This window comes from Kitasatospora sp. NPDC058184 (assembly GCF_042883725.1).
GTDB lineage: Bacteria > Actinomycetota > Actinomycetes > Streptomycetales > Streptomycetaceae > Kitasatospora.
This window is the reverse complement of sequence record NZ_JBHVVE010000012.1, coordinates 1-57671: the sequence shown is the minus strand read 5'-3', so window position 1 is coordinate 57671 and position 57671 is coordinate 1. Positions and strand designations below refer to the sequence as shown.

The 57671-nt window shown below is 72.8% G+C and carries 23 protein-coding genes (1 of these 23 running past the window's edge); 12 read left to right on the top strand and 11 right to left on the bottom strand.

Annotated elements, in window-relative coordinates:
• Positions 1-651, top strand: partial view of an amino acid adenylation domain-containing protein gene (locus ACFVXH_RS23220; RefSeq protein ID WP_387826753.1) — the end only. The gene continues 2238 nt to the left of window position 1, outside the view; the window shows 651 of its 2889 coding nt (coding positions 2239-2889); the start codon falls outside the window, past its left edge; its stop codon occupies positions 649-651.
• Between the two features lie 21 nt (positions 652-672).
• Here ACFVXH_RS23220 and ACFVXH_RS23215 read toward each other — a convergent pair whose 3' ends face one another.
• The 4 genes from ACFVXH_RS23215 to ACFVXH_RS23200 all read right to left on the bottom strand — a co-directional run bounded on the left by ACFVXH_RS23215 (position 673) and on the right by ACFVXH_RS23200 (position 32974).
• Positions 673-1038: a nuclear transport factor 2 family protein gene (locus ACFVXH_RS23215; RefSeq protein WP_380742496.1), complete on the bottom strand. Its 366-nt coding sequence runs from the start codon at positions 1036-1038 to the stop codon at positions 673-675.
• Positions 1035-1244 carry an MbtH family protein gene (locus ACFVXH_RS23210; RefSeq protein WP_387826750.1) on the bottom strand — a complete coding sequence of 70 codons (210 nt, stop codon included), beginning with the start codon at positions 1242-1244 and terminating at the stop codon, positions 1035-1037. The genes ACFVXH_RS23215 and ACFVXH_RS23210 overlap by 4 nt, the downstream gene beginning before the upstream one ends.
• A 200-nt stretch (positions 1245-1444) precedes the next feature.
• A complete protein-coding gene (locus ACFVXH_RS23205) occupies positions 1445-23494 on the bottom strand; it encodes an amino acid adenylation domain-containing protein (RefSeq protein WP_387826747.1) in 22050 nt (7349 codons plus the stop codon).
• A 21-nt stretch (positions 23495-23515) separates the two neighbouring features.
• A complete protein-coding gene (locus ACFVXH_RS23200) occupies positions 23516-32974 on the bottom strand; it encodes a beta-ketoacyl synthase N-terminal-like domain-containing protein (protein ID WP_387826744.1) in 9459 nt (3152 codons plus the stop codon).
• A gap of 433 nt (positions 32975-33407) precedes the next feature.
• Between ACFVXH_RS23200 and ACFVXH_RS23195 the strand changes: the two genes are divergently transcribed.
• Together ACFVXH_RS23195 and lspA are read left to right on the top strand one after the other, a co-directional pair.
• Positions 33408-34595, top strand: a complete 1188-nt coding sequence (locus tag ACFVXH_RS23195) for a PLP-dependent aminotransferase family protein (RefSeq protein ID WP_387826741.1) — start codon at positions 33408-33410, stop codon at positions 34593-34595.
• Between the two features lie 176 nt (positions 34596-34771).
• Positions 34772-35320, top strand: a complete 549-nt coding sequence (gene lspA, locus ACFVXH_RS23190) for a signal peptidase II (RefSeq protein ID WP_234348152.1) — start codon at positions 34772-34774, stop codon at positions 35318-35320.
• Positions 35321-35420: 100 nt separating this feature from the next.
• On the opposite strand, the gene ACFVXH_RS23185 is transcribed toward lspA, so the two are convergent.
• Positions 35421-35990: a LuxR C-terminal-related transcriptional regulator gene (locus ACFVXH_RS23185; protein WP_387826738.1), complete on the bottom strand. Its 570-nt coding sequence runs from the start codon at positions 35988-35990 to the stop codon at positions 35421-35423.
• Between the two features lie 95 nt (positions 35991-36085).
• On the opposite strand from ACFVXH_RS23185, the gene ACFVXH_RS23180 reads away from it, so the two are divergent.
• The 9 genes from ACFVXH_RS23180 (at position 36086) to ACFVXH_RS23140 (ending at position 44803) form a co-directional block, all read left to right on the top strand.
• The gene (locus tag ACFVXH_RS23180) at positions 36086-36370 is read left to right on the top strand and encodes a hypothetical protein (RefSeq protein ID WP_049649003.1); all 285 of its coding nucleotides are present in this window, start codon (positions 36086-36088) and stop codon (positions 36368-36370) included.
• An 82-nt stretch (positions 36371-36452) separates the two neighbouring features.
• Positions 36453-36995, top strand: a complete 543-nt coding sequence (locus ACFVXH_RS23175; RefSeq protein WP_387826735.1) for a stage II sporulation protein M — start codon at positions 36453-36455, stop codon at positions 36993-36995.
• Positions 36992-37612 carry a hypothetical protein gene (locus ACFVXH_RS23170; protein WP_387826732.1) on the top strand — a complete coding sequence of 207 codons (621 nt, stop codon included), beginning with the start codon at positions 36992-36994 and terminating at the stop codon, positions 37610-37612. The genes ACFVXH_RS23175 and ACFVXH_RS23170 overlap by 4 nt, the downstream gene beginning before the upstream one ends.
• 130 nt (positions 37613-37742) lie before the next feature.
• Positions 37743-38165, top strand: coding sequence for a hypothetical protein (locus ACFVXH_RS23165; protein ID WP_074004720.1), 423 nt, complete (start codon positions 37743-37745; stop codon positions 38163-38165).
• Entirely contained in the window at positions 38165-39802 is a 1638-nt protein-coding gene (locus ACFVXH_RS23160) for a hypothetical protein (RefSeq protein WP_387826729.1), read from the top strand. The genes ACFVXH_RS23165 and ACFVXH_RS23160 overlap by 1 nt, the downstream gene beginning before the upstream one ends.
• A complete protein-coding gene (locus ACFVXH_RS23155) occupies positions 39799-40539 on the top strand; it encodes an ABC transporter ATP-binding protein (RefSeq protein ID WP_387826726.1) in 741 nt (246 codons plus the stop codon). The genes ACFVXH_RS23160 and ACFVXH_RS23155 overlap by 4 nt, the downstream gene beginning before the upstream one ends.
• Positions 40536-41537, top strand: a complete 1002-nt coding sequence (locus ACFVXH_RS23150) for an ABC transporter ATP-binding protein (protein ID WP_387826723.1) — start codon at positions 40536-40538, stop codon at positions 41535-41537. The genes ACFVXH_RS23155 and ACFVXH_RS23150 overlap by 4 nt, the downstream gene beginning before the upstream one ends.
• On the top strand, positions 41531-42262 hold the full coding sequence (locus tag ACFVXH_RS23145; RefSeq protein WP_387826720.1) for an ABC transporter permease subunit: 732 nt from the start codon (positions 41531-41533) through the stop codon (positions 42260-42262). Before ACFVXH_RS23150 ends, ACFVXH_RS23145 begins: the two co-directional genes overlap by 7 nt.
• A 1284-nt stretch (positions 42263-43546) precedes the next feature.
• Positions 43547-44803, top strand: a complete 1257-nt coding sequence (locus tag ACFVXH_RS23140) for a tyrosine-type recombinase/integrase (RefSeq protein WP_387826717.1) — start codon at positions 43547-43549, stop codon at positions 44801-44803.
• Between the two features lie 1025 nt (positions 44804-45828).
• Here the strand turns inward: ACFVXH_RS23140 and cas7c are convergent.
• From cas7c to ACFVXH_RS23110, 6 genes are all read right to left on the bottom strand, one after another.
• Entirely contained in the window at positions 45829-46686 is an 858-nt protein-coding gene (gene cas7c / locus ACFVXH_RS23135; protein WP_387826714.1) for a type I-C CRISPR-associated protein Cas7/Csd2, read from the bottom strand.
• A gap of 33 nt (positions 46687-46719) precedes the next feature.
• Positions 46720-48567 (bottom strand): type I-C CRISPR-associated protein Cas8c/Csd1, encoded by a 1848-nt coding sequence (gene cas8c / locus ACFVXH_RS23130; RefSeq protein ID WP_387826711.1) that lies wholly within the window; start codon positions 48565-48567, stop codon positions 46720-46722.
• Position 48568: 1 nt separating this feature from the next.
• Positions 48569-49261, bottom strand: coding sequence for a type I-C CRISPR-associated protein Cas5c (cas5c, locus tag ACFVXH_RS23125; protein WP_387826708.1), 693 nt, complete (start codon positions 49259-49261; stop codon positions 48569-48571).
• A 465-nt stretch (positions 49262-49726) separates the two neighbouring features.
• Positions 49727-51865, bottom strand: coding sequence for a CRISPR-associated endonuclease Cas3'' (locus tag ACFVXH_RS23120; RefSeq protein ID WP_387826705.1), 2139 nt, complete (start codon positions 51863-51865; stop codon positions 49727-49729).
• A 3156-nt stretch (positions 51866-55021) separates the two neighbouring features.
• A complete protein-coding gene (locus tag ACFVXH_RS23115) occupies positions 55022-55372 on the bottom strand; it encodes a hypothetical protein (RefSeq protein ID WP_387826702.1) in 351 nt (116 codons plus the stop codon).
• A gap of 130 nt (positions 55373-55502) precedes the next feature.
• Positions 55503-57518: an ATP-dependent endonuclease gene (locus tag ACFVXH_RS23110; protein WP_387826700.1), complete on the bottom strand. Its 2016-nt coding sequence runs from the start codon at positions 57516-57518 to the stop codon at positions 55503-55505.
• Between the last annotated feature and the right edge of the window lie 153 nt (positions 57519-57671).

The following is a 57671-nucleotide window of genomic DNA, read 5'->3' as shown; positions in this document are numbered from 1 at the left end:
GACGGCCGGCTCGACCACCTCGGCCGGCTGGACAACCAGGTGAAGGTGCGGGGCCACCGGATCGAGCTGGACGAGATCACCTCCGTCCTGGCCTCGGACCCCGAGGTCGCCGACGCGGCGGTCGTCTTCCGGGAGGGCGAGGCGGGGGACCCGGCCGGCGCCCGCATCGACGCCTACGTGGTGCTCCGGGACGGCGGTTCGGTGGACCAGGTCTGGCGGACGGCCCGGCGCGTGCTGCCGGACCACATGCTGCCGGCCGGCCTCACCGGGGTGTCCGGCATCCCGCTGACCCTCAACGGCAAGCCGGACCTCTCCCGGCTCCCGGCCCCGTCCGCCGGCCCCGCCCCGGCCCCGGCTCCGACCGCGGCACCGGCACCGGTCACGGACCGGGACGGCGCCGCGGCGGATCCGGAGGCGAAGGGCGACCTCGGGACCGAGATCCTCGCCGTGTGGTCCGGTCTGCTGGGCGTCGACGTGGAACCCGACGGCAACTTCTTCGAACTCGGCGGCAACTCCCTCCTGGTGGTCCGCATGCTGTCGGACCTGCGGCAACGGGGGCTGCCCAAGGTGACGCCGCGCGAGTTCTACGGGAACTCGACGGCGCGGTCCTTCGTGGAGCTGGTCCTCGGCCGTGTCGGGGAGACCCCATAACGGTCCCCACACCAGCGGTGTTCACACCAAGGGGGCGAAGAAGTACGTGACGCGGTGGGCGAAGAGGCCGGTGCCGTCCGTCCGGAAGAAGTCGGCGAACCGCAGGCTCACCGCGTCACCCCCCTTGAGCGTTCCGGTGAAGCTGCCGCGCACCGCGGCCTCCCGCCCGGACAGCAGCAGCTGGTCGACCGTGTGCCGGCCGTCGGCGATGACCCGCTCCCCCTGGTAGAAGGCGGTCAGTTCGCCCCGGCCGACCAGGGGCTGGTAGCCCGGCCGTTCGTAGGTCGCGTCGGCGGTGAAGAGCTCCACCAGTTCGTCGAAGCGGTTGGCGTCGACCAGTGAGTAGTAGCGGCGGACCGCGTCCTGGATCGGGGAGGCTCCGGTCATGACTGCATGCTCCCCGCCAGGCCGCGCGGCCGCATGTCGGTCCACTGCCGGTCGATGTACTCCAGGCAGGTGTCGCGGGTGTCCTCGGTGTGGGCGACCGCCCAGCCGCCGGGCACCGCGAGGGAGGCCGGCCACAGGGAGTGCTGCCCCTCGTCGTTGACGAGCACGAGGTAGCCGGCGTCCGGGTCCTCGAACGGGTTCGTCATGGGATGTCCTCATCTCTGCGTCTACGGAATCTCTGCGTCTACGGATCTACGGACTTCTGGAGCTGGTCTCCGGTCTCTCCCCGTGGGCCCGGGGAACCGTGGCCGCGGTTGCCCGGGCCCACGGTTCCCCGGCACTCGGTTTCCCGGCCGACGGTTTCCCGGCCGACGGTTCCCCGGCACGCGGTTCCCCGGCACGCCGCTCAGGAGAGCCGGCGCATCCTCTCGGCGAGGATCGGCCCGATCACCCGCAGCGCCTCCGGGCCGGCCATCGCGGCGTGGCCGCAGTCGACCGTGCGGTGGTCGAGCGGCCCGTCGATGTACGGGGCCCACATCTCCGGGGTGACCAGGTCGGACGGGTCCTTCCGGGTGGCCGCGAACACGACGGCCTCCGTCGCCACCGGCGTGTGCCGGTGGGCGGGGGTGATCCGGAGGTCGTTGGCCATGACCCGCAGGACGTCGGCGATCCGGTCCTCGGTGAAGTCGGCCACGGCCGCGTGGTGCTCACGGGCCAGCTCCGTGAACCGCGCGTACGTGAGCGGTTCCCCGTCGCCGACGGGCACCCCGAACGCCGTCAGCAGCGTCCGGTACACCATGGACGTGTCGAGGGTCGCCTCCTCGGCGAGTTCCTCGGCGGTCCTGGGCCGCGCGGGCTGCGCGTCGAGGAGGACCAGGAACGGGACGTCGAACCCGCGCTCCCGCAGCCGGGCCGCCATGGCGTGGGCGACCACCCCGCCGAACGACCAGCCCAGCAACGGGAAGGGGCCCTCGGGACGCAGCCGGAGGAGCTCGGCGATGTAGTCGTCGGCGATCTCCTCGACGCTGCCCGGCAGGTCGTCCGGCTCGGACAGTCCACGGGCCTGGATGCCGTAGACGGGCACCTCCGCGGGCAGGTGCCGCAGCAGTCCGGCGTACGACCAGCTCAGGCCGCCGCCCGGGTGGACGCAGAACAGCGGCACGCCCTCGGCGCGGGGCCGCAGGGGCAGGACGACACCGAAGGCGTCGGCCGAGCCGTCGTGGTCCGCGTCGAGGCGGCGGGCGAGCCCGGCCACGTCGGAGGTCTCGAACAGGGCGCGCAGCGGCAGCTCCACGCCCAGCACGTCCCGGACTCGGTCGATCAGCCGGGTGGCGAGCAGGGAGTGGCCGCCCAGGTCGAAGAACCCGTCGTCCACGCCGACCCGCTCCACCCCGAGGACCTCGGCGAACAGCCCGGCCAGCACCGCCTCCTGGGGGGTGGCGGGCCCGCGGCCGGCGGCGCCCCGGTCCGGGGCCGGCAGGGCTCGGCGGTCGAGCTTGCCGTTCGGGGTCAGCGGCAGGGCGGGCAGGGTGAGCACAACCGACGGCACCATGTACTCGGGCAGCCGCAGGCGCAGGGCGTCCCGGAGGTCGCGGCGTTCGGCGAGGTGCGGCGCGTCGGCCGGCTCGTCGGGCACCACGTAGGCGACCAGCCGCTGGTCACCCTGCCGGTCCTCCCGCACCACCGCCACGGCGTGCGCCACGCCGGGCTGTTCCCGGAGCAGGACCTCGATCTCGCCCGGTTCGATCCGGAAGCCCCGGATCTTGACCTGCTGGTCGGCCCGGCCGGCGAACTCCAGCAGGCCGTCCCGGTTCCAGCGCACCAGGTCGCCGGTGCGGTACATGCGGGTGCCGGCCGGGCCGTACGGGTCCGCCACGAAGCGCTGGGCGGTCAGCCCGGGCTGCCCCAGGTACCCGCGCGCCACGCCGGCGCCGGCGATGTACAGCTCGCCCACCACGCCGGGCGGCACCAGGCCGAGGCGCTCGTCGAGGACGTGCACCCGCGTGTTGGCGATCGGCGTTCCGATGGGCGTGCGCTCCGGTGCCGCCCCGGGGGCGATGCCGGCCGCCGTGGACCAGATGGTGGTCTCGGTCGGTCCGTACAGGTTGACGACCTCGGCGGCGCGGGCGGCGAGGGTCCGCGCGAGGTCGGGCGGGAGCGCCTCGCCGCCCACCAGGACCCGGAGCCCGTCGAGGCACCCGGGCTGCTCGTCGGCGAGGGCCCGCCACAGCGTGGGGGTCGCCTGCATGACGGTGGCTCCGGTGGCCCGGAGCAGACCGGCGAGCGCGGCGGGCGTGCGGGCCGTGTCACGGTCGGCGAGCACCAGCGTGGCGCCGCTGGTCAGCGGCAGGCAGAGCTCCAGCACGGAGATGTCGAACCCGACGGTCGTCACACCCAGCCAGCGGTCCCCGGTGGTCAGCGGGAAGCGCGCGGCCATGTCGGCGAGGAAGTTCGACAGCGCCCCGTGCTCCACGACCACGCCCTTGGGCGCGCCCGTGGATCCGGAGGTGTAGAGGACGTACGCCGGGTCCGCGGCACCGGCGACCGGCGCCGGGTCGGTGTCCGGGCACAGTGCCAGGGCGGCCGCGGTATCGGGGGCGTCGGTGACGACCGTCGCCGAGGAGGGGCGCTCCGCGAGGGCGCCTGCTCCGGCGCCCGTGGCGACGGCGTCGCTGGTGAGCAGGAGGGCGGGAGCGGCCTCGGTGAGGATGTGCGCCACCCGGGCGCTCGGGAACTCCGGGTCGACCGGCAGGTAGGCCGCACCCGTCTTGAGGACGCCGAGGAGTGCGGCCACCAGGTCCGCCGACCGCTCGTACATCAGCGCCACCGTGTCGCCCGGTCGGACGCCCCGGGCGAGGAGCCAGTGGGCGATCCGGTTGGCCCGGGCGTTGAGCTGGGCGTAGCTGAGCCGTTCGGCCCCGGCGACCAGGGCCTCGGCCTCGGGCGTCCGGGCCGCCTGCGCGGCGAACAGCTCCGGCACGGTCGTCGCCGGCACGTCCCGGCCGGTGTCGTTCCAGCCCGACAGCAGCTGGTGCCGCTCCTCGGGCGTGAGGATGTCGACCTGGGCCACCGGCAGTTCCGGCCGCGCGGCCAGCCCCTCCAGCAGCCGCACCCACCGGCCCAGGAACCCCTCGACGGTGAACCGGTCGAAGAGATCCGTCGCGAACTCCGCGACCCCGCGCACCCCGCCACCCGGCTCCTCGACCAGGCTGAGCGTGAGGTCGACCCGGGACACACCCGTGCCCACCGGCTCCTCCGCCACCTCCAGACCCGGCAGCTCGAACCGGGCCTGCTCGGTGTTCTGCAAGGCCAGCATCACCTGGAACAGCGGATGCCGCGCCGCCGACCGCCGGGGATTCAACTCCTCCACCAGGTACTCGAACGGCACATCCTGATGCGCGAACGCACCCAGACCGGCCTCACGCACCCGACCGACCAGCTCGGCGAACGACGGATCACCCGACACGTCCGTCCGCAGCACCAGCGTGTTCACGAAGAACCCGACCAGGTCGTCCAGGGACCCGTCGGAGCGACCGGCCACCGGAGAACCGATGGGGACGTCCTCCCCCGCACCCAACCGGGACAGCAACACGGCGAGACCCGCCTGCAACACCATGAACAACGTCGCGTTCGACGACCGCGCGAGCTCGCCCAGTGCGCGGTGCAGGTCCGGGCCCAGCTCGAACGACGCCGTCCCTCCCGCGTACGAGGCCACCGCCGGTCGAGCACGGTCGGCAGGCAGGCTCACCTCCTCCGGAAGTTCCGCCAACTGGCCGCGCCAGTAGGCGATCTGACCGTCGCGCACCTCGTCCAGGACCTCGCGCTGCCACAGCGTGTAGTCCGCGTACTGCACCGGCAGCGGCTCCCACCCGGGCGCCGCACCCTCCAACCGGGCCGTGTACGCCTCCGCCAGATCACGCGCCAGCGGCGCCAACGACCAACCGTCACCCGCGATGTGGTGCAGCACGACGAGCAGGACGTGCTCCGACGGGCCCGAGGCGAACAACCACGCCCGGAGCGGGATCTCCGCCGCCAGGTCGAAGGCGTACCGGGCGGCCTCGGCCATCGCGTCGCGCAGTCCGTCGGCGTCGACCTCCACGGTCACCAGCGGGACCGGCGCCTCGGCCAGCACCCGCTGGCACGGCTCGCCGTCCACCTCCGCGAACACCGTCCGCAGCGACTCGTGCCGGCCCACCACGTCGTCCAACGCGGCCGCCAACGCACCCCGGTCCAACGCGCCCGACAACCGCAGCCCCAAAGGCATGTTGTACGTCGCCGACGGACCCTCCAACCGGTGCAGGAACCACAACCGCTGCTGAGCGAACGACAACGGCAACCGCTCCGGCCGCACCCCCGCCACCAACTCCGGCCGCACCACGCCACCGGAAGACAACCGCTCCGCCAGCCCGGCCACCGTCGACGACTCGAACACCGCACGCAACGGCAGCTCCACACCCAGCACCGACCGCACACGGCTCACCAGCCGGGCCGCCATCAACGAGTGACCGCCCAGGCCGAAGAACCCGTCGTCGATCCCGACCCGGTCGACCCCCAGCACCTCCGCGAACAGACCGCAGAGGATCTCCTCCTGCGGCGAGCGCGTCGTCCGCACCGACCGCGGCGCGTGGTCGGGGTCGGGGTCGGGCAGGGCGGCCCGGTCGAGCGCACCGTCCGCCGTCAGCGGGAGGGCGGGGACGGGCATGACCACCGCGGGCAGCCGGTGTTCCGGCAGCCGGTGCTTCAGGTCCTCGTGCAGGCGCGACACGGAGAACTGGTTCATGACGAGCGGCACCACATAGGCCACCGACCGCGTCGCCTCGCCGTCCACCACCACGGCGGCCTCGGCGACGCCGGGCAGTGTCCGCAGGACGGCTTCGATCTCCAGGGCGGCGGCCAACGGGTCCGCGGGGCCGACGAGTTCCAGGTGCCCGTCGTCGGTCCGGCGGCGGGCCAGGTCGCCCGTGCGGTACATCCGCGCGTCCGGCGTACCGAACGGGTCCGGCACCCAGCGCTCCGGGTCACTGCCGGCCAGGTCGCTCTCCGCGCCCCTGGCGTACAGCTCGCCCACGACACCCCGTGGCACGAGTCGGAGGTTCCGGTCCAGGACGTAGTCCAGCCGCGACAGTTCGCGGTGTTCGTCGGAGGTGAGGATGTCGGCCTGGCCGACCGGCAGCTCCGGCCGCGCGGTCAACGCCTCCAGCAGGCGCACCCACCGGTCGAGGAACAGCTCGACGGTGGACCGGTCGAAGAGGTCCGTCGCGAACTCGGCGACGCCCCGCATGCCGCCGCCGGGCTCCTCGGCGAGGCTGAGCGTGAGGTCGACCCGGGACACGCCCGTGCCCACCGGCTCCTCCGCCACCTCCAGGCCGGGCAGTTCGAACCGGGCCTGCTCGGTGTTCTGCAAGGCCAGCATCACCTGGAACAGCGGATGCCGAGCCGCCGACCGCCGGGGGTTCAACTCCTCCACCAGGTACTCGAACGGCACGTCCTGGTGCGCCAAGGCACCCAGACCGGCCTCACGCACCCGACCGACCAGCTCGGCGAACGACGGATCACCCGACACGTCCGTCCGCAACACCAGCGTGTTCACGAAGAACCCGACCAGGTCGTCCAGCGCCTCGTCCGAACGCCCCGCCACCGGCGAACCGATGGGGACGTCCTCCCCCGCACCCAGGCGGGACAGCAACACCGCCAAGGCCGCCTGGAGCACCATGAACACCGTGGCGTCATGGGCCCGCGCCACCTCGCCGACGGCACAGTACAGGTCCGGATCGAGGACGAAGGACGTCATGTCGCCGACGTACGAGGCCAGGGCCGGCCGGGCCCGGTCGGCGGGCGGGCTCACCTCCTCGGGAAGGCCCGCCAACTGGCCACTCCAGTAGGCGATCTGGTCGTCGAGAACGTCGTCCATGACCTCGCGCTGCCACAGCGTGTAGTCCGCGTACTGCACCGGCAGCGGCCCCCACCCCGGCGCCACACCCTCCAGCCGGGCCGCATAGGCCTCGGCCAGATCACGGGCCAGCGGCGCCATGGACCAGCCGTCACCCGCGATGTGGTGCAGCACCACGAGCAGGACGTGCTCCGACGGACCGGTAACGAACAGCCAGGAACGGATGGGCAGTTCAGCCGCCAGGTCGAAGGCGTACCGCGCAGCCTCGTCCAACTCCCGGCGCAAAACTGCCGGTTCAACCTCGCACACCTCGAACGGCACCCGGACCCCGGTCAGCACCCGCTGGCACTGCTCGCCGTCCACCTCCGCGAACACCGTCCGCAGCGACTCGTGCCGGCCCACCACGTCATCCAACGCGGCCGCCAACGCAGCCCGGTCCAGCACACCCGACAACCGCATCGCCAACGGCATGTTGTACGTCGCCGACGGACCCTCCAACCGGTGCAGGAACCACAACCGCTGCTGCGCGAACGACAACGGCAAACGCTCCGGCCGCACCCCCGCCACCAGCTCCGGCCGCACCGCACCACCGGCACCCAACCGCTGCGCCAACCCGGCCACCGTCGGCGACTCGAACACCGCACGCAGCGGCAGCTCCACGCCCAGCACCGACCGCACCCGGCTCACCAGCCGCGTCGCCAGCAGCGAATGACCGCCCAGGTCGAAGAAGTCGTCGTCGATCCCGGCCCGGTCGACCCCCAGCACCTCCGCGAACACCTCGCACAGCGCCGCCTCACGCGCCGAACGGGGCCCCCGGCCGCCCTCCGACACCGACCCGCCGAAGTCGGGCACCGGCAACGCGGCCCGGTCCACCTTCCCGCTCGGCGTCAGGGGAAGCCGGTCCAGGGGGACGACAGCCGCCGGGATCATGTGCTCCGGCAGGGTAGCCCGCAGGTGTTCCCGGAGCTGCCGGGTGTCGATCCCGGCGCCCTCCTCCGGCACCGCGTAGGCCACCAGGGTGTTCTCCCGGGCGACGACCAGGGCCTGGCGAACCGCCGGATGGGTGGTGAGAGCCGCCTCGATCTCGGCCGGCTCGATCCGGAAGCCCCGGATCTTGACCTGCTGGTCGGCCCGGCCGAGGAACTGGAGGACCCCGTCGGTCGTCCAGCGGGCGAGGTCTCCCGTGCGGTACATGCGGTCGCCGGGTGCGCCGAAGGGGTTCGCCACGAACCGCTCGGCCGTCACTCCCGGCCGCCGCAGGTAGCCGTCGGCCAACTGGACTCCGGCGATGTACAACTCGCCGGGGGCGCCGGGAGCCACCGGTCGCAGCGCCGCGTCGAGCACGTACAGGCGGGTGTTCCAGACCGGCCGGCCGATGGGTACGACCCCCGGGTCGGCGACGCTGTGCCAGGAGCTGACGTCCACCGCGGCCTCGGTCGGGCCGTAGAGGTTGTGCAGTTCCGCGTGGGGCAGCGTGTCGTGGAACCGCGCGGCCAGGTCCGCCGGGAGCGCCTCCCCGCTGCACATCACCCGGGTCAGGCCGGTGCAGCGGGCGGTGGACTCGTCGGCGAGGAACGCTTCCAGCATGGACGGCACGAAGTGGACGGTGGTGACGGCCTCCGTCTGGATCAGCCGGCTCAGGTACGCCGGGTCCCGGTGGCCTCCGGGTTCCGCGACCACGAGCGTGGCGCCGGTGACGAGCGGCCAGAAGAACTCCCAGACGGAGACGTCGAAGCTCGACGGGGTCTTCTGGAGCACCCGGTCGTCGGGGCCGAGCCCGTACTCGTCCTGCATCCACAGGAGCCGGTTGACGATGGCCCGCTGCGGGACGACAACGCCCTTGGGGCGCCCGGTGGAGCCCGAGGTGTAGATCACGTAGGCGGGCAGGCCGGGGTGCTGGGCGACGGCCGGCCCGGTGGCGTCACCGCCGTCCCCGTCGAGCAGCCCGCTGATCAGGTCGAGGTCGTCGACCACGTACGCGGGCTCCGCGTCACGGCACATGAACGCGGTGCGCTCCGCCGGGTAGTCCAGGTCCAGCGGCAGGTACGCGGCACCGGCCTTGTGCGTGGCCAGGAGCACGGCGACCAGTTCGACCGACCTCGGCAGTGCCACGGCCACCGTGTCGCCCGGCCGGACGCCCTGGGCGATGAGCCAGTGGGCGATCCGGTTGGCCCGGGCGTTCAGCTGGGCGTAGGTGAGCCGTTCGGCCCCGGCGACCAGGGCCGTGGCCTCGGGCGTCCGGGCCGCCTGTGCGGCGAACAGCTCCGGCACGGTCGTCACCGGCACGTCCCGGCCGGTGTCGTTCCAGCCCGACAGCAGCTGGTGCCGCTCCTCGGGCGTGAGGATGTCGACCTGGCCGACCGGCAGTTCCGGCCGCGCGGCCAGCCCCCCCAGCAAGCGCACCCACCGGCCCAGGAACCCCTCGACGGTGGACCGGTCGAACAGGTCCGTCGCGAACTCGGCGATTCCCCGCATCCCGCCGCCGGGCTCCTCGGCGAGGCTGAGGGTGAGGTCCATCCGGGACACGCCCGTGCCCACCGGTTCCTCCGCCACCTCCAGGCCGGGCAGTTCGAACCGGGCCTGCTCGGTGTTCTGCAACGCCAGCATCACCTGGAACAACGGATGCCGCGCCGCCGACCGCCGGGGGTTCAACTCCTCCACCAGGTACTCGAACGGTACGTCCTGGTGCGCCAGCGCGCCCAGACCCGCCTCACGCACCCGGCCGACCAGCTCGGCGAACGACGGATCACCCGACACATCCGTCCGCAGCACCAGCGTGTTCACGAAGAACCCGACCAGATCGTCCAGCGCCTCGTCCGAACGCCCCGCCACCGGCGAACCGATGGGGACGTCCTCCCCCGCACCCAACCGGGACAGCAGCACCGCCAAGGCCGCCTGCAACACCATGAACAACGTCGCGTTCGACGACCGCGCGAGCTCGCCCAGTGCTCGGTGCAAGTCCGGGTCGAGGGCGAAGGTGGTCACGTCGCCCGTGTACGAGGCGACTGCCGGCCGCACGCGGTCGGCGGCCAGGCTCACCTCCTGCGGGAGCTCCGCCAACTGGCCGCGCCAGTACGCGATCTGGCCGTCGCGGACCTCGTCCAGGGTCTCGCGCTGCCACAGCGTGTAGTCCGCGTACTGCACCGGCAGCGGCTCCCACCCGGGCACCGAGCCCTCCAGTCGGGCCGTGTACGCCTCCGCCAGATCACGCGCCAGCGGCGCCATGGACCAGCCGTCGCCCGCGATGTGGTGCAGCACGATGAGCAGGACGTGTTCGGACGGTCCGGTACTGAACAGCCAGGAACGGATGGGCAGTTCAGTCGAAAGGTCGAAGGCGTACCGCGCGGCCTCGTCCAACTCCCGGCGCAAGACTGCCGGTTCGACCTCGCACACCTCGAACGCCGCCCGGACCCCGGTCAGCACCCGCTGGCACGGCTCGCCGTCCACCTCCGCGAACACCGTCCGCAGCGACTCGTGCCGGCCCACCACGTCATCCAACGCGGCCGCCAACGCACCCCGGTCCAACACACCCGACAACCGCAGCGCGAGCGGCATGTTGTACGTCGCCGACGGACCCTCCAACCGGTGCAGGAACCACAACCGCTGCTGAGCGAACGACAACGGCAACCGCTCCGGCCGCACCCCCGCCACCAGCTCCGGCCGCGCCACCGCACCCGAAGCCAGCCGCTCGACCAGCCCGGCCACCGTCGGCGACTCGAACACCGCACGCAACGGCAGCTCCGCAGCCAACCGTTCACGGACACGGCCCATCAACCGCATCACCAGCAGCGAATGGCCGCCCAGGTCGAAGAAGTCGTCGTCGATCCCGACCCGGTCGACTCCCAGCACCTCCGCGAACACCTCGCACAGCGCCGCCTCACGCGCCGAACGGGGCCCCCGGCCGCCCTCCGACACCAGGGCGCCGAAGTCGGGCGCCGGCAACGCGGCCCGGTCCACCTTCCCGTTCGGCGTCAGGGGTATCGCGGGAACGGCCGTGACCAGGGAGGGGACCATGTACTCCGGGAGCCGCCCGCGCAGTTCCCCGGCGATCGCGGACGGGTCGAACCCGGTGCCGGGCTCGGTCACCACGTAGGCGACCAGACGGACATCGCCCTCCCGGACGGTGTGGACGACGACGGTGGCGTGCGCCACCCCGGCGCAGCGCCGCAGCCCCGACTCGATCTCCCCCGGTTCGATCCGGAAGCCCCGGATCTTGACCTGGTGGTCGGCCCGGCCGGCGAACTCCAGCAGGCCGTCCCGGTTCCAGCGGGCGAGGTCGCCCGTGCGGTACATGCGGGTACCGGCCGGGCCGTACGGGTCCGCCACGAAGCGCTGGGCGCTCAGCCCCGGCTGCCCCAGGTACCCGCGCGCCATACCGGCGCCGGCGACGTACAGCTCGCCCACCACGCCGGGCGGCACCAGGCCGAGGCGCTCGTCGAGGACGTACACCTGCTTGCCGGTGACCGGCCGGCCGATCGGCAGGGACGGCTCGGGGTCGTGGCCGGGCGCCATCGCGTGCAGGGTGGCGAAGGTGGTGGTCTCACCCGGTCCGTAGCCGTTGACCACGGTGAGGTCCGGGCAGGCCGCCATGACGCGCCGCACCGGGCCCTGCGGGACGACCTCGCCGCCGGTGAAGACCTGGCGCATGGACGCGAAGCAGTCGGGGTGGTCCTCGGCCATCGCCTTGAACAGTCCCGCGGTGATCCACATGGAGGTGATGCCGTGGTCGCGGACGATGTCGCGCAGATGCGGTCCGTCGAGCGGCACGTCGGGGGCGATGACGACCCGGCCGCCGAGCAGGAGGGGCATCCACAGCTCGAACGGCAGGGCGTCCCAGGCGGTCGGCGAGTGGAGGAGCACCCGTGCGGGGTACCCGCCGACCACGGGGTCGTCGGCCAGGGAGGTGATGTCGGCGTGGGTGAGCCCGATGCCCTTCGGGGTGCCGGTGGATCCGGACGTGTAGATGACGCAGGCCAGCTGGTCGGGGTCGGGGGCCGCGCCGCGGTCGCCGGCGGACGGGGCGGACGGGGACGTGGACGGGACGTGTGCGGCGTCGTCCTGGACGAGCAGCACCTGGTCCCCGGGCACGAAGGCCGGGACGCGGGTCGGCGAGTCGGTCAGCAGCAGGTTGACGTCGTTGTCCGCCCACATCCTGCGGACCTGGCTCTCCGGGTACCGCGCGTCGAGCGACAGGTACATGCCGCCGGCCTTGACCACGGCCAGCACCGCGACCACGAAGCCGATCGACCGCGGCATGGCGATGGCCACCAGGCGTTCCGCGCCGACACCACGGCCGATCAGCTCGTGGGCGAGGCGGTCGGCCCGCTCGTCGAGCTGGGCGTACGTGAGCCGGGTGCCGTCGGCGACGACCGCGACGGCGTCGGGGACCCGCTCGACCTGCGCCCGGAACGCCGTGACCAGGCTGCGCGCGGGCAGGTCCGTGTCGTTCCGGCCCGGCAGCAGCTGCCGGCGCTCCTCGGGGGTGAGGATGTCGACCTGGCCAACCGGCAGCTCCGGCCGCGCGGTCAGCCCCTCCAGCAAGCGCACCCACCGGTCGAGGAGCACCTCGACGGTGGACCGGTCGAACAGGTCCATCGCGAACTCGGCGACGCCCCGCATCCCGCCGCCGGGCTCCTCGGCGAGGCTGAGGGTGAGGTCGACCCGGGACACGCCCGTGCCCACCGGCTCCGCCTCAACCTCCAGACCCGGCAGTTCGAACCGGGCCTGCTCGGTGTTCTGCAAGGCCAGCATCACCTGGAACAGCGGATGCCGAGCCGCCGACCGCCGGGGATTCAACTCCTCCACCAGGTACTCGAACGGCACATCCTGATGCGCCAACGCACCCAGACCGGCCTCACGCACCCGGCCCACCAGCTCGGCGAACGAGGGATCTCCCGACACGTCCGTCCGCAACACCAGCGTGTTCACGAAGAACCCGACCAGGTCGTCCAGCGCCTCGTCCGAACGCCCCGCCACCGGCGAACCGATGGGGACGTCCTCCCCCGCACCCAACCGGGACAACAGCACGGCCAAGGCCGCCTGGAGCACCATGAACACCGTGGCGTCATGGGCCCGCGCCACCTCACCGACGGCACGGTACAGAGCCGGACTCAGCCCGAACGACGCCGTCTCTCCCGCGTACGAGGCCAGGGCCGGCCGAGCCCGGTCGGCGGGCGGGCTCACCTCCTCCGGCAGGCCAGCCAACTGACCGCGCCAATACGAGAGTTCATCCTCCCGCACACCGTCCAGCAGCTCGCGCTGCCACAGCGTGTAGTCCGCGTACTGCACCGGCAGCGACTCCCACCCCGGCGCCGCACCCTCCAGCCGGGCCGCATAGGCCTCGGCCAGATCACGCGCCAGCGGCGCCATGGACCACCCGTCACCCGCGATGTGGTGCAGCACCACGAGCAGGACGTGCTCCGACGGACCGGTACCGAACAGCCAGGAACGGATGGGCACTTCGGCCGCCAGGTCGAAGGCGTACCGCGCCGCGCCCGCCAACGCCGCATCCAGAGCGGCGGGTTCGACCTCGCAGACCTCGAACGGCACCCGCACGCCGGTCAGCACCCGCTGGTACGACGCGCCGTCCACCTCCGCGAACACCGTCCGCAGCGACTCGTGCCGGCCCACCACGTCGTCCAGCGCGGCGGCCAACGCACCCCGGTCCAACACACCCGACAACCGCAGCGCGAGCGGCATGTTGTACGTCGCCGACGGACCCTCCAGCCGGTGCAGGAACCACAGGCGCTGCTGGGCGAACGACAGCGGCAACCGCTCCGGCCGCACCCCCGCCACCAGCTCCGGGCGCACCGCACCGCCGGAGGACAACCGCTCGACCAGCCCGGCCACCGTCGGAGTCTCGAACACCGCACGCAACGGCAGTTCCACGCCCAGCACCGAGCGCACCCGGCTCACCAGCCGCGTCGCCAGCAGCGAATGCCCGCCCAGGTCGAAGAAGTCGTCGTCGATCCCGGCCCGGTCGACTCCCAGCACCTCCGCGAACAGGCCGCAGAGGATCTCCTCCCGCGGTGTACGGGGCCCGCGTGCCGACCGCGACGCGTAGTCGGGAGCCGGGAGGGCCCGCCGGTCGAGCTTGCCGCTGGAGGTGAGCGGCAGCGCGTCGAGGGCGATGACGGCGGACGGCACCATGTACTCGGGCAGCCGTTGCCGCAGGGCGTCCCGCAGCCCGGCCAGGACGCGTCCGGTCGTCCGGGAGCCCAGGGGGTTGTTCACCAGGGCCGACAGGGGCTTGTCCTGGGTGTACGCCGGTCGGTGCACGTCCGTGTAGACGGCGTCCGCGCGCCCGCCGGGAACGAGTACGGCGTCGAGGGCGTCCGGTGCGCCGGGCGCCCAGGTGGTCAGCACCTGGCAGCCGTGCCGCTCGCCCCACTCGTGCAGGGCCTCCGGGTCGACGGCCTCGGGCGTGTGCCCGTCGGCCCGCCCCGTGCTCAGCCGGGCGCGGAGCCGTTGCGGCGACGCCTCGTGCGCGAGTTCCTCCGCCGCCGCGACCTCTCCGGTCAGCCGGCTGTTGACGAGGCCGGTGACCCGGACCGGCCCGGCCCCGGAGGTGAGGGCGTCCAGGCCTGCCAGGTCCTGGAGGCTCGTCAGATCGCGGCCCCAGACGAGTTCCGGCACGTTCGCGAGGGACTCGGCCCGGGCGGTCCCGTCCGCCTTGTGCAGGACGACCTCGTAGCGGTGCCTGGTCAGCTCGTTGTGGTGGGCGCCGCGCTTGAGCCGGATGTCGACGCCGGCCACCGCCGCGGGGTGGCGCCGCGCCCAGACGGTGAAGAAGTCCGGGTCGATGACCAGCTCCTTCTCCATGATCACCGCGTGTTCCACGGCCGCCCTGAGCTGCTCGCCGGTGCCGTCCTCCGCCGCGTGGCCGAGGTGGATCCCGGTCTGGAAGGCGCGCAGCGAGCCGCGGTGGCGGACGTCGCCCACGACGATGCGCCCGCCGGGGGCGAGCCGGCCGAGCGCGCCGTCCAGGACCCGGGCCAGGTAGTCGGCGTCGGGGAAGTACTGGATGATCGAGTTGAGGACGACGGTGTCGAAGTACTCGGCCGGGATGTCGTCCACGACATCGGCGGGCCGGCACAGCAGCCGTACCCGGTCGGCGAGTCCGGCGGTCTCGCACTGCGCGGTGAGGCGTTCGATCACGGGCGCGGAGAAGTCCGTCGCCCAGTAGGTCTCGGCCCGGGGGGCCAGCGGGCCGAAGAGCAGGCCGGAGCCCACCCCGATCTCCAGGACGCGCCGGGGCGGGCGTTCCGTGATGCGCCGCACCGCGGCGTCGCGCCAGTCGCGCATCTCGTCGAGCGGGATCGGCTCACCGGTGTAGGAGCTGTTCCAGCCGGTGAAGTCCTGGCCGAACCCGGGTGTCTCCGTCCCGGCACCGCCGTAGACGTCGTCGTAGATCTCGCGCCACTCGTCCACCTGGTCGTCCTCGGCGCCCTCGCCCTCGGGCACGATGTACGCGACGAGCCGCGGGTCGCCCTCGCGGTCCTCGCGGACCACCACCACGGCCTGGGCGACACCGGACTGCTCGCGCAGGACGGCCTCGATCTCGCCGGGTTCGATCCGGAAGCCGCGGACCTTGACCTGCTGGTCGGCCCGGCCCAGGTACTCGAGTTGCCCCTCCGCCGTCCAGCGCACGACGTCGCCCGTGCGGTACATGCGGGTGCCGGCCGGGCCGAACGGATCGGCCACGAAGCGCTGGGCGCTGAGCCCGGGCCGGTCGAGGTATCCGCGGGCCAGGCCCGCGCCCGCCAGGTACAGCTCGCCGGGGACGCCCGGGGGCACCGGCCGCAGACGGTCGTCCAGGACCCGGACCCGGGTGTTGTCGACGGGGCGTCCGATCGGTACGTCACCGCCGGTGAGCGGCTCGCTGATGGCCGCGACGACCGTGGACTCGGTCGGGCCGTAGGCGTTGACCATGCGGCGTCCCGGCGACCAGGTCCGCACCAGGTCGGCGCCGCACGCCTCGGCTCCCACGATCAGGGTGCGGAACCCGGTGAGCGCCTCGGCGGATCCGGCCGGCAGGGTGCCGAGCACGGACGGCGGGATGAGCGCGTGGGTGATCCGGCGGTCGGCCAGGACGTCGGCCAGTTCGGCGCCGACGAGGCGGTCCCGGCCGCCCAGGACGAGGGCGGCGCCGGCCGCGAAGGCCATGGTCAGTTCGAGGACGGCCGCGTCGAAGCCGGGCGACGACAGCTGGAGCACCCGGGAGTCGGGGGTGACCGCGCACTGTCGCAGCAGGGTGCTCGCCAGGCTCCCGAGGCCCTGGTGGGTGACGACGACGCCCTTGGGCACGCCGGTGGAGCCGGAGGTGTGGATGACGTAGGCCGGGTGGCCGGGGTGCGGCGGTGCGGCGGGCTCCGGGTCGTGGTCGGGGCAGCCGGCCAGGGCGGCGGCCGTCCCTGGGTCGTCGGTGGCCACGGTCTCGGTGCCGTCGTGCAGGGTGCCGATCGTGTCGGCGAGCGCCCGGGTGGTCAGGATCAGCTCCGGGGCGGCGTCGGCCAGGATGTGGCCGACCCGCTCGGCGAGGTACTCGGGGTCGAGGGGGACGTAGGCGGCGCCCGCCTTGAGGACGCCGAGGACGGCCGCGATCTGCTCGGGCGAGCGCTCGTAGAGGACGGCCACGTGCTGCTCGGCGCCGATGCCCCGGGCGCGCAGCCAGTGGGCGATCCGGTTGGCGCGGGCGTCCAGCTCCCGGTAGGTCAGTTCGACGTCCTCGCAGACCAGGGCCGTCGCGTCAGGGGTGCGGGCGGCCTGGGCGGCGAACAGCGCCGGCAGGCTCGAGCCGGTGGTGTCGCGGGTGGGGCCGGCGTTCCACCCGGTGATCCGCGCGTGCTCCCGCGGGGTGAGGATGTCCGCCGCGCCGATGGGGGCCGCGGGGTCGTGGAGCAGGGCGCGCATGAACGCGGTCCACCGGTGGATCAGGGCGTCGACGGTGGAGGCGTCGAAGAGCTCCGTGGCGTACTCGACGTAGGCGTCGATGCCGGCGGGTTCGCCGTTCGCGCCGTGGCTCTCCGTCAGGCTGAAGAAGAGGTCGAAGCGGGAGGTCCCGGTGCCGACGAGTTCCGGGCGGACGTCGAGTCCGGGCATCCGGAACCGGGCCTGCTCGTTGTTCTGCAGGGTCAGGGCCACCTGGAACAGCGGGTGGTGGGCGGTCGAACGGTGCGGGTTGATCTCCTCCACCAGGGACTCGAAGGGGACGTCCTGGTGGGCGTAGGCGGCGAGGCTGGTTTCCCGTACCCGGCCGACGAGTTCGGCGAACGACGGGTCGCCCGAGGTGTCCGTGCGCAGGACCAGCATGTTGACGAAGAAGCCCACCAGCCGGTCGAGCGCCTCGTCGGTCCGGCCGGCGATGCCGCTGCCGAGCGGGATGTCGGTGCCGGCGCCGAGCCGGGTCAGCAGGGCGGCGAGAGCGGCTTGCAGGACCATGAAGACGGTGGCGTCGTGGGCGCGGGCCAGTTCGCTCAGCGCGCGGTGCAGGTCCGGGTCGAGCGCGAAGGGGGTCACGTCTCCGGCGTACGAGGCCACGGCGGGCCTCGCCCGGTCGGCGGGGGCGCTCACCTCCGTCGGGAGGTCGGCCAACTCCTGTCGCCAGTAGTCCACTTGGCGGCCGAAGAGGCTGTCGGGATCGTCCGCCCCACCCAGGAGGTCCCGCTGCCAGAGGGTGTAGTCCGCGTACTGCACCGGCAGCGGCTCCCACTCCGGCGCCGCACCGTCGAGTCGGGCCGCGTAGGCCTCGGCCAGGTCGCGGGCCAGCGGCACCATGGACCACCCGTCGCCCGCGATGTGGTGCAGCACGACGAGCAGGACGTGTTCGGTCGGGCCGGTGCTGAACAGCCAGGACCGGATGGGCACTTCGATCGCCAGGTCGAAGGCGTACCGGGCGGCCTCGTCCAACTCCTCGCGCAGGTCGGCGGTTTCGAGCTGCCGCGTCTCCAACGGCACCTCGAACTCGGCCAGCACCCGCTGGCACGGCTCGCCGTCCACCTCCTCGAACACCGTCCGCAGCGACTCGTGCCGGCCCACCACGTCGTTCAGCGCGGCCGCCAGCGCCGCCGGGTCCGGCTCCCCCGACATCCACAGCGCGAGCGGCACGTTGTACGTCGCTGACGGGCCTTCCAACTTGTGCTGGAACCAGAGGCGTTGCTGCGCGAAGGAGAGGGGAAGGACGTCCGGTCGGGAGACGGGCGCGAGGCGGGTGCGCCGCTCCCCGGTTCCGCGACCGAGACGGAGTGCCAGGGCGCCCGGGCTCGGGTGCTCGAACAGCTCGCCGGGCTGGACCTCGGCGTCGAGGACACCGCGGACGCGGCTGATCAGGCGGGTGGCGAGCAGGGACTGGCCGCCGATGTCGAAGAAGCTGTCGCCGGGTGCCACCCGGGTGAGGCCGAGCAGTTCGGCGAAGAGCCCGCAGAGGACCGCCTCCCGGGCGTGCGGCTCGTCGGCGCCGAGGATCTCGACGGGGGCGAGGTGGGCCGGCAGGCGGTCGCGGAGCTCCTGGAGCACCTTCGGGGACGGGCCGGGCAGGACGTAGGCCACGAGCCAGGTCTCGGCCCGGGCCGTCGTCCGCTCCTGTTCCGCGGGATCTCCGGCCCGCACCAGGACGGGGATCGCGTGGGAGACCTCGGGGTGTTCGAGCAGCTGGTCGCGCAGTCGGTCGAGCAGACGGCGGCCCCGCTCGTCCTCCCGGCCGCCGGACAGCAGGCCGGCCAGGGAGAACGACTCGGCACCGGTGGCCGCGATCCGGCGCGGGCGGCGTACCAGTCGGCGCAGGACGGAGGGCACCGGCCCGGCGGAGCGCTCGCGCAGGCCGACGGAGTCCAGGCGGACGGGAGCCATCACGGGCCGGCGGGCGCGGATCGCGAGGTCGAGGAGGGCGAGGGCCCGCGGCGTGGGCAGCGGCAGGACGCCGGAGCGCCGGATGCGGCCGAGGTCGCCCTCGTCGAGGCCGGCGGTCATGCCGGACTCCTGCTCCCACAGCCCCCACGCGAGCGAGAGGCCCGGCAGCCCACGAGCTGACCGCTCCTGCGCCAGCGCGTCCAGGAAGGTGTTCGCCGCCGCGTAGTTCGCCTGACCGGCACCGCCGATCAGGCCCGACACCGAGGAGTACACGACGAACGCGGCCAGCCCGGGGCACCGCTCCCGCGTCACCTCGTGCAACGCCCACGCGCCGTCCACCTTCGACCGCAGCACCTCCCCCAGCGCCTCCGCACCCAGCGACACCAGCACCCCGTCGCGCAGCACACCCGCCAGGTGGAACACGCCCGTCAGCGGACGCTGGGCCACCGCCTCGTCGACCAGCACCCCCAACGCCACCCGGTCGGCCGCGTCACACGCCCGCACCTCCACAGTGCGCGCGCCCAACCCCAGCAGCTCGTCCCGCAGTGTCGCCGCCCCGGGCGCCTCCACGCCCCGACGGCCCACCAGCACCAGGTGCCGCACCCCGCACGCCACCACCAGATGACGCGCCAGCAACGCCCCCAGCACCCCCGTCCCACCCACCAGCAGCACCGCCCCCTCCGGATCCAACGACACCGGGGCCCGGAATTCGGCCGGTGCCGTCCGGGTGAGCCGGGGGGCGAGCAGGGTGCCGTCGCGCAGGGCGAGTTGCGGCTCGCCGGTCGCGAGGGCCGCGGCCAGGACGCCGCGGTCCGGGTCGGTGTCGACATCCAGGAGGACGAAGCGGTCCGGGTGTTCGGTCTGGGCGGAGCGCAGCAGACCCCACAGGACCGAGGCCGGCAGCGCGCTCACGCCCTCGTCGGGGGCGGTCGCGACGGCCCCGCGGGTGAGGACGACGAGGCGTGAGCGGGCCAACCGCCCCTCGGCCAGCCAGTCCTGCAGCACCTCCAGTGCGCGCTGGGCGACGGCCCGGGCCGCGCCGGGCACGTCCCGCCCGTCGCCCTCCGCGTCCAGGCAGGGGAGGATCACCGTGCCGGGCACCTCGGCGGCCCGGGCCAGGGCGGCCGGGTCGGGGTACGCCACGGCACCGGGGAGAGCGAGCACGTCGGCGGAGCCGAGCATGCCCCAGGAGTCTTCGGAGGAGGGCCGGACGGCGTGGCCACCGAGTGCGGTCCAGTCCAGGTGGAACAGGTCGTCGTGAACCTCGGCCTCGACCTCGACTCTGCCCTCGGTTTGTTGACTCATCGTCACTTCACCGATGCTCAGCACCGGTTCGCCCATCGCGTCCACCGCGAACACCCGCGCGGTGCCGGCTCCCGTGGGCGTCAGCGACACGTGCAGCGCGGTGGCCCCGGTGGCGTACAGCTCGACGCCGGACCAGGTGCGGGGCGCACCGGTTCCGGCGAACGGTCGCAGTGCGGCGGCCAGCAGCACCGGGTGCACGCCGTACCCCACGGGGTCGGTGTGGGCCGGGAGTTCCACATCCGCCCGGAGAACCTCGTGGTCCGGGCCCGTGGCGGCCGGCGCCGGCCCGGCGTCGACCGGGGTCTCGGTCAGTTCCCCGGTGGCGTGCCGGATCCAGGTTCCGGAAGCCCGCGAGAAGACGGCGAGGGAGCAGCGGCCGCGGCCCAGCGCCTCGACCACGACCTGCACGTCGGTCGCGGTCCGTCCGAGGCTCAGGGGCGTCTCGACGGTCAGCCGCTCCAGCCGGTCGCACCCGGCCCGGTCGGCCGCGGCCAGCGCCAGTTCGAGCAGTACGGCGTGCGGAACGTCCGCGGCCCAGGGGTGGGTCGTGGGCGAGAGCCGGCCCGTGAGCACCCAGCCGTTCCCGTCGGGCCGCTCGACCGCCGCGCCCAGCAGCGGGTGCCCCACCGTTTCGAGACCCGCGGAGGCCACGTCCGCGACGGCGGTGTCCTCCTTCAGCCAGTAGGACCGGCGCTGGAAGGCGTACGTCGGCAGCTCCACCGGCCGCGCGCCCGGGAAGAGCGGGGACCAGTCGACGGGCAGTCCGCCGGTGTGGAGGCGGGCCGCGTTCGTGAGGATCTGCCGGACGGCCCCGTGGTCACGGCGTAGGGAGCCCACGACGACCCGCTCGCCGCCGAGGGTCTCCTCGATGCCGGCGGTCAGGACGGGGTGCGGGCTGGATTCCACGACGAACCCGTGGCCGCCGTCGGCCGCGGCCTGGACGGCCTCCTGGAACCGGATCGGCCGCCGGAGGTTCTCGTACCAGTAGTCGGCGTCCAGCCGCGCGGTGTCGAGGGCGGTCGCGGTGACGCTGGAGTAGAAGGCGGTGTCGCAGGTCGTGGGGGTGATGCCGGCCAGCTCCGCCAGGAGCTGCTCACGCAGCGGCTCGACGCTCGCGGAGTGGGAGGCGTAGTCGACGTCGATGCGGCGGCTCACGATCCCGCCCGCCTCGCAGCGGGCCGTGAGCCGGTCGAGGGCCTCGGGGCCGCCCGAGACCACGGTCGAGGAGGGGCCGTTGACCGCGGCGATCTCGGCATGGCCGTCGATGGTGGCCAGCAGTGCGCGCACGTCCTCGACCGGGGCGGCGACGGAGACCATGCCGCCGGTGCCCGCCAGGCGCAGCAGGGCCCGGCTGCGGATGGCGACGATCTTGGCCGAGTCGTCCAGGGACAGCGCTCCCGCGACATGGGCGGCGGCGATCTCGCCCTGGGAGTGGCCCACCACCGCGTCGGGACGCACGCCCAGGGAACGCCAGACCGCGGCCAGTCCGATCATCACGGCCCAGAGGGCCGGCTGGACGACGTCGACCCGGTGCAGCGGGGGTGCGCCGTCACGGCCGTTCAGCACGTCGAGCAGGGACCAGTCGACGTACGGGGTCAGGGCCTGGTCGCAGGCGCGGATCTGTTCCTCGAACGCCGGTGACCCGGCGAGCAGTTCCCGTGCCATGCCGGCCCACTGGGAGCCCTGGCCGGGGAAGACGAAGACGGTGCCGCGCCGGCCGTCGGGGGGTGTGGTGGAGGGCGTGACGGTGACGTTGTCCGCCGTGCCACCCTCGGCCAGAACACGCAGCCCCGCGAGCAGTTCCTCCCGGTCGGCGCCCGTCACGACGGCACGCTGCTCGAACAGCGAGCGCTGCGCGACCAGCGACCAGCCGGCATCGCCTGCCCCGACCTCCGGGTGCTCCGTCAGGTGCTCCGCCAGCCGGCCCGCCTGCGCCCGCAACGCCTCCACCGACCGCCCGGACACCACCCACGGCACCACACCCGGACCCTCAACAGGGCTCTCAGCAGGGGCTGTTAGCTCTTCGGCGACCCCTTCCACGATCACATGCGCGTTCGTCCCACTGATCCCGAACGACGACACACCCGCCCGCCGCGGCCGACCCATCTCAGGCCACTCCCGCGCCTCGGCCAGCAGCTCCACCCCGCCCGAGGACCAGTCCACATGCGACGACGGCACCTCCGCGTGCAACGTCCGCGGCAGCACCCCGTGCCGCATCGCCAGCACCATCTTCATCACACCCGCCACACCCGCGGCGGCCTGCGTATGACCGATGTTCGACTTCACCGACCCCAGCCACAACGGCACTTCACGCCCCGCCCCATAGGCGGACAGCAAGGCCTGCGCCTCGATCGGATCACCCAACCGCGTGCCCGTCCCGTGCGCCTCCACCGCATCGACGTCACCCGCCGCCAACCCGGCATCCCCCAACGCCCCGCGCACCACCCGCACCTGCGCCCGACCGCTCGGCGCCGTCAACCCGTTCGACGCACCGTCCTGGTTCACCGCCGAACCCCGCACCACCCCCAACACCCGGCGCCCAGCCCGCCGCGCATCGGAAAGCCGCTCCAGCACCAGCACGCCGCAGCCCTCACCGAACCCCGTGCCGTCGGCCTCCTCGCCGAAGGCCCGGCACCGGCCGTCCGGGGACAGACCGCCCTGTTTGCCGAGTTCGACGAGCGTGGACGGGCCCGCCATGACGGTGACACCGCCGGCCAGCGCCATCGCGCACTCGCCCCGCCGCAGCGACTGCACCGCCAGGTGCAGCGCCACCAGCGACGACGAGCACGCCGTGTCCACCGACACGGCCGGGCCCTCCAGCCCCAGCACATAGGACACCCGGCCGGACGCGACACTGGCCGTGTTCCCCGTACCGGCGTAGCCCTCGGCCTCGGCGGGGACGGAGGACAGCCGGGAGACGTACTCCCCGGAGATCAGCCCGGTGAAGACACCGGTCGCACTGCCCTTCAGGGTGTCGGGACGGATCCCCGCCCGCTCCAACGCCTCCCAGGACACCTCCAGCAGCAGCCGCTGCTGCGGGTCCATCGCCTCCGCCTCGAGCGGCGAGACGCCGAAGAACCCCGCGTCGAACAGGTCCGCGTCGTGCAGGAATCCGCCGCTCCGGGTGGGGATCGAGCCGGATCCCCGCGCGTCCTGGTCCCGGGCCGGGGCGCCGGAGCCGTCCAGGTTCCATCCCCGTCCCTCGGGGAAGCCGGAGATCGCGTCGCGCCCCTCCGACAGCAGCTGCCACAGGTCCTCCGGCGAGCTCACCCCGCCCGGGTAGCGGCACCCCATCCCCACGATCGCGATGGGTTCGTGGGCCTTCTCCTCCAGTTCCCTGGCCTGCTGTCGTGCCTCGCGCAGGTCCGCCGTGGCGCGCTTGAGGTAGTCGCGGAGCTTGGCTTCGTTGGACATGGGGCTCACCTTTCCCTTACCTCAGCGCGACAGTTCGTTGTCGAGCGCGTCGAAGAGTTCGTCGTCGGTCACGTGGTCGAGGTCGTCGGCGGATTCGGCGGGTTCGTCCTGCTCCCGCTGCCAGGCGCGAAGGATCTGCGTCAGTCGGGTGGTGACCCTGGTGCGGTCCTCGCGCTCGCCGGCGAAGAGCTTCAACGCCTCCTCCATCCGGTCGGCGTCGGCGAGGATGCGCGAGACCGGGTCCGGTTGCTCGGGTTCGAGGGCCGCCAGGAGGTGGGCGGCCAGTTCGTCCGGCGTGGGCTGGTCGAACAGCACGTTGACGGGGAGCCTGAGCCCGGTGGCCGCGTTGAGCCGGTTGCGCAGTTCGACGAGGGTGAGGGAGTCGAGGCCGAGCCCCCGGAACTCCGCGCCGGTGTCGATGGCTCCGGGCCCCGGGTGGCCGAGGACGTCGGCGATCTCCTGGCACAGGAGCTCCGTCACGACGTCGAGGCCGCGTCCTCCGGCCGCCCCCGCGATCCGGTCGGTCCAGGTGGAGGCGCCCGCCGTCCTCGGTGCCGCGGCCGGGGCCGCCGTACGCCGGGCCGGGGCGGAGACGAGGCCGCGCAGCAGCGGTGGCAGGTCGGCCACGGCGGCCCTCGCGTGCAGTCGCGCCGGGTCGAGCACCAGCGGTGCCACGGCCGGCTCGCTTCCCTGCCGTGCCTCGTCGAACAGCGCCATGCCCTGTTCGGAGGGGATCTTTCCGATGCCGTACCGCTCGAAGCGCTGGAAGGCCGTGTCGTCGAGGCCGGCGGTCATGCCGGACTCCTGCTCCCACAGCCCCCACGCCAGCGAGAGGCCCGGCAGCCCCCGGGCCGACCGCTCCTGCGCCAGCGCGTCCAGGAACGTGTTCGCCGCCGCGTAGTTCGCCTGACCCGCGGTGCCCACCAGGCCCGACACCGAGGAGTACACGACGAACGCGGCCAGCCCGGGGCACCGCTCCCGCGTCACCTCGTGCAACGCCCACGCGCCGTCCACCTTCGACCGCAACACCTCCCCCAGCGCCTCCGCACCCAGCGACACCAGCACCCCGTCGCGCAGCACACCCGCCACGTGGAACACACCCGTCAGCGGCCGCTCGGCCACCACCTCGTCGACCAGCACCCCCAGTGCCGTACGGTCGGCCGCGTCACACGCCCGCACCACCACAGTGCGCGCGCCCAACTCCAGCAGTTCGTCCCGCAACCCCACCGCCCCGGGCGCCTCCACACCCCGACGGCTCACCAGCACCAGGTGCCGGACCCCGCACGCCACCACCAGATGACGCGCCAGCAACGCCCCCAACACCCCCGTCCCACCGACCACCAGCACCGCACCCTCCGGATCCAACGACGCCGGAAGGGTGAGCACGTTCTTGCCGGTGTGGCGGCCCTGGCTGATGTGGCGGAAGGCCTCCCTGCCCCGGCGGACGTCCCGGACGGTGAGCGGGAGGTGGGTGAGCGCGCCGGCCTCGAAGAGGCGCACGAGCTCGGTGAGCATCTCCTGGATGCGGTCCGCGTCGACCACCATGAGGTCGAACGCCTGGTAGGAGACGTCGGGGAGGGACGCGGGGTCCCTGACGTCGGTCTTGCCCATCTCCAGGAACCGGCCGCCGGGGCGCAGCAGGCGCAGCGAGGCGTCCACGTACTCGTGGGCCAGCGCGTTGAGGACGACGTCGAAACCGCCGTCCTCGCCGAGCACCCGGCGGAAGCCCTGCTCGAAGAGGAGGTCCCGGGACGAGGCGATGCGCTCGTCCGGCAGGCCCATGGAGCGCAGCGCGTCCCACTTGCCGGGGCTCGCGGTGCCGAAGACCCGCGCGCCGAGGTGGTGGGCGAGCTGGACCGCGGCCATGCCGACGCCGCCCGCCGCCGCATGGACCAGCAGCGACTGGCCCGGGGCCAGGGCGGCCAGGTCGGTCAGCGCGTAGTAGGCGGTCAGGAAGACGACGGGAACGGCCGCCGCCTGGGCGAAGGTCCAGCCGTCCGGAACGGTGACGAGCATCCTGCTGTCGGTGGCCACCACCGGTCCGAACGCGCCGGGCAGCAGGCCCATGACCCGGTCGCCGGGCGCGAACCCGGTCACTCCGGGGCCGACCTCGGTGACCACGCCGGCCCCCTCGATGCCGAGCGGGCCCGCGTCGCCGGGGTAGAGCCCCAGGGCGTTCAGCGCGTCACGGAAGTTGAGGCCCGCGGCGCGGACGGCGACGCGCACCTCGCCCGGCAGCAGGGGGGCGAGCGCCTCGGGGCGGGGCCGGAGGGACAGCGCGTCGAGGGAGCCGCTGGCGCCCGGTTCCATCCGCCAGGCCGGCGCGCCCTCCGGGGGTGCGAGCAGCTCACGGGGTGTCTGCCGGGTCAGCCGGGCGGCCTTCAAGGTGCCGTTGCGCAGCGCCAGTTGGGGTTCTCCGGTGGCGAGCGCGGCGGCCACCAGCCCGGGGGTCGGGTCGGCGTCGGCGTCGAGGAGGACGAAGCGGCCCGGGTGTTCGGTCTGGGCGGTGCGCAGCAGGCCCCACAGCACGGATGCGGCGAGGTCCGCCACGCCTTCGGCCGCTTCGACGGCCACCGCGTTCCGGGTGAGGACCACCAGGGGCGCGGAGGTCCGGTGCTCCTCGGCCAGCCAGCTCTTCAGCAGGCCCAGGACCTCCCGGGCGGCGTCATGGGCCGCGGACGGCACCTCGTGCTCCGGCGCGCTCGCCGTCCACGGGAGGACGGCCACCTCCAGGTCCTCGACCGCACCGGACAGCGTGGTGAGGTCGGCGTGGCGGGCCACGCCCGGCAGGTCGGGGCCGCGCGTGCCGAGGACGGCCCAGCGGTCCGTCGGAGGGTCCGTCGGCAGGTCCGGGGCCGGGCCGGCCGGAGCGGTGCCGGCGGCCGGGTCCGGCACGGGCACCCAGTCCACGGCGAACAGCGGCGTACGGCCCCCGCCCGCCGCCGAGTAGGGGCGCAGGGTCAGCGCCTCGACGGTGGCGACCGGCGCCCCGACGGCGTCGCAGACGGCCAGGGCCACGGTGTCGGTGCCGGTGGGCGTCAGCCGTACCCGCAGCGCGGTGGCACCGGTGGCGTGCAGTTCGGCACCGGACCAGGCGAACGGCAGCCGGAGCCCGGCCGCCTGGTCGCCCTCCAGGACGAGCAGGTGCAGCGCCGCGTCCAGCACGGCCGGGTGCACCCCGAAACCGGAGGGCTCCACGCCGGCCGGGAGCCCGACCTCCGCGTACAGCACGTCGCCGTCGCGCCAGGCGGCGCGCAGGCCCTGGAAGGTCGGCCCGTAGTCGTAGCCGCGGGCGGCCAGGGCCTGGTACGCGTCGGCCACGTCGAGGGGGGTCGCGTCCTTCGGCGGCCAGTCCGTCAGCGCGCTCCCGGCGCCTTCGGCCCCGGCGGCCAGCACGCCGGTGGCGTGGCGCCGCCAGGTGTCGTCGGAGCGCGAGAACACGGCCAGCGACCAGCGTCCCTCCTCCTCGGGGTCCAGCACCACGCGCAGGTCGGCCGGGGCGTCGGGGTGGAGGGACAGCGGGGCTTCCAGGGTGAGTTCGTCCAGCCGCCGGCAGCCGGCCCGGGCGCCCGCCGCGAGGGCGACGTCGAGCAGCGCCACACCGGGCAGCAGCACCTCCTCGCCGATGACGTGGTCCTCCGTCCAGGGGTGGGTCGTGGGCGACAGGCGGCCGGTGAACACCCAGCCCCTCCCCTCGGGCCGCTCGACCGCCGCGCCCAGCAGCGGGTGCCCCACCGTCTCCAGACCCGCTGAGGCCACGTCAGCGACGGCGGTGTCCTGCGTCAGCCAGTAGGACCGGTGCTGGAAGGCGTACGTCGGCAGCTCCACCGGCCGCGCGCCCGGGAAGAGCGGGGACCAGTCGGGCAGGTGGCCGGCGAAGGCGGCCTGGGCGACCGCGGTGAGCAGGGAGCCGCTCTCCGGGCGCCGGGCCCGCAGCAGCGACAGGGTGACCGCGTCGGTCCCGGCCGGCAGGCAGTCCGGGACCAGACCGGTCAGGACACCGTCGGGGCCGAGTTCGAGGTAGGTCCCCACGCCGAGCCCGGCGAGGTGCTCGACCCCGTCGCCGAACCGGACGGCGCGGCGGATGTGGGACACCCAGTAGTCAGGGGAGCAGAGCTGCTCGGCGGTGGCCTCCCGCCCGGTCACGTTGGACACGACGGAGAGGACGGGGGCGCGGAAGGTCAGGCCTTCGAGGACGGTGCGGAACTCCTCCAGCGCGCTGTCCATGTGGGGAGAGTGGAAGGCGTGGCTGACCCGCAGCCGCCTGGTCCGGCGCCCCAGCGCCGCGAAGTGGTCCGCGACCTCGGTGGCGACCGCGGCATCACCCGAGACCACCACGGACCGCGGGCCGTTGACGGCGGCGATCCCCGCCAGGTCCTCGCGCTCTCCGAGGACCGTCAGGACCTCCTGCTCGGTGGCCTCCACGGCGATCATGGCGCCGTCGCCGCGGGCGGCCTGCATCAGCCGTCCCCGCGTCGCCACCATGAGCGCGGCGTCCGGCAGGTCGAGCACGCCCGCGACATGGGCGGCGGCCACCTCGCCGACCGAGTGTCCGAGCAGGTGGTCGGGCCTGATGCCGTAGTGCTCCAGGAGCCTGAACTGCGCGGTCTCCAGGGCGAACAGGGCCGACTGGGCGTACAGGGTGCGGTCCAGGAGTTCGGCGTCCGTACCGAAGACGACGTCCTTCAGGGGGACGGGCAGGTGCGCGTCCAACTGCGCGCACGCCTCGTCGAACGCCTTCGCGAAGACGGGGAAGTCCCGGTGCAGACTGCGGCCCATGCCGAGGCGTTGCGCGCCCTGGCCGGTGAAGAGCAGCGCGAGCCCGTTCGAGCCGTCGGGGGGTGTGGTGGAGGGCGTGACGGTGACGTTGTCCGCCGTGCCGCCCTCGGCCAGGACGCGCAGTCCGGCGAGCAGTTCCTCCCGGCCGGCACCCGTCACAACGGCACGCTGCTCGAACAGCGAGCGCTGCGCGACCAGCGACCAGCCGACGCTGCCCGCGCCGACCTCCGGGCGCTCCGTCAGGTACTCCGCCAGTCGGCCCGCCTGCGCCCGCAGCGCCTCCACCGACCGGCCGGACACCACCCACGGCACCACGTCCGGATCCTCAACAGGGCTATCGGGAGAGGCAGTTGCTTCTTCGGCGACCCCTTCCACGATCACATGCGCGTTCGTCCCACTGATCCCGAACGAGGACACACCCGCCCGCCGCGGCCGACCCACCTCAGGCCACTCCCGCGCCTCGCCCAGCAGCTCCACCCCGCCCGAGGACCAGTCCACATGCGACGACGGCACCTCCGCGTGCAACGTCCGCGGCAGCACCCCGTGCCGCATCGCCAGCACCATCTTCATCACACCCGCCACACCCGCGGCGGCCTGCGTGTGACCGATGTTCGACTTCACCGAGCCCAGCCACAACGGCACTTCGCGCCCCGCCCCATAGGCGGACAGCAAGGCCTGCGCCTCGATCGGATCGCCCAACCGCGTGCCCGTCCCGTGCGCCTCCACCGCGTCGACGTCACCCGCCGCCAACCCGGCATCCGCCAAGGCCCCGCGCACCACCCGCACCTGCGCCCGACCGCTCGGCGCCGTCAACCCGTTCGACGCACCGTCCTGGTTCACCGCCGAACCCCGCACCACCCCCAACACCTGGCGCCCAGCCCGCCGCGCGTCCGACAACCGCTCCAGCACCAGCACGCCGCAGCCCTCACCGAACCCCGTCCCCTCGGCCCCCTCACCGAACGCCCGGCACCGGCCGTCCGGGGACAGACCCCGGTGCCGGGCGAACTCGATGAGGGTGGCCGGGGCCGCCATGACGGTGACGCCGCCGGCCAGGGCCATCGAGCACTCGCCCCGCCGCAGCGACTGCACCGCCAGGTGCAGCGCCACCAGCGACGACGAGCACGCCGTGTCCACCGACAGGGCCGGGCCCTCCAGCCCCAGCACGTAGGACACCCGGCCGGACGCGACACTGCTCTCGTTGCCGGTCAGGACGTGCCCTTCGAACTCCACCGGGACCCGGGCGGGGGCGGGCCGGTAGCCGCTGGTCATCACTCCGGTGAAGACGCCGGTCGCACTGCCCTTCAGGGTGTCGGGACGGATCCCCGCCCGCTCCAACGCCTCCCACGACACCTCCAGCAGCAGCCGCTGCTGCGGATCCATCGCCTCCGCCTCGCGCGGCGGAACGCCGAAGAACCCCGCGTCGAACAGGTCCGCGTCGTGCAGGAAACCCCCGCCGCGCGTGTACGTCCGCCCGCCTTCCCCCGCGTCGGGATCGGGGTCGTAGAGGTGCTCCAGGTCCCACCCCCGCCCCTCCGGGAGGCCGGAGATCGCGTCGCGCCCCTCCGACACCAGCCGCCACAGGTCCTCCGGCGACCGCACCCCGCCCGGGTACCGGCACCCCATCCCCACGATCGCGATCGGCTCGTCGTCGTGGGGGGTATGGAGGGGTGCGGTGCCGGTGTCGGTGCGTTCGCCCGCGAGTTCCGTGCGCAGCCACTCCGCCAGGAGGGCGGGTGTGGGGTGGTCGAAGATCAGGGTGGGCGGAAGGGGGACGCCGGTGGCGGCGGTCAGCCGTTCCAGGAGGTTGACGGCGTCCAGCGAGTCGAAGCCGAGGTCCTTGAAGCGGCGGGAGGTGTCGACCAGCCCGGGCTCCGGGTGGCCGAGCACGGCCGCGGCGTGTTCCCGTACGAGGCCCGTCAGTTCGCCGTGGCCGGGCCGCGACGGCCCGGGTGCGGGGGCCCCGGTCTCCGCTCCGAACGGCTCACGCCGGTCCGCCACCGCGGGCCCGCGCCCGTCCGCCACCACGGTCTCGCGCCGGTCCTCGCCGTCGAGCCAGTACGACTGCCGCTGGAACGGGTAGGTGGGCAGCCGGAGCCGGCGCCCGCTGCCCGTCCGGAGCGCGGGCTGCCAGTCGACCCGCGCACCGCGCACGTGGAGCCGGGCGACGGAGTCCAGCAGACGGCGCGGACCGCCCTCGCCCCGCCGGAGCGTCCCGGTGACCGCCGCCGCGGCACCGACGGTCTGCTGGAGCGCGACGGTGAGCACCGGGTGCGGGCTGACCTCGACGAACGTCCGGTGCCCGGCCTCCAGCAGGTGCCGGGTGGCGGTCTCCATCCGGACCGGCCGGCGCAGGTTGCGGTACCAGTAGCCGGCGTCCAGCTCCGTGGTGTCGGTGATCTCACCGGTGACGGTGGAGCAGAACGGGATCCGCGACCGGCGCGGGGTGATCCCGGCGAGTTCCGTCAGCAGCGCGTCCCGCAGGACCTCCACGTCGCCGGAGTGCGAGGCGTAGTCGACCGGGATCGCGCGCACCCAGACGCCCTCGGCCTCGTACTCCGCCAGCAGCCGGTCGACGCTCCCGGGCGGGCCGGAGACCACTGTGGACACCGGCCCGTTGACCGCGGCGATCTCCACCCCGTCCCAGCCCCGTTCGAGCCGGTCGCGGACCTGCGCCACGGGCAGGGAGACGGTGGCCATGGCGCCGGTGCCCGCCAGCCGGCCGAGCGCGCGGCTGCGCAACGCCACGATCTTCGCTCCGTCCTCGACGCTGAGGGCGCCCGCGACGCACGCGGCGGCGATCTCGCCCTGCGAGTGCCCCACCACCGCGTCGGGACGCACCCCGAAGGAGCCCCACACCTCGGTCAGGGCGAGCATCATGGCCCACAGCACGGGCTGGACGACGTCGACCCGTTCCAGGGGCGGGGCGTCGGGCGTCCCGCGCAGGACGTCGAGCAGCGACCAGTCGACGTGCGGCCGCAGCGCCCGGTCGCACTGCTCCATCCGCTCCCGGAAGACGGCCGAGGTGTCGAGCAACTCCCGTGCCATGCCGTCCCATTGGGAGCCCTGGCCCGGGTAGACGAAGGTGACCTCGCCGTCCTCGGCGACGCTGCCCCGGACCAGTGCCGGGTCGACTCCGCCGGGCTCGGCGGCGGCGGTCAGGGCCCGGAGGAACTCCTCGCGGTCGGCCGCGACGACGACCGCGCGGTGCTCCCGGGTCGCGCGCGTGGTGGCCAACGCGAGGGCCACGTCGGCGGGTTCGGCGTCGGGCTCCTCGGCCACGTACGACCGGAGGCGGTCGGCCTGGGCCCGCAGCGCCTCCGCTGTGGCACCGGACAGGACCCACGGCACCACACCGGAACCGCCGTCCGCCGACGCCCGGGTGTCCACGGCGGGGGCGGGCGGCTGGGACAGCACGACATGGCAGTTGGTCCCGCCGAGACCGAAGGAGCTGACGCCCGCGAGGCGGGTGCCGTCCGCCCCGGTCCACGGCAGGCGGTCCGTCACCATGCGCAGCCGCAGGGCGTCCATGTCGATCAGCGGGTTGGGGGTGCGGAAGCCGAGGCTCGGCGGCAGCGTCGCGTGCTGGAGCGACAGTGCCACCTTGACCAGGCCGACCACGCCCGCCGCGGCCTCCAGGTGGCCGACGTTCGTCTTCACCGAGCCGACGTGCAGGGGGCTTTGGCCGGCCGTCCGGGCCGCGCCGAACACGGCGCCCAGCGCGGCGGCCTCGACCGGGTCGCCGACCCTGGTGCCCGTCCCGTGCAGTTCGACGTACTGGACGTGCGCGGGGTCGACACCCGCCCTCGCGCAGGCCCGCCGCAGCACCTCTTCCTGCCCGGCCCGGGCCGGCACCGTCAGTCCCTCTCCGCCGCCGTCGTTGTTCAGGGCGCTGCCGAGCAGGACGCCGTACACGGGGTCCCCGTCCGCGAGGGCCCGGCCCAGGGGCTTGAGCACCACCATCGCCCCGCCCTCGCCGCGGACGTAGCCGTTCGCCCGCTCGTCGAAGGTGAAGCAGCGGCCGTCGGGCGAGAGCGCGCCGAGCCCGGCCATCGCGTGCGCCGTGTCGGGCAGCAGGTTGAGGTGCACCCCGCCCGCCACGGCGAGCGCGGAGTCGCCGCGCCGCAGGCTCTCGCAGGCCAGGTGGACGGCGGCCAGCGACGACGCCTGGCCGGCGTCGACGGTGAGGCTGGGGCCGTGCAGTCCGAGGGCGTACGAGACGCGGTTGGCCGTCATGCCGCGCTGGGTGCCGGCAACGGTGTGCGGGGTCCGGGCGGCCGGTCCCCGACGGTCGAGCAGGAGGCCGTAGTCGCCGGACGCCACGCCGAGGAAGACGGCGGTGTCCTGGGAGCGCCAGGTCTCCGGGCGGATTCCCGCGTCCTCGAAGGCCTCCCAGCTCAGCTCCAGGGCCAGGCGCTGCTGCGGATCCATCGCGGCGGCCTCGCGCGGGCCGATCCCGAAGAACCCCGCGTCGAACCGGTCCACGTCCTCCAGGAACGCCCCCCACCGCAGGGCGGACGGCTCGTCGTCCCCGGGCCCCCCGGGACCGCCCCGGCGGTCGTCGGGAGTTTCGGTGACGGCGCTGCGGCCGTCCCGCAGGAGGTCCCACAACTGCCGGGGTCCGGCAGCCCCCGGAAGGCGGCAGGAGATTCCGACCAACGCGATGGGTTCCTCCGGCACCGACCGATTTCCCGCGGAATTCACGGAGGCCTCGGAATGCCCATGGCGGAGATCAGACATGACGCCCCCTGTTATCACTTCGAACCGACCGACGGCATGACGGAACGCATCCCGGAGAACCAGGGAAAGGAAAGAGAGATTCGGAATTCCCCGTCAGAACACTGTGGAACACGGCACACGGCCCCCAGAGACTGACATACGCACCGCACCGCCCGACAAGCCCGTTCGACGGCCGACCACGCGTTTTCGGCCCATCTGGCGGAAGACCGCAGGTCAACGTCCGCCCCGGTCCCACCTGGTGGTTTCCGGAAGATCACGGTCCGGCACGGCCGGTCGCGGAACCCGCCGTCACCACGGACGCCTGAGCGATCTCGGCAAGAAATCGACGGGACATGTTTGGGCACCCGTGGGACTCCCGCACCCGGGACACCGCCCCGATCGTCCGTATCCTGCGGGCATGACGAGCCCAGCCGCCGCCCCCGTTCCCGTCGCCCGCCACGCCGCCGCCCACGCCTCGTCCGTGCGGGAGATCCTCGAACTCACGGCGCGGCCGGAGGTGATCTCCTTCGCCGGCGGCCTGCCCGCCCCGGAGCTCTTCGACGTCGACGGCCTGCGGGCCGCGTACGACCACGTGCTGGCCACGGCCCCGCACCGCGTCCTCCAGTACTCGACCACCGAGGGCGACCCGGCGCTGCGGGCGGCCGTCGCCGAGCGGCTGGGCTCCCGCGGCCTGCCCACCCCGGCGGACGACCTGCTGGTCACCTCGGGCTCCCAGCAGGCACTGACGCTGGTCTCGACGGCGCTGCTGGCCCCCGGCGACACCGTCCTCGTGGAGAACCCCACCTATCTGGCGGCCCTGCAGTGCTTCGCCTTCGCGGGAGCCCGCGTCGTCCCGGTCCCCTCCGACGAGGACGGCGTCGACCCGGTGGCACTGGCCCGCCTCGTCGCCTCGGAGCGGCCCAGACTCCTCTACCTCGTCCCCAACTTCCAGAACCCGACCGGCCGTACGCTCCCCGTCGAGCGCCGCCGGGCCGTCGCGGAGGTCGCGGCCCAGCACGGCCTGTGGATCGTCGAGGACGACCCCTACGGCGAGTTGCGCTTCGACGGCGCTCCGCTGCCGTGGATCGCCTCGCTCGACGCCGCGGCCGACCGCACGGTGCTGCTCGGCAGCCTCTCCAAGACCATGTCCCCGGGCATGCGCCTCGGCTGGCTGCGCGCTCCGGCCGAACTGCGCCGCGCCTGTACGACGGTGAAGCAGACCACCGACCTGCACTCCTCCACCGTCGACCAGGCCGCCGCCGCCCGGTACCTCACCCATGCCGACCTCGACGCGCACCTGACGCGGGTCCGCGCCGCCTACCGGGAACGCCGTGACGCGCTGCTCGACGGCCTGCCCCACGCGCTCCCCCACGGAAGCACCTGGAACCGGCCGGACGGCGGGATGTTCGTGTGGGTGCGCCTGCCGGACGGGCACGACGCCACCGCCCTGCTGCCCCGGGCCGCCGCCCACGACGTCGCCTACGTACCCGGCGCGCCGTTCTTCGCGGACCGGCCCGACCCGGCGACCCTGCGGCTGTCGTTCACCGGACACCCCGCCGAGGCGATCAGGGAGGGACTGACCCGCCTCGCCGGGATCTTCGGGTGACCATCGGGGCCCGCCGACACCCGGCGACGGCGGGGCCGGCGCCCGGCAACGGCGCGGGTATGCTCCCGTTCTGACGGTGCGCTCCCGTACTTGTGAACACTCGTGCGCAAGCCGCCGTCACCTACAATGCGGCCATGACTGGCTTACTACGCCTACGGGTTGCGCGAGGAGCTTCCTTGTCCGGTGACACGCCTCGACGACTGGGAACCATGACAGCCGTGGCAATCGCACTGCTGGCGTCGGATTTCATCACCAAACAGATCGCGCTGACACATTTCTCGGGGACCGATCCGACATCGACCCTCGGCGGGCTTCTGAAATTCACGCTGGTCTTCAATTCGGGCGGGGCGTTCTCCATCGGCGCGGGGGAGACCTGGTTCTTCACCACGGTGAAGATGCTGGTCATCGTCCTCATGCTGGTGGTGTCGCCCCGGATCCGCACCCCCCTCTGGGCGGTCTCCTTCGGGCTGGTCATCGCCGGCGCGGCCGGAAACCTCATCGACCGGCTGTTCCGGGACCCCTCCCCGTGGGAGGGACGCGTCGTGGACTGGATCCAACTGCCGCACTGGCCGGTCTTCAACCTCGCCGACTGCGGCGTGGTCTGCGGCAGCGCCCTGGTGATGTGGGCCTCGATGCGCGGCATCCGCCTGGACGGCACGCGCGCCACCGAGGAGCCGGCCGAGCCGGACGCGACGGAACGGACCGCCGAGGTGAAGAACCCGTAGGGCAGCCGGCCGTCCGGCCCGGGGAGAGCCGCCCGGCCGGCCCCGAACCCGCCTGCGGGGCCCCCGGGTCGTGCGCCGGGCCCCGCACGGGGCCCCTTCCTCACGCCGCGGCGTGGGCCCTGAGCAGTCCGTACCGCTCGGCCAGGACGGCGGCCTGGGTCCGGTTGCGGACGCCCAGTTTGGCGAGCAGCTCGCTGACGTAGTCCTTGACGGTCGCCGGGCGGAGGTACAGCCGCTCGGCGATGTCCGCGTTGGACAGACCCTCGCCCAGGCAGACCAGGATCTCCCGCTCACGGGCGTTGAGCCGGGCCGGGACCTGCCGGTCGGGCGGCTCGGGAGCCACCGCCGGTGCGGCCGACCGGAGTTGCGGGAAGACCACGGTGCCGCCCGAGGTGAGCACCCGGACGGCGTCCAGCAGCAGGCCGCTCGGGGCGTTCCGCCGGAGGTAGCCGACCGCGCCGTGCCGCAGCGCCCGGTTCAGCAGGTCGCCGTCTTCCTCCGTGGCCAGCATGGCCACCCGGGGCGCCCGGGGCAGGTAGATCAGCGAGAGCAGGGTGTCGAGGGCCGCGTCGGCCTGGCGGCCGAGGTCGAGCAGGACCAGGTCGGGCTGGAGCGCGCGGGCCTGCTCGACCGCCCGGTCCACCGGACAGTCCGCCACCACCGTCAGCACGGGGTCGGATTCGATGATCAGGCGCAGTCCCGAAGCGACCGGTGGCTGCCGGATATTCCCAACCACTCCCTAAAAGTGGCGAACTGGGGATTAACATGTCCGTTTTCTCGACCCCGAAGAAGCGCATCGCCGCCGCCGGCGCGGCCGTTGCCGGTCTGAGCGCCCCGCTCCTGCTGGCCGCCACCACCCCTGACGTGCTGACCGGCTACTTCGGTCTGGAGTACAAGAGCGCCGACCGCGTGCTGACCGCCATCGAGGCCGGCACCGACGTCGCCGCCGCCCTCTCGCTGTTCGGTGGCGTCACCGCCGCCGGCGGCGTGGCCATGTGGATGCTCAAGAAGGCGATCACCGCCGGCGGCCGCCGCGCCATCATCGCCTGACCCGGGCGCCGGCCGGACCCCGCCGCACCGGCGGGGTCCGGCCCACCGGCCGTGTGCAGCAGACGACTTGGGGAGGGACGACGTGATCGCGGGAGTCCGCGGAGGGCTCGCAGCCGCCTGGGCCCGGCAGCGCTGGGCCGTGGCCGCGGGGCAGTTGCTCTGGTTCGCCTGCATGGCGATCGGGATCGCCTGCTCGGGCGGCATCGAGTCCGCCGTCCGCGTGGAACCCAAACCCGCCGGTCCGGACCTGTGGCTCGAGGTCTTCCTCAACAACGCCAAGGTGGCCGCGCTGGCCTTCAGCGGAGTCGCCACTCTCGGCCTGACCACGGTCGCCTTCTCGCTGCTCTCCGGCCTCGGTGTCGGCGTGCTGATCGGGCACGCGTACGCGCTGGGCGGCGGCCAACTGCTGCGGGCCGTCGGACCGCACGCGGTGCTCGAACTGCCGGCCCTCGGCCTCGCCGTCGCGGCCGGCCTGGCCCCGGCGCTCGGGCTGTCCCGCCGCCTGGTGTCCGGACGGGGCGCCCCGTTCAGCCAGCACGTGGTCGACGCCGCTGTCCTCTTCGGAACCTCGCTGGCCGCGCTCGCCGTGGCCGCGGGCGTGGAAACGTGGGTGAGCCCCCGATGACCTTGACCACCACGACGGACCACCGTCCCCTGCTCGATCCGGAGGCCGCGCCCGAAGGCCGGGACGACGGCCGGGACGACGGCCGGGCCGGGCGCCTGCGCCACCGCGTCGCCCTGGCGCTCGCCGTCCTCGTCCAACCCCTGGCCGGTCTCGGCCTCCTGGACCGCTACCGCGCGGCCGTCCTGGAGAAGATCCCCGACGCGGCACCGGGCGCGGTGAAGGCCGGCGTCTGGGCGGGCTGGCTGTTCGGATCGGTGCTCGGCGCGATCGGCGTGCTGCTGGCCGTCCTGCTCGCCGGCGCCGCCGGTGCCGCCGCCTGCCGACTGGCCGGCGCCCGCGACGGCTTCGCCCGGGACCACGCGACCGTCGGGACGGTGGCCGCCCTCTACTTCGTGGGCAAGCTGCTGCTGCTCGGCGCGGGTGCCGCCCTGGTCGGCCACCCGTCCTGGGACGGACTGGTGGACGCGCTGGGCAGCGCCGACCTCGGCCTGGTCGTGCTGTTCGCGGCCTTCACCGAGGTCCTGCGCCGCAGCACCGGCCTGAGCCCCGCCCGCAGCGCGGCGGCCGCGCTCGCGCCCACGGCGGTGCTCCTCGCGCTCTGCCTGATCCCGCGCTGAGCCCGCGCCGGGCCGGGACCGGGCCCGCACCGCCCGCACCGCTCGCGCCGCCCGGACCGCTCGCACCGCTTGAGAGAACGACCCCCGTACGACTCGTACGACCCCGCACGACCGAGGAGCCGACATCACCGTGGTATCGCAGATCAAGCCGACCGGTGCGGCCGTGGCCGGCCTGCTGGCCGTGGCCGCCGCCGTCCTGGCCGGGGTCCGGACGGTCTGGTACTGGACGAGCCGGCCGGACACCCTGGCCGCGGTCGACCGGGCCGACCGGGTCGTCGACGCCGCCCGGTCGACGGTGGTGCAGACCCAGGACCTGCTCAACTGGGGCTGGCTGGCGGCCGCTGTCCTGCTGCTCGCCCTCGGCGCGGTGGTCGCCCTGGCCTCCACCGGCCGCTGGCTGCTGTTCGGCTTCTCGGCCCTGGTCTGCATGCCGCTCGGGGTGGCGGGCTTCCGGCTGCCCGCCGCCGCCGGACTCAACGGGACTGCCGCCGGCTTCTGCGTCCTGGTCGTCGCGGCCAGCGCGGTCGCCCTGCTCACCGGCCGGCGGGACTGATGGACGGCCGCCGACTCGCCTGGACCGCCGGGCTGGCCCTGGTCGACGCCGACCTGCGGCGCCGGCGCAACCGCCTCCCGGGGCTGCGCACCCTCGCCCCGCCGGCCCGGGCCGTGCTCGCGCTGGCCGTCGGCGTCGGCCTGGCCACCGTCGCGGCCCTGCTCTGGGGGATCGGCTCGGCGCTCGGCCGGGTCTTCCCGGTCGGCCCCGAGGACGGCACCGTCGTGTCCGGCGCCTGCTGGTCGGTGGCGGTCGTGCTGGTCGCCGGCCACCTGCTCTCGGCGCGGCCCAACCAGGCCCGGCTGCTGCTCGATCCGCCCGACCGCGCCGTCCTGCTCTCCTGGCGGGTGCCGCAGCAGTCCGTGTTCCTGGCCCGCCTCTGGCTGCCCGCCCTGGCCGGGGCCGTCGGCTCCGTGGCGGTCGCGGGCCTGGCGGCCGGCCCCTGGCTGGCCGCCTCCCCCGCGGGCCGGGCCCTGCTGCCCGCCGCGCTCACCGCCGTCGCCGGATCCGCGCTGGCCGGAGCGCTCGGCCACGTGGCCGCGACCGCCGCGCTGATGCTGGGCCCGCGCCGGGCCCTGCCGCTCGCCGCGCTCGGCGTCCTGCTGCCGGGGCTGTCCGCCCTCGGGCTCGTCCTCGGACCGCTCGCCGACCGCCTCCACCTGTCCGGCCGGGCCGAACCCGAGGAGTACGGGGCGGCGCTGCGCTCCGCCGTGGCCCGCCTTCGCCCGGACCTCTGGGACCGCCTGCTCGACCCCGACCGGCTCGGGACGGCCCTGCTCGGCTGGTGCTCGACCCTGCTGCTGCTCGGCGGCCTCGCCCACCTCCTGCTGCGCCGGGCCGCCGCCCGCGGCGCGCTCCGCCCCGCCGTCCCCGGCGGGCCCGCGGCCGCCGCACACGCCTCCAGCACCCTGCTCGACCGGGTGCCGCCGGTGCTGCTGCCCGCGGCCAAGGACCTGCTGGCGCTGCGCCGCCGCCCCGTCGCCAGCACCGGCGCGCTGTTCCGGACGGCCCTGGTCGGCCTCGCCCTGGCGGCGCTCGGCGCGGGGGTCCGGCTCGGCCACGGCGGCGAACCGCCGTGGCGGCTCCCGCTGGGCGCCTGGAGCGTTCCGCTGGCGCTCGCCGTGTTCCTGGCGCTGTCCACCGTGGTGGCCCAGGTGGCGGGGGTCGAGGCCGAACAGCGGTCGCTCGACCTGCTCCGCCAGGCGCCGGTGCCGTTCGGCCGGATCCTGGCCGGGAAGGTGGCCTCCTGCTGCGCCGTCGCGGCCGTACCGGTCGTACCGCTGTACCTCGGGCTGCTGCTGGTCGGCGGCGGGAGCGTGACCGCGGGCGCGCTGCTCGCCCTCCCGGTCGCGCTGCTGGCTGGCAGCTGCGCGCTGGTGGCCGCCGCCTTCCTGACCCCGGCCGCCGAGGGCTTCGCCGACGGCCGGGCCGCCCGTTCCGGCGCGGCCGAGACCGTGGAGGGCCTGCTGGCCGCGGTGCTGGCCGCCCCCGCGGCGGCCGGGCCGGTACTCCGCTCGGCCACCGGCACCGGCGGGGCCGTCGAGGCCGCGGCCTGCCTGCTCGACCTGGCCCTGCTGCTGGCCGTCCTGCGGTTCGCGGCCCGAAGTGATCTCCGAATCCGGAAGGTGCGCCCGTGATCGCCGTCGAATCCGCCAGTGTCCGGTACGCCGGGCACACCGCCCTCGCCGAGGTCGGACTCACCGTCGGGGAGGGCGAGTTCGTCGCCCTGGTCGGCCACAACGGGTCGGGCAAGACCACCCTGCTGCGGCTGCTGGCCGGGCTGGAGGAGCCCACCTCGGGCCGGGTCGCCGTCACCGGCCGGCCGGCCACCGCGCTCGCCGTCCGGGCCGAGCGCGGCTACGCCCCCGCCGAACCGCCGCTCTACGACTACCTGACCGTCCGTGAGCAGCTGGTCCTGGCGGCCAGGCTGTACGGCGCCCCGGTGCGGGAGGCCCTCGCCGCGCTGGCCGGCACCGCCCTGGAGGACCGCCCGGACGCCCTCGTCCGGGAGCTCTCGCTCGGCATGCGCAAGCAGCTCGGCCTGCTCGTCGCCACCGTGCACCGGCCCCGGCTGCTCCTGCTCGACGAGCCGACCAACGGCCTCGACACCGGCGCGGCCGGCGCGCTCCGGGCCGCCGCCGCCGACTGGCGCGACCAGGGGCGCACCGTCCTGCTCTGCACCCACGACCTCGGCTGGGCCGACGAGTTGGTGAGCCGGCTGGTCGTCCTGGACCACGGCGCCGTCAGCCACGACCTCCGGCTCGACGGCGAGACGGCCACCGCCGCGCTGCACCGCCTCGACCCGACCGGCACCCTCCTCACCACCGCCGACTCCCCGACCCACCCGGCCAGCACGGAGCCCGCCACACCATGACCCCTCCCAGCGCCCCTCCCAGCGCCCGGACGGCCGGCCCGGCGGTCGAGGTCCGCGGACTGCGCCGCCGCTACGGCGCCCTCACCGCCCTCGACGGCGTCGACCTGACCGTCCCCGCCGGCTCGCTGACCGCGCTGATCGGGCCCAACGGCTCCGGCAAGACCACCACCATGCGCGTCCTGCTGGGCCTGGACCGCCCCGACGCGGGCACCGGCACCGTCCTCGGACACCCGCTGGACCGGCCGGAGCGCTACCTCCACACGGTCGGCGCGCTGATCGAACAACCCGCGCTCTACCGGCGGCTCGACGCCCGCACCAACCTGCGGGTGCTCGCCGAACTCGGCGGCATCCCCCGTGGCCGGGTCGACGAGGTGCTGGAGCAGGTAGGCCTCACCGCCCACGCCGGCCGACCGGTGGGCGGGTACTCGCTCGGCATGCGCCAACGGCTCGGCATCGCCGCGGCCCTGCTCCCCCAGCCCCGGCTGCTCGTCCTGGACGAGCCGATGAACGGGCTCGACCCGATCGGCATCCTCCAACTCCGGGAGCTGCTGCGGTCCCTGGCGGACGCCGGCGCCACCGTGCTGGTCTCCAGCCACCAGCTCAACGAACTGGACGCGATCTGCGACCGCTTCGTCCTGATGCACCGGGGCCGGGTGCTGTTCCAGGGCGGCAGGGCGGAGCTGACCGCCTCCCGGACGGCCGTCGTCGAACTGGCCCCGGAGTCCGCCGCCGACGGCGCGACCCTCCACGACGTGCTGAGCGGGGCCGGGTACCCCAACCGCCACGAGGACGGGCTGCTGCTGGTCGAGGCCCCCGCCGACGCGGCCGCCGAACTGAACCGGATCGCGGCGGCGGGCGGCGTGACCCTCGCCCACCTGGCCGTCCGACGGACCTCCGTGGAGCAGGCCTTCCTCGCCCTGGTCACCGGCACCGGGCCCGCACCGACCGCCCCGACCGCCCCGACCAGCCCGACCGAGAGGACGGCCGTCCCGTGCTGACCCGCGTGCACCAGGCGTTCCGCAGCGAGCTGGTCAAACTGCTCCGGCCGCGGCTGCTCCGGCCGCTCCTCGGCTCCGTCGCGGCGGCCACCGCCGCGGTCGCCGCCGGCACCGCCGCCCTCCGGGACGACCCCGGCCCGGTGGACCTGCTCGGCGCCGCCCGTACCGCCACACCCCTGATCGGCCTGGTCATGATGTGCGTGGCCGCCAACGCCTTCTGCCAGGAGTACCGCGAGGGCACCTGGCGGAACCTGCTGGTCCGCCAGCCGGCCCGCGGCGCACTCGCCACCGGCAAGCTCGCCGGGCTGGCCCTCCTGTCCCTGCTGGTCGCCGCCACCGTCTGGGCCACCTGCGCGGCGGCCACCACCCTGACCGCCGCACGCCACGGCTCCCCACCCCACTGGGACGGGGCCTCGTCCACCACCCTGCGCCTGCTCGCGGCAATGCCCGCCTACACGGTCCTGGGCTCCGCCGCCGGCCTGCTCCTGCGATCGACCGCGGCAGCCCTGGGAACAGTCCTGGGGTGGACCCTGGTCGCCGAGTCCGCCCTCACCGCCCTCGCCGCCACCAAGGGCTGGGACATCTCCCCCTGGCTCCCCGCCTCCGCCGTCACCCGCCTCTCCGCCGCCCCCTCCCCCACCCTCCCCATCCTCACCACCACCGCCTGGTGCACCCTCCTCTTCACCACCGCCACCCACCACTTCACCCGCACCCCCCGCCTCTGACCCACCCGAGCCCCCGCCCCGGCGCCGCAGACAGAAACACAAGCAGTTCACCAAGGTCGCCGACACGATCGCCAACCCGAACCCGCCCAACGACGACTCGCTGGTCGTCCCCTACAGCCCCCGCCGGAATCCGCCCACCAAACCGACCACACCTTGCACGCCCTCGACACCCCCACCTGACAAAGTCCGCCCTCGCCGAGACCACCACCAACTCGCCGCCATCGAGACCGCCGACGACCGAAACGACCAACAGCCCGAACAGCGCCAGCGCCGCAGCCGCGACACTTCGCCCAACCCGTTCACGAAACCCGCCGCCCGCGCAGCCTTCGACGCCATCGCCTGGATCCTCGACAGCACCGTCCTCGGCCACCCCGTCTGCCGCGCCCAGAGCCCGCACTTCCACCGGCAACTGCCCACTTACCAGCCGCCCCGACCAGAAGGACCGCCCACACCCTGGCCGATGCGGTCCGGCGACCACCAGCCGACACCACAACAGAAAGAGCCGGCACTCGGTTTCCCAAGTACCGGCTCTCACAACCGACATCACTGTCGGGACGACAGGATTTGAACCTGCGACCCCTTGACCCCCAGTTTAGTAGGGATATCCTATTACCCCTCAAAATGCGCCCACCCGCACGTCGTGCGTGTGCAGACGAGCGCGTTTCGCGCACCTCGCGCGGCAGCGCGCATGACGTGTGGTCCCCAGCTGGTCCCCAGGTCAGGGGCTTGACGGAGGGTCCGGGTGGCGTTCATGTCTCCAGGGTAACGCCACTCCGGCCGTCAATCCAGTGACTCCGACAGGTCGACCCAAGAGCCACCGGGCAGAAGCCAAGGAGTGTCGGCAGAAATCAATCCAGCCCAGGCCGAACGCCAGCCAGAAAATGGCCACCAAAAATCCCACTCCCGCCAATTCCGTGTGGCCTCGCAGGAATTCCCGGTGCCCGCCACCGCTCACTCCGAAGACCGGTCCGAGGCTCGGCGCCACGCACCGCACGCGCAACGGGTTGTACGAGCCCAACAACCCACGGCCGACCGGCAGACCGCCTCCTCTCGGGCCGTGGCCACTCCTCGCGACAGCGACCAGGTGCGGGCCGATGCTGCGCGATCAAGCTGCCCTACCCACCATCCGCACAGCGTGATCACCCTCGCGGCGTGTCGCCGGCGCGTGTCCCGGCCAGTCGATCTTGTCCGTGCTCCACGCCCCGCCCCGCACGCTCTGCCGCCACACCCACCACTCCCGCAACTCTGGACACGCCATCACCACCAGGTTCGAGGAGGAGTCCCATGGCGCAGCGTCCCAAGCGGGGCAGGGTGTATCGGCGGTGCGGGTGCAAGGACGGCACCAGCGGGAAGCAGTTGGGTTCGTGGTGTCCGCGGCTGGCCACCGACACCACACACGGGCGGTGGACGTACGCGGTGGACCTGGCGCCGGAGGACGGCAAACGCCGCACCCGGCGGCGAGGCGGGTTCGCGAGCCGGGCGGAGGCGGCCCGGGAGATGGCGCGGGTGCTGGATGCCGAGTACCGGGGCGTGTACGAGGACCGGACGCTGCGCGTTGGGCTGTTCCTGTACGAGTGGCTGGAGTCGAAGCGGCCGGCGCTGGCCCCGAACACCTTGGCGGGCTACCGGGCGTGCATCGAGCGTGACCTGGTCCCGGCGTTCGGCGGCATGCTGCTGCTCGATCTGCGGCCTAAGCACATCGACGCCTGGGTGAGCGCGCAGCTCACTGCCGGCCGCGGGCGCACCACCGTTCACCACGCGGTGGCCATGCTGCGAGGCGCCCTGAACCACGCGGTGCGCACCTGGCGGCTGCGCTACAACCCGGCCAAGCACTCCGTGCCGCCCAAGCCCCGCGCCGCCGAGCGCGTCTGCTGGACCCCCGACCAGGCGGCAACGTTCCTGCGGCACAATGCCGAGCACTATGCCGACCGGCTCACCGACCTGTTCGAGGTCATGCTCGGCACCGGCATGCGCCGCGGCGAGGTCCTCGCCCTGCACTGGTCCGACGTGCACCTCATGGACCGCAAGCTCTACGTCCGCTGGACCCTGACCGCCGTGAACAACGGGAAGATCCACCTCAGCGAGCCCAAGACCGAGGCCAGCCGCGCCTGGGTGAGCCTCTCCCCCAGAGTCATGGCCGCTCTCCAGCGCCAGGCCGCTCTCCAGATGGCCGCCCACCCGGAGAACAGACTGGAGGGCCTGGTCTTCACCCGCCCGGACGGCGAGCCCCTGCGCCCGCAGTGGGTCCTCGACCAGCTCCGCAAACGCACCGCCGAACTCGACCTGCCGAAGATCGGCCTGCACGACCTGCGCCACACCGCCGCCAGCATCATGATCGCCGCCGGCATCCCCCTCGCCGTCGTCTCCAAGACCCTGCGCCACTCCAACCTCGCCATCACCGTCGACCTCTACGGCCACCTCCTCAAAGACTCCGCCGACGACGCCGTCCTCGCCCTGGCAAAAGCCCTCGACCGCGCTGAGCTGGGTAACACCCATCTCGACAGGATCGGGCTGACGGGCTCTGACTCGCTAGCGGCGTAGCCGAGCTGGTGCCCACCAGATATTGAGCACGTCCGGCAGACCAGTCCGCTGCCACACCAATGCAGAATGTGGCGGCCTGCTGGCCATCGGTCAGCGGAGCCGCAGTGAGGTTCCCTCCACATGGGCTTGCGACCCTCGGCCGCCCCGACGGACGACCGCCACGCCTCCAGCTCGAACATGTCCCACTCGGCGTCCGGGTTGCGATCCTCGGCCGCCCCCGGGGGGGGTGACCGCCACTCGGTCCGGTGCCGTCCTGGTAGTGCAGGGCGATCTCGTTGCGATCCTCGGCCGCCCCGAAGGGCGACCGCCACCAGCTCCGGCCCGAGCTCCACGGAGGCGTGCGCGGGGTTGCGATCCTCGGCCGCCCCGAAGGACTACCGCCACCAGCCATCCGCAGAGGCGGCCAGAACGTATCGGAAAGGTTGCGATCCTCGGTCGCCCCAAAGGGCGACCCGCCACAGGCGAGCTGCACCTCGAGCCACATATCGATCGACTCATTGCGATCCTCGGCCGCCCCAGAGGGAGACCGCCACGACGTGCGAGCCACCCGGCTTCGCTGTCGGTATCAACGTTGCGATCCTCGGCCGCCCCAGAAGGCGACCGCCACATGCAGACCATGACGGGCCAGTTCGACCTTTTCAAGTTGCGATCCTCGGCCGCCCCGGAGGGCGACCGCCACGGTGGCGGGGTGGTGCAGGGACCAGCCCCAGTCGTCGTTGCGATCCTCGGCTGCCCCGAGGGGCGACCGCCACCGCAAGAGTGCATGCTCCGGCCAGCCGTTGCGGAGGTTGGGATCCTCGGCCGTCCCGAAGGCGACCGCCACCGCTCGGCCGCATGAACCACAACGCCAACGTATTCGACTTGCGATCCTCGGCCGCCCAAAGGTCGACCGCCAGCAGAGCCTGACCCAGCTCTTCGGCTTTGGTGCCGTTGCGATTCCCGGCCACCCAGAGGTGGCCGCCAGAGAATTGTGCCCTGTGTGACCTCGAAGGAACTCGTCCGAAGCACATCGGTGAAGTAGCCAGTCAGTCCACCAGCGCGGTGAGGCTGACTCCTTCCGGGACGTCCGTGTCGACAGTGACCTTGTAGTCAGAGTACGAGCGTGCTGCGGTGTGGCCGAGTGGGGTGATGTGCACGCGGTCGAGGAGCTTGTGGGCGGGGGTTTGGCCGTAGGCGTCGGAGTGGCTGAAGACCCAGAGTCCTCGCAGGGCCATGGAGGCGCGGGCGGCGGCCCGGTCGTGTTCGAGCATCATCTCGAAGGCTTGCCAGAGGGCTTGGAGGTCGTCGCTGGTGACGCCGGTCTTGGCGGCGAGTGGTGCCGAGAAGTGGCCTGCGCCCCTGTAGAGGCCGTAGGGGACGATGTTCTTGGTGCCCATCTCGGTCTGCTTGGTGGCCAGGTCCTCGACTCGGGTCGGGGTGACGCGGGTGATGGGGACTTCGATTGTGGTGACGGGGTCGATGGACCTGCTGAAGGTGAGCTGCAGGGGGCCCTGGACGCGGCCAGCGGTTCGGTCGCGGTTCTTGCCGGTGGTCATGACCGCGCCCATCATGCGGACGTCGTAGAAGGTCTGGCACATCCAGTTGCGGGCTTCGGACTCGTTGGCCGCGTTGCCGGTGTCGTAGGCGCGCTCGTGTTGGGCGTTGAGGGCGACGCCCGCTTCCACGTAGATGTCGTAGCCGGGGCGGCCGGAGTTCAGGAGGGCGACGGTGTTGCGGATCTTTCGCTTGAGGGCGACGTCGGTGACGTAGCCCTGCATGGTGATGGGGTCGGTGCGGGGGGCGCCGCCGTTGTCGGGGTCGCCGTTGGGGTTGCCGCCGGCGATGTCGAAGAGGAACACGAAGTCGTGCTTGCGCGTGGGGTCGAGGTGGGCGGGGACAGTCATGGTGGGTTCTCGCTTCCTGGTGGGTGGGGGTGGTCAGGCGGTTTCGGCGTTGGCCGGGGCGGTTTCGATGAGGTCCGAGACGTCGAAGAGCGCACCGGCCTCAGCGGGCTGGGACTCCCCCGTTCCGGCGGCCTGCTCCTTGGCGGCCTTGTGGGCGAGTGCGGCGGTGATGTCGGCGGCGCGCTGGTGCTCGTAGCCGAGGACGAAGCGGCCCTGCTCGGGGACGGTGAGCAGCAGGGGGACGTCGTCGAGGTGGTGGTAGATGTCGCGCATGCGGGCTTCGAGGGCGTTGGCGGTGGGTGTGTTGCGGCGGCGGATGATGCGGAGGTGGTTTTCGGCGCCGGCACGGAGGTTGGCGAGGACAGTGGCGGGGCTGCTCATGGCGGTGCCGAAGTATTTGTCGGTGATGGTGGCGTTGACGGTGCGTCCGGTGTCTTTGGCGGCGCGGCGTTGGACGGCGGCGAGGGTGGCGAAGAGGCGGCCGCACATGTAGGCGGGGTCGTTGGCGTCGGGGTTGAGGCCGGGCATGCCGTGCTCCTGGGTGTGGTGGCGGGTGAGGGCGAGGCGGAGGAGGGCGGTGCGGGGGCCGTCGATGCGGCGGTCGGCGCGGATGCGTGCGAGGAGTCGGGGGAGCATCCAGGCGGGGGGTGGTGTGCCGTGGAGGGCGCTGTGGAGGAGGGCTTCGTCGAGTCCTTCGGGGATGGTCTTGGGGTGGTACTTCTTCTCGCTTTTGACCCATCGGGCGCAGGCGAGGGCGAGTCGCCAGAGCGGGTACACCTGGTAGCGCGGGTCGGTGTCCGGGTCTGGAGGGTCCTGGGTGGTGTGGGGTGACCAGGGGTCGAGGTACTGGTGGTCGCGGAACCAGCGGCCGAGGCAGTCCTCGATGACCGGCAGGGGGACGTCGATCCAGTCGCGTACGACGACGCGTGAGGAGTTCGCGCCGAGGGTGACGGAGTAGAACTTGTTGACGTCAGCGGAGTATTCGGTGGTCCCGCTGCCCGGTTTGAAGATCTTCCCGATGAGGTTGGCGACGTCCTCGGGCTGCGGGTCGTCCAGGTTGCCGAGGCCGTTGCGCTTGACGGGTTCGCGGGTCCACCAGACCGTCACCGCCGTGTCGGCGCGCCTGCGGTGTTTCGGGTCGGCGAGGAGCTCTCCGAGGGAGGTGGTGGCCGCTGTCCCGCACGTCTCGCACAGCGGGGTAGCGGCGAGTCCGGCGCTGACGCCGGCGCGGCCCTGTGCGGCGGTGTTGACGCTGACGATCTGGGTGCTCTTGGCCTGCTTGGCGGGGATGGCACCCATGGCGATCGAGACCGGCACGGTGGCGAGCAGCGGACGTTGGTGTCCGCAGACGAGGCACAGGCCCGTGTTGCCTGCTCCTTTGGTGTCGCTGACCTTGTCCGTCCAGAACTGGCGTGCGCTCGGGTGCTGGTGGGCCCACTGTCCGTCGACGCTGATGGCGACCAGGTCGCCGGCGGCCATGTCGGCCGGGACGTCCAGGGTGGTGACGAGGAAGCGGACGACGGCCTCGGCGGTGGGGTCGCCGGGGTTGGCGGCTGCCCACTGCCGGGCGAGGTCGGCGAAGGCCGTGCGGCACTTCGCGGCCCGGGCGGCGTCCTTATCCTTGACCTCTCCGGTTTTAGGGTCGGCCTTCGGTACGCCGAAGACGTACTGGGCGTTGTCAGCGAGCAGGCACGGCGCGATGGCGACCGTGCGGGTGGAGGTCGGCACGTCCAGGCGCAGCGCGGGCTGGCCCTTGGGGACGCGCAGGTCCTGGACCTGCGCGTGGTCGCCGTCGATGAGCACGGCCCATTTGATCGTCGCTGGTTTCGTGTAGGACTGTTCCTGGTCGGCGACGCGTTCGGTGAGGCGTTTCAGCAGCATGTCAGGCTCCGGTTCGCCAGGAGCCGGCGGGCATGTGGACTTCGTCGTCGCCCAGGGGGTGTCGCGGGACGTGGAGCACGCCGTTGTCCAGGCTGGCGCGGAACCAGTGGTAGGTCTCCTGTCCGTGGTCGCCGTACCTGATCGAGTGCAGCATCACGCCGAGTTCCTCGGTGCGCTCGATTGGGGTGGCGTTCGAGCCTTCGGGGCTGCCGGGCCATGATCCGCGTGAGCCGAAGCCGGCGGAGAACTCGCGGCATCCGAGGAAGGGCTGGGAGAAGCATCCGCCGCGTTCGGTGCGGCGGCGCAGCTGCTCGCGGAATTTGGCGGCCGGTGCTTTGGCACGTTTGGTCGGGATGATCTGGGTGTTCACGCGGTAGGCGACGTCGCGCAGCGCGACGGTGTTGCGCTGGTCGCGGTCGTTCTCGACGTCGTAGCGCTCCCTGTGGTCCGTGCGCAGGGCTTTGATGCGGGGTGCGGTGATGACGGACTTGACCTCGTTGCGTCGGATGCTGATCCATTCGATCGGGGTGAGGACCTCGATCGACTGGATGACGTAGTTCATCTCCGGTTTCCAGAAGATGGCGCTGAGTGCTCCGACGGCCGCGGACGGCGTCATGACGGGGTAGCTGACCCGTTCGACTTTCAGTTCGGGTCGAGTGAAGCAGGCCAGTGGTCCCCACAGCTCGACGGTCACCGGCGGCTCCGGCCAGCGCGTCTGGGCATGGCTCGGCAAGGCAATCACCCTCTCCAGGGCAATGTGACGATGTGTCAGGCATGGACCGTAGCACCACTAGCACACCCGTGAAGCTGCTTCCTGGGATGGCTTGACAGCCTCAGCGGTGCCGTGTTTTGCGACGACCCTTGCCGTTGCCGAATGTGTATCAGGGGTCACTGACAATGACGCCCCCGCCGGCAAGCCGACGGGGGCGCGAGCGCGCGGACAGACACCAGCACGCCTGTGTTTCGATCCTCGCCACCCCCTCGTGGGAAGGCGGCGCCACCCTGGGGAGCCTACCCAACCCGCACCCTCCGGCCGGGCCCTCCCCGCCGGTCGGCCTCGCACTCAGGACGGGGAAGGGGCCCGAAGCGCCTGCGCATGTGACCAACAGCCTTCTCCTGATGGAAAATTGTCGCGCCGCCGCAAATCGACCGGCTACCGCTACCGGCTGGGCGGCTCGATCCCGCGCTGTGGATGGTAGGGGCCGACCCACTCGACGAGGTCGTCGACGATGAGCTTCGCGTGGCCGGCTTCCAGCGCCGCGTCCGCCTCGGCCCTGGGGATGCCGGCGATGTGGGGCTGCAGGACGCGCTGGGCCTCGGGCCCGCAGGGCTGACCCGTGCGAAGCATGTCGATGGCGGCACGGGCCGCAGCCTGTTCCTCAGGCTTCAGGTCGGGCCGGACATGGACGACGCTCGCCGTGCTCTCGCCGATCATGACGAACTTCTCCGCCACCTCAGGGAAGTCGAGTTCCCGACGCAGCGCCTCGATCGGGTCCCCGAGGTTGGCGAGGCCCTGGAGCCGGTAGCGGGTCCTGGAGTAGCGGGCGAGTGCAGTGAGGTCGTCCGGGTCTGCCCTGTCGGGGCCGTCGCCGAAGCGGTTGCCTGCGATGCCGAGAGAGAGCATGTACGACCGGTCCGGGATCCTGCCGCTGTCGCGGGCTTTGAAGACGACGACCGTTCCGCGGTGCAGGTGCCCCTCGCGGTTGCAGCGGCCGGCCGCCTGCTGGAGGTTCTCCGGCGGTGCCCAGGCACGGAAGACGATCGGGAAGTCGAGGTCGACACCGGCCTCGATCAGCGACGTGGACACAACCCTGACACACTGCCTGGCTGCCAGGAGCGTACGGATCTCCTCGATCGTCTCCCGGCGGTGCCCCGAGGTCATGCGGGTGGACAGGTGCAGGGCGCCCGCGGGCAGCTGCTCGTGGACGGCGTTGGCGTCGCGCGTGGTCGAGACAACCATCAGCGTCTGCTCGTGCCGGGATGCCTCGCCGGCCATGGCGGCCAGCGTGGTGTCCTCGCGCCACTCGTAGCGGACGCGTTCGAGAGCCGAGAAGAGCGGCGCCGGGTCGGGGATGACGTGCCGGTGCCCGGTCCCGTCGATGCTGCTGAACTCGGGCTGGGTCGCGGACGACAGCAGCACCGTCGTGCCGAACCGCTCGGTCAGACCCCGCAGCGCCGACAGGATGGGCACCAACAGCCGGTCCGGCAACGCCTGGACCTCGTCCAGGACGATCACCGCACCAGCGAGCCGGTGGAGCTTGCGCATCCTCGACGGCGAACGGCTGAAGAGGGACTCGAACAGCTGCACCGTGGTCGTGATCACGAACGGCGCGTCCCAGTTCTCCGCCGCCAGCCGGGCCCATCCCGCACGCTCGAGATCGACAGAGGAGTGGTGTTCGAGAACGTCCCGCTCACCGAGCATCTTCCGGTAGACGGAGGCGTTCTGCTCGGTGATGCTGATGAACGGCACCGCGACGATGATCCGCCGCTGGCCGTTGCGCGCGGCATGGCGCAGCCCGAACGCGGCCGCGGCCAGGGTCTTTCCCCCACCGGTCGGCACGTGCAGCCGGTAGATCCCCGGCTCACCGTCCGCCGCGGCCACTGCCTGCTCGTAGATGCTCGTTCGGATCCCGTCGATCCGCGACGGCTGCCGGCCGGCGAGCATGGCCTTCCGGGCCTCCTCGAACCGCTCGCCGAGAGCGGCCATGTCCGCGTCCGGGCGCACATACGGAACCCGGCCCAGGTGGTGCGCGCGGGTGTCCAGGCGATCGGCGTCGATGACACAGCTGAACAGCATCCGGACCATCAGGTCGACATCAGCGAAGTCGCTGTCGCTGTCGGGGTCTGACAGCCACCGCGGCACCGCGATCCCCACAGACTCGATCTCGGGAACCTCCGCCGCGACCCGGCGAATCGCCTCCTCCACAACGCCGGGCCGCGCCCGCAGCTCCCTCAGCAGAGCACGCATCTCACCCCAAGACTGCAGACCCCCGTGATGGCCCTCCACCACTCCGGCAAGAGGCCCCGGCAAACACTGCGCCGCAAGATGGACCCCCGCCCTCTTGTGGTCGATCCCGACCGTCCCACCGGTGCCGGCAACCTCCACCAGCCGCTCCTGCCACACACACCCACCCTTCCCCACATCGTGGACCAACGCCAGATACTCAGCCGCGGCAGCCATACCGAACACCGCACCGAACCGCGCAGCCAGTGCAGCCGATCCACGAAGATGATCACCCAGCAGATGCCACCGGCCGGCACCATTGGGCGAATGGGCATAAAGAGGCTCGTCACGCATGACCCACAAGGCTACCCACCCGCCACGACACACGAGTTGCGACTGCGACCAGCCCCCGCATCAGGTCGCTACACAAGCTCAAACTCTCTAGAAGAGAAGTAGCCATCCCAGGTGCGGGCGACCACCACCGGTGATGCGCTCGCCCGCCCAGACAGCGGCCACCACGTCAGCCTTGCGGCAGAGGGATACCGTTGCGATCCTCGGCCGCCCAAGAGCGCGACCGCCACCTCGCTGCGGTACGTCGCCGCCAGGATGTTGAGGGTGTTGCGATCCTCGGCCGCCCCGAAGGACGACCGCCACCGGCCAGGTACCCCGCTGTCCTCCCAGACGGTAGCGGTGTTGCGATCCTCGGCCGCCCCGGAGAGCGACCGCCACGACCGGGCGTGCCTTGGTCGAAGAGCCGGCCCTTGTGGTTGCGATCCTCGGCCGCCCCGGAGGGCGACCGCCACGTGCGGGGCTCGCTGTCCAGGTGGTCCCCGGTCAGGTTGCGACCCTCGGCCACCCGAAGGGCGACCGCCACTCCCGCGGATCACCGTCACCAGGCTGCGGGACTACCAGTTGCGATCCTCGGCCGCCCCGAAGGGCGACCGCCACGCGACCCAATACCACGGCTGGCCGCTGCACTGGGCGTTGCGATCCTCGGCCGCCCCTGGGGCGCGGCCCCAGCGCGCCCCAGGCCATGGCCGTATGACCATCCTCGGCCACCCCGGAGGGTGACCGCCACGACCTGCCCTAGTGACGACACGTGCGAGCACGGCCGGTTGCGATCCTCGGTCGCCCCAGAAGGCGACCGCCACCCGGTAGCGGTGAGCAACAACGCCCGTCTGGTGTGGTTGCGATGCTCGGCCGCCCCGGAAGACGACCGCCACCGCCGTGTCGGCCGAGATCGACGAGGACCGGCACGCGTTGCGATCCCCGCACGCCCCGGAGGGCGAACGCCACTCGGGCAGATCGCCGAGCTCGGCGGACAGTGGCTGTTGCGATCCTCGCCCGCCCCGGAAAGCTGGATCTGACGGGCCGCAAGCTCGGCACATGGTTGCGATCCTCGCCAGCCCCGGAGGGCAAGCGCCACTCATCAGGAGGACGGGGGCGTGCGCTGGGGGAAGGTGTTGCGATCCTCGCCCGCCCCGAAGAGCGACCGCCACCTGCCGTGCCTCGGCCGGCCTTTGCACCGTCAACTCCGTTGCGGTCCTCGGCCGTCCCGAATAGCGACCGCCACTCGCCGTCCGGGCTGTCATGAGTACGTGTACTCATGAGTTGCGATCCTCGGCCACCCCGGAGGGCAACCGCCACTATCCGCCGAGGACGTCGTGCCAGGCGTCAGGGGTGTTACGATCCTCGGCCGCCCGAAGGGCGACCGCCACGCCTGCACCTGGTCCTCGGACTCGGCGCCGTTGACGTTGCGATCCTCGGCCGCCCCAGAGGGCGACCGCCACCAGCCACTGCCGCTACCGCGCCGCCTCGTCGAGGTTGCGATCCTCCGCCGCCCCGGGGGGCGACCGCCGCGGGCGCGGAGGCCAGCAGACTCTCGGCGTCGTCGAGTTGCGATCCTCGGCCGCCCCGAAGGGCGACCGCCACTGCAGCTGCGGGTCCTCGTCGCGGCTGAGGTGCTGGGCGTTGCGATCCTCGGCCGCCCCGAAAAGCGACCGCCACCAGGGGGACCGACACCAGGCCCGCGTTCCACTCCGGTGGTTGCGATCCTCGGCCGTCCCGAAGAGCGACCGCCACTCCTCGTGGGTGTTGCGCCGGGGCCCATAGCCCGGGTTGCGATCCTCGGCCGCCCTGAAGCGCGACCGCCACGGGCTCCCTCGCTGGACGTCTCGCCGCTGGTCAACCCGTTGCGATCCTCGGTCGCCCCGTAAGGCGACCGCCGCAGGCGCAGGACGTCGGCCACGATCGAGGCGCGGTCGTTGCGATCCTCGGCCGCCCCGAAAGGCGGCCGCCACGATTTCCTCGTCGTCCCACACGCCCAAAGCCTCATTGTTGCGATCCTCGGTCGCCCCGGAGGGCGAGCGCCATCTCGGCGAACGGCGCCGGTCCCAAAGCGGTCCCGCCGTTGCGATCCTCGCCCGCCCCGGAGGGCGAGCACCACGATGTACATCCCGGCGGCCGAGGCCCACCAGATCGGGTTGCGATCCTCGCCCGTCCCGAAGGGCGAGCGCCACCACGGTGTGGGCGCAGCGTTCGTGGGTGTCGTCGAAGTTGCGATCCTCGGTCACCCCGGAAGGCGACCGCCACACGGGGTCGAGCTGTGGTCACGCCGCGCGAATCGGTTGTTGCGTTCCTCGGCCGTCCCGAAGGGCGGCCGCCACGCGCCAACCCGACCGATGTCGAGGGCCAGCAGACGTTGCGCCCTCGGCCGTCCCGAAGGACGACCGCCCAGCCCGGCGATGGCCGGCTCGACCCGTCCGATCAGGAGTTGCGATCCTCGGCCGCTCCGAAGGGCGACCGACACCACGACGCCGAGCGCGCCGGCCTCGACACGCTGGTGTTGCGATCCTCGCTCGCCCCGGAGGACGAACGCCAGGGCGGCGGCGAACGCGGCCACGTGCTCGGGGACGGAGTTGTGATCCTCGCTCGCCCCGGAGGGCGAACGCCACTGTCTGCTGTCTGCGTGCCGATGCACTGGCACACGTCGCCGTCATTGCAATCCTCGGCCGCCCCGGAGGGCGACCGCCATAAGCGCCACCGCCTACCGAGCCCGCGAGGACTTCATGTTGCGATCCTCAGCCGCCCCGGAGGGCGACCGCCACCCGACCGAGCAGCGAGAACTTGGGTTCTGATTCAGGATTCTGAGGCGTTCCGAGGGCACAGATGCGTCGGGATCGGACATTTTGCTTCGGTGCGGTCCGCGTGTCGCGTGCACACTTCGAGCTCCGAACCATGACCACCACAGGCGGACAAGCGGCAGTAGGGCCCGGTCATGGGAAGTCTAATCGATATGGAGGAGTCAAGCAGCGAAGTAACGCCCCCGTGGGCACACAGCCGGAACCTATCAGGCCAGCGCCACACCCTGGAGGAGCGCCTGCCCCCATGGAATTCCCCACCGTCTTCATGATCAGCGTCATAGAATTCCCCACTCTCGCGGTCACTGTTCCCCAAGGGGACGGCGGAGCCGCGAGAACTGGTCGCGTTTGGAAGCTGGATGGTGAGGGCTCAGCGCTCGATCGCGCCCCCGTGAGCTTGCTCGACGATGTCCTCCCTGCGCCAGCGGGCCAACACCTGGGCAACCTGGCTGCGAGTCGCGGGGAGGTACTCGTGCCAGCGGGACTCGATGCCATGCGGGTAGCCGAGCAGGTTGTTCAGCACGTTGTTCACGGCGTCGTCCTCGGTGCCGACGATCGGCGGAGCTGGCCAGGACGCGGCGATTGCGGCGATCTCGTCACGGGTGAAGCCGATGAGCGTGTCGAACTCCCAGTCGGGGAAGAACGGCCCGCTCACTGCTGCGTCAAGGCACTCCTTGATGATCTGCCGATCTTGGTCGGTCATCCGCGCGATCGGGTTCATCCATAGATGATCGCAGTGATCGTCGCACCATGTCGACTCCCGCAGGCGTGTCTGGCCTGGCTTCGACCTTCGACGCGAGGGTGAGGAATTCGGTGACGTTCGGCCGGGGGAATTGCGTGACTGTTGACGGTCAGAGGCCGCCACGGCTTGAGCCGCTGATGCCGGCTGCCTCCACAGGAGCCTGCGGTGCGGGTTGCCGCGACAGGAAGTGATCTGCGGGCGGCGTGTTGCTCTTCAGCAGTTCCTGGACGTTGGCGAGGAGTTCGACGAGCAGCGAGGGCGGGCTGCCTTCCGCGCTGCTGGCGGCTTCCCGGTAGGTGGGGGCGTTCTTGCCGGGGAATCCCTCTCCGGAGTCGATCAGTTGTTTGATCCGCCTGGACCATGCGGGCCAGGCGCCCTTGAGGTACTCCTCCAGGTTGTCATCGAAGACGGTGTAGGTGGAGGTGGACACCGACTCCGGCCAGGGGACCCGCCTCTGTGCACCCAGGTATCCGAGCAGGTCCACGTTCATCCGGGCCGCGTCGTCGGCGGCCGCAGTGATCTTCTTCTTGGCTTGGAGGTAGTCGTCGCCGTCCCGTCCTTGGATCGAGGCCAGTTTCCGGTCCTCCATGCCGCAGTCGCCGTCGAAGACGACGTAGCAGGGCACTCCGAGGGCGGTGAGGATGGCGTGGCAGAGGATCAGGTTGTTCTTGCCGTTGACGTGGATCACGCTGACGCCCTGGGCGGCGAGGCCGAGGTTCATGTTCTGGGCGCAACCGGTGATCAGGCCGGCGTCGGTGTCGCCTTCGACAAGGACGGCGGCCAGAGCGAAGAACCCTTCGGCGAGGGTGTCGGTGCAGCGGAGGCCGGCGTGGCGGCGCACGCTGTCCGGCTTCACGTAGCCAGCGAGTGCCTCACAGAGGTCGTCCACGGTGACCTGGCTGGTCTGGGTCGTGGGGTGGTTGTCGACGAAGTCGCGGCGCAGCCTGCGTACTTGGTGGAACGCGCGGTGGTCGACGAAGACGGTGCTGTGGGTGGCGTACGTGACCTGCACGCGGCTTCCCTCGGCGGTTGCGAGGTCACGCAGGACGTCGGCGAATATCCGTGCCTGCGCGGGGTGTTGGAAGAGTTCGGGCTCCTCGATGGCCAGGCACAGGGTGCGCGTCTCCTGGCTGGGCCGTCGGGTCTCGGCGAGAAGTTTGAGGGCGGCGATGATCAGCGCACGCTGGAAACCGTGGCCCTGGCGGCTGACGGAGGTCTCGGCCGCGCCGTCCCAGATACTGACCGTGAAGCTGGTCTTGACCGGTTTGGGCGCGTGGATCACCGGCGCGAGCGCGATCCCGCGCCCTGTCGTGAACTGCGCGAGCTCTCGGGAGAGCGCACCCGAGATCCTGTCGAGGACCGGCTTGTACGCCTCGTTCTGGATCTTCAGCCGCTCCGCGTGGGCGGTTTTCTCAAGCTCGCTGAGGGCCTCGATCTCCTGGGTCCGGTTCACCGCGTAGTCGAGGATGCGGCCCAGCGCGGAAGCCTTCTGGTCGTCGGCTTCCTCCGCGGCGCGCAGGTCGGCGGAGACGAAGACGAAGTCGATCAGCTCGGCAAGTTTGCTCTGGCCCGCGAAGCCGAAGAAGTGAGTGCCGTTGCGCTCGGTGGGGACGAGCCGGTCGCGGTGCTCGCGCTCCCAGGTCAAGAGCGCCTCCAGGACGGCGGCCTCGGAGCCTGCGGACGGCAGTTCCAGGTCCGGCTGCTGCTCGCGCAGTTCGCCGTACGCCTTCCGTTTGGCCATCGCGGTCGGCACGGCCCTGACGGCTTCGAAGGGAGGGAAGGCGAGGGCCCGTCCGCTGATCTTGTCCTCGCCGTCCTCCCAGGTGCGCCACACGATCACCGTGTCGCTCCCGGGCGGGGCGTAGCTGCCGAGCACGCCACGGTCGTACTCGGTGAGGTCGTTGAACTCGACCTCGACGGTGATCCGGCGGCTGTCGGCCGCGGAGTGGAGGTCGTGCTCGTCCAGGGAGAGCGTCTTCTCGCCATTGAAGAACCAGTCGAGCGCCCGCAGGACGGTGGACTTCCCCGCGCCGGTCGGCCCGATGAAGCACGTCGTCGCATCGAACTCGATGTCCACCTCCCGCAGGCTGCGGAAGTTCTGGATGCGTGCTCGCTTGATCTTCATCGGTACCTTGTGGCGTGCGAGGGCGGTGGGACGGTCGGCGATCTGCGACGTATGTGAATGCTAGTGCTGCCCCGCAGAAGTTCGTTGAGGGGTGTTGATCAGGCTGCCTTGAGTGGGGTGCCTTCGTAGGTCCAGCGGTAGGGCTTCGCGGTC

What these genes read in the sequence shown, in the direction of transcription:
- cas8c (WP_387826711.1), bottom strand. Translation starts at nt 48,567, where the DNA reads ATGCTGCTGAAACGCCTCACCGAACGCGTCGCCGACCAGGAACAGTCC.
- ACFVXH_RS23115 (WP_387826702.1), bottom strand. Translation starts at nt 55,372, where the DNA reads ATGAACCCGATCGCGCGGATGACCGACCAAGATCGGCAGATCATCAAG.
- ACFVXH_RS23140 (WP_387826717.1), top strand. Translation starts at nt 43,547, where the DNA reads ATGGCGCAGCGTCCCAAGCGGGGCAGGGTGTATCGGCGGTGCGGGTGC.
- ACFVXH_RS23110 (WP_387826700.1), bottom strand. Translation starts at nt 57,518, where the DNA reads ATGAAGATCAAGCGAGCACGCATCCAGAACTTCCGCAGCCTGCGGGAG.
- ACFVXH_RS23170 (WP_387826732.1), top strand. Translation starts at nt 36,992, where the DNA reads ATGACCTTGACCACCACGACGGACCACCGTCCCCTGCTCGATCCGGAG.
- cas7c (WP_387826714.1), bottom strand. Translation starts at nt 46,686, where the DNA reads ATGACTGTCCCCGCCCACCTCGACCCCACGCGCAAGCACGACTTCGTG.
- ACFVXH_RS23210 (WP_387826750.1), bottom strand. Translation starts at nt 1,244, where the DNA reads ATGACGAACCCGTTCGAGGACCCGGACGCCGGCTACCTCGTGCTCGTC.
- ACFVXH_RS23215 (WP_380742496.1), bottom strand. Translation starts at nt 1,038, where the DNA reads ATGACCGGAGCCTCCCCGATCCAGGACGCGGTCCGCCGCTACTACTCA.
- ACFVXH_RS23180 (WP_049649003.1), top strand. Translation starts at nt 36,086, where the DNA reads ATGTCCGTTTTCTCGACCCCGAAGAAGCGCATCGCCGCCGCCGGCGCG.
- ACFVXH_RS23195 (WP_387826741.1), top strand. Translation starts at nt 33,408, where the DNA reads ATGACGAGCCCAGCCGCCGCCCCCGTTCCCGTCGCCCGCCACGCCGCC.
- ACFVXH_RS23150 (WP_387826723.1), top strand. Translation starts at nt 40,536, where the DNA reads ATGACCCCTCCCAGCGCCCCTCCCAGCGCCCGGACGGCCGGCCCGGCG.
- ACFVXH_RS23205 (WP_387826747.1), bottom strand. Translation starts at nt 23,494, where the DNA reads ATGTCCAACGAAGCCAAGCTCCGCGACTACCTCAAGCGCGCCACGGCG.
- ACFVXH_RS23160 (WP_387826729.1), top strand. Translation starts at nt 38,165, where the DNA reads ATGGACGGCCGCCGACTCGCCTGGACCGCCGGGCTGGCCCTGGTCGAC.
- ACFVXH_RS23120 (WP_387826705.1), bottom strand. Translation starts at nt 51,865, where the DNA reads ATGCGTGACGAGCCTCTTTATGCCCATTCGCCCAATGGTGCCGGCCGG.